Origin of the sequence: Hoylesella pleuritidis, from assembly GCF_963541955.1 — a bacterium.
GTDB classification, from domain to species: Bacteria; Bacteroidota; Bacteroidia; order Bacteroidales; family Bacteroidaceae; genus Prevotella; species Prevotella pleuritidis.
This window is the reverse complement of record NZ_CAUTUT010000001.1, coordinates 57,672-115,342: the sequence shown is the minus strand read 5'-3', so window position 1 is coordinate 115,342 and position 57,671 is coordinate 57,672. Positions and strand designations below refer to the sequence as shown.

The following is a 57,671-nucleotide window of genomic DNA, read 5'->3' as shown; positions in this document are numbered from 1 at the left end:
GAAGAGTGGAAAGGCGTAACCAAGAAGAAGAAAGGAGGTACGACTCCGCCTTCTGGTAGCGGTGCAGGGCATTAAATCAAAGAATCGGCAGATGGTTAAAGTTATCCCCGATACGTACGCGTATCGGGGATTTTTGTAGTAGTGATTTAATAAATTGCAAACTTAGGAGAGATTTACCGAATGAACTGTAATGTCGTAATATCGTTTTTTTTTGAGATATTTTCTCGTGAAATCTTGTTTTTGGAGTCTTTTTCGTATCTTTGCAGCAGATATTCAGTAATGAATGCTTAATAGGATTGCTTATGTTAGTAAATTTCACTTTCGGCAATTTTCGTTCTTTCAGGGACGAACGAATTTTGAGTATGGAGGCTATCAGTATCAAAGAATTGGCAGAATCTGTTATCAGGAAAGATAAATACCGGCTTCTTCCTGTTGCTGTGATGTATGGTGCCAACTCGAGTGGTAAGAGTAATGTGATTAAGGCTATTGCCATTATGCGGCACCTTATTTTAAATTCCGTAAAATTGAACCCTACGGATACACTTCCTTTTGAACCTTTTGCATTGGACTTAGGATCAAAAGAAAAATCGACATTTTTTGAAATCCAGTTTTTGCTTGATGACGTCAAATACCGTTATGGTTTTGAGTATAATCATATACAAATTGTTTCTGAGTGGCTTTATGAAAATCCGTTTAAAGTGGGAACAAAAGAGCACAGACTATTTGAACGAGATAAAGGTGATTTTAATATCTCTAAGAACTATTTTGAGGAAGGAAGAGGTAAGGAAACATCTACTCCTGACAATAGACTATTCCTTTCCTTGGTTGCTCAATTGAATGGAGAAAAATCGAATAAGATTTTGGCGTGGTTTAAAAAGTGTCATCCTTTGTCTGGTATAGATAGCAGAGGATATGAAAACTTCACGTGGGAAATGTTCGATCAGCATAAAGATGGGTGTGAACAAGCGCATAAGTTTTTCCATCGTCTGAATCTTGGCTTTAATCAACTGATGATAGAAGAACAGCCTTTTCCCGAGGAGTTTTTGGCTGAGCTCCCAAAAGAGATTAGAGAGAGAATGAATGGTAGGACAAGAATTATTCCTAAGACCACTCATAATGTTTATAATAAAGAGACGGGAGAAATTGTCGATATGAAAGCCTTTGAAGAGGAAAAGATGGAATCTGCCGGTACACAAAAGGTTGTTGAGATGTCAGGCCCAATCTTTGATACACTTAACGACGGAGGCGTTTTGGTGATTGATGAACTTGACGCAAAACTCCATTTAATGCTCACGCGTAGTATTGTGTCGCTTTTTATGGATCCTGAAACTAATTTTAAAGGAGCACAGCTGATTTTTGCAACACACGATACGCACCTATTGAATACTAAATATTTGCGTAGAGATCAGATTTGGTTTACAGAAAAAGATCGGACAGAGGCTTCAGATCTTTATTCGTTACTCGAATTCAAAGATGAAAATGGAAATAGAGTACGAAATGATCGTGATATTGAAAATGATTATATCAACGGTCGTTATGGTGCAATACCGTTTATTAATTGAATACAATTTGATGACACGGATGTCGAAACATAAAGCTAAAGCTCCTCAAAGGCGAGTTATAAATAGACGTAATAAAATCGTACGTTTTCTCATTGTGTGTGAGGGAGAGAAGACAGAGCCTAACTATTTTAAAGCTTTGATAAAAGATCATTACTCGGATGTGCTTGATGTGAGTATCCAAGGGAAAGGACTGTCTACCTCCAATTTGATAAAGGAAGCACTAAAAAAGAAAGACGAATTTGAACGTAAACGGCAATTGCCATATGATCGTGTGTGGGTAGTATTTGATAAGGATGAATTCAAAGATTTTAATGAAGCTATCGCTTTAGCAAAGCGAGAAAAAATAGGTTGTGCGTGGAGTAATGAATCGTTTGAATTGTGGTATTATCTTCATTTTCAATATCTTGATACAGGTGTCAAACGGGATGATTATATTAAGAAATTGGAAAATGAATGTCGAAAGAAAAAGGGATATGAATCTTTTAGCTATACTAAGAATGATCCCCAAATCTACAATTTACTAAATGAAATAGCCAAAGAAGAATTGGCTAAGAAGAATGCAAAGAAACTCCGTGAAAAGTTTAGAGGTAATAAAAATTATAATTCTCATAATCCTCGTACCGAAGTTGATTTATTGGTAGACGAATTAGAAAATCCGACATCGGTACTTGAAAAATGAAAAGGAAGTGATTCCTTTAAGGAAATAGGTTATCTAATATTGCTTATGATACTGAGTCTGCTATTAACGAGTCTGTTCACGCTTGTGGAATTGAACTGCGAGAATTTGTTCGACTGTCAGCACGATAGTCTGAAGCAGGATTATGAGTTTCTGCCGACATCCGATCACCATTGGACACGCACTCGATATTGGCGCAAACTGAATCGTATTGGGCAGGAAATCATTGCCTGTGGAGAGACGGACAGCACGTGGACGCTACCCGATTTGGTAGCGCTCTGCGAGGTAGAAAACGACACTGTGATGCGCGATCTTACCAAGCGATCGCTTCTGCGTAAAGCTCGCTATGAATATCTGATGACTCATTCGCCCGATGTCCGAGGTATTGACGTAGCACTATTGTACTCACCTTTTTCATTCCGTCCCATTCATCACCATTCCATTCGTATTAAAACGCAGAGGGATATGCGGTTAACACGCGACCTGTTGTACGTTAATGGGCAGACGATTAACGGTGACACGCTGCACGTTTTTGTCGTGCATGCTCCGAGTCGGGCAGGCGGTGAAGGAGCCACGAGAGCACATCGTATTTTGGTAGCCGATTATTTGGGAGCTGCCGTAGATTCGGTTTATCGTCTTTCGCCCACTGCCCGCATTATCATTGCGGGCGATTTCAACGATTATGCACAAGATAAATCGCTGCAACGACTTTATGCACATGGTGTGGAAAACGTGTCGGCAGGAGCTATAGGACAGAACGGTGCGAAGGGGTCTTATCGGTTTCGTGGAGAGTGGGGGAGTCTTGATCAGATTGTGTGTAGCCCGCCTGTGGCCCGGAGTGTGGTGGAGTGTTGTATCGGCGATTTTCCTTTCCTGTTAGAAAAGGATGAGAAATACGGTGGTTTTCGGCCGAAACGTACTTATAATGGTCCCCGTTATAATGATGGTTACAGTGATCATCTTCCACTGATCGTTCGATTTGATTTCTGAAAGTCTTCAACTTTGAAAAGCACAAACCATTTTGCACACAGCATAAAGCTATGCGCACTTTTGATAAAAATACTTTTAAAATACTTTAAAACATAATACCCGATGGTTTCTTTTCTTTATAGAATGCTTAATTTTGTATCGTACGATTAGATCAGAAATAGGGTTAATACCGAGATATATGTTTGAAAGTTTAAATGAAAGACTTGAACGGAGTTTTAAGATATTAAAAGGTGAGGGACGAATCACCGAGATCAACGTGGCTGAGACATTGAAAGATGTTCGTCGGGCACTGTTAGATGCTGACGTAAACTTTAAGGTTGCCAAGACATTTACGGACACCGTGAAGCAAAAAGCAATGGGTATGAACGTGCTCACAGCCGTTAAACCCGGGCAGCTGATGGTGAAGATTGTTCACGATGAACTGGCTGAACTGATGGGAGGCGAGGCTTCTGAGGTGCATCTCAACGGTCGGCCTGCTGTTATCTTGATGTCGGGTTTGCAAGGATCGGGTAAGACTACGTTCAGCGGTAAGTTAGCCAACCTACTCAAATCCAAACAGCATAAGAATCCGTTGCTTGTTGCTTGCGACGTTTATCGTCCTGCTGCTATCGATCAGTTGAAGGTAGTGGGAGAACAAGTGGGTGTTCCCGTTTATTCGGAACCGGATAATAAGAATGTCATTGAGATTGCTGGTAATGCTATCAAAGAAGCAAAAGCCAAAGGAAATGACGTAGTGATTATCGATACGGCGGGTCGATTGGCTGTCGATGAAGAGATGATGAACGAGATTGCTAATCTTAAATCGGCTGTTCATCCGGATGAGACGCTGTTCGTCGTCGACTCGATGACAGGACAAGATGCCGTAAACACGGCTAAGGAATTTAACGACCGGTTAGATTTCGATGGTGTAGTGTTGACCAAACTCGACGGCGACACCCGCGGTGGTGCAGCTCTTTCGATTCGCACGGTGGTGACAAAGCCTATCAAATTCGTAGGTACCGGCGAGAAGATGGAAGCTCTTGATGTATTCCATCCTGCGCGTATGGCTGACCGAATCCTCGGTATGGGCGACATCGTTTCGCTTGTAGAGCGTGCTCAAGAACAGTTTGACGAGGAAGAAGCGAAGAAGTTGCAGAAGAAGATTCAGAAGAATCAGTTCGACTTCAACGACTTTCTCAAACAGATAGAACAGATCAAAAAGATGGGCAATTTGAAAGATTTGGCCTCGATGATACCCGGAGTGGGCAAAGCCATTAAGGATGTCGATATAGATGATAATGCTTTCAAAGGGATTGAGGCCATCATCAAAAGTATGACACCCAAGGAGCGTCAGCATCCCGAAGTGCTCAACACGAGTCGCCGGCAGCGTATAGCCAAAGGTTCGGGAACTAATATTCAGGAAGTGAACCGCCTGCTCAAACAGTTCGACCAGACACGAAAGATGATGAAAATGGTCACTGGCAGTCAGATGGGAAAGATGGCCGGTATGATGGGAAGAATGAAAGGAATGTCTAAATTCTAATTAATGATATCTATGAAACTTATTGATGGTAAAGCAACGGCGACGGCAATCAAGGCCGAAATCGCTGAAGAAGTAAAGCAAATTGTTGCGAATGGCGGCAAACAACCGCATCTGGTGGCCGTGCTCGTGGGGCACGACGGTGGGTCAGAGACTTATGTCAAGAATAAGGTTTTGGCTTGTGAGCAGTGCGGATTCAAGTCGACGCTCATTCGCTATGAAGATAATATTACCGAAGTAGAGTTGTTAGCTTGTGTCGACAAACTAAATAAGGATGATGATGTAGATGGCTTTATTGTGCAATTACCGTTGCCGAAACATATTGATGAGCAAAAAATCGTTGAGGCTATCGATTATCATAAGGATGTAGATGGCTTTCATCCAGTTAACGTAGGACGTATGTCTATTGGTCTGCCGTGTTTTATCTCAGCTACTCCGTTAGGAATCCTGACGCTGTTGCAGCGCTACCATATCGAGACCAGCGGTAAGAAATGTGTCATTTTGGGGCGGAGCAATATCGTGGGTAAGCCGATGGCTCAACTGATGATGCAGAAACACTATGGCGATGCTACTGTCACGGTATGCCATAGTCATTCGGCTACTTTGAAGGAAGAATGTCGTGAGGCCGATATTATTATTGCCGCCATTGGCCGTCCGGATTTTGTAACGGCTGATATGGTGAAAGATGGAGCCGTAGTTATCGATATTGGTACGACTCGTGTACCTGATGCTACTCGCAAGAGTGGCTTCCGCTTGAACGGAGACGTTAAGTTTGATGAGGTGGCACCCAAGTGCTCGTTCATTACTCCCGTACCGGGCGGTGTCGGCCCGATGACGATTTGTTCTTTGATGAAGAACACATTAGCAGCTGGTAAGAAAGAGTTTTATAAATAATGACAAGCGAGGAGTATTACCGTTTGGGTAATGAATACCGCAAAGGAGGCAACTGGCAGATGGCCCTCAACAATTATATGGAGGCCATTGCCCTTGATTCTGGCAGCCCAGCCGTACAGGCTAAAGAGATGTTGGAGTCTATTCTGAACTTTTATAAAAAGGATGCCTATAATCCCTGACAGATTGCCAGAATACAAAAACAATATGAGTAAGATGAAAGGTGCCATCGTGGTAGATACGGATCGGTGCAAGGGGTGCTCCCTCTGCATAGAAGCCTGTCCGATGAGTGTTATCATTTTGGCACAGAAAAGAGTGAATGTCCACGGCTATCCTTACGTGGAAGCGGCGAGACCCGATGAGTGCACGGGATGTGCATCGTGTGGAATCGTTTGTCCGGACGGATGTATCACCGTATATCGAATGAAGAAAGAGGATTGAGGAAACATTATGGCTGAACAGGAAATAACATTGATGAAGGGTAACGAAGCGATAGCCAATGCTGCCATTCGTTGTGGCGTAGACGGATATTTCGGCTATCCGATCACGCCGCAGAGCGAGATTATTGAGACATTAGCACTGCTCAAACCGTGGGAAACCACGGGTATGGCGGTCGTGCAGGCCGAGAGCGAGGTGGCTTCTATTAATATGCTATATGGTGGTGGCGGTGCAGGCAAGCGAGTGATGACTTCATCTTCCAGTCCTGGTGTTGCACTGATGCAGGAAGGTATTGCGTATATGGCAGGCGCAGAGGTGCCGGGTGTCATTGTCAATGTGCAGCGCGGGGGACCCGGCTTGGGAACGATTCAACCCTCGCAGAGCGATTATTTCCAAGCCACGAGGGGCGGCGGAAACGGCGATTATAATGTTATCGTGCTGGCTCCGGCATCTGTACAAGAAATGGCCGACTTCGTGGATCTGGCTTTCGAGTTGTCTTTCAGGTATCGCAATCCGGCTATGATTCTGAGTGACGGCATTATCGGACAGATGATGGAGAAAGTGGTATTACCGCCTTTCAAGCCTCGTCGCACAGAAGAAGAAATAAAACGTGAGTGTCCTTGGGCGACATTCGGACGCACGGCAGATCGTAATCCCAACGTGATTACGTCGCTCGAATTGAAACCCGAAACGATGGAGGCGCGCAATCTTCATCTTCAAGAGAAATACAACGAGATTAAAGAGCGTGAGGTGAGATATGAAACCTTGCAGACAGACGATGCCGATTATCTGATTGTCTCGTTCGGAAGTGCAGCCCGTATTGCTGAGAAAGCGCTCGAAATAGCTCGTAGTACGGGCGTAAGAGTTGGTCTGTTTCGACCCATTACACTGTGGCCGTTTCCTTCTAAACAGATCGCTGCAATGGCAAAAGGCAAAAAAGGCGTTTTAGTTGTGGAGATCAATGCCGGTCAGATGGTGCAAGACGTGCGACTGGCTGTAAACGGAGCTGTACCCGTAGAATATTTTGGTCGTTTAGGAGGTATCGTGCCAGAACCTGATGAGATAGTACAAGTATTGAAAGAGAAATTCTAAATGGAGAATCAGATCATTGCACCCGAACATCTCGTTTATCAGAAACCGGTGTTGATGAACGATACGGCGATGCACTATTGTCCTGGATGCTCGCACGGAGTAGTGCATAAGTTGGTGGCGGAGGTCATCGCAGAGATGCAGATGGAAGATAAGTCAGTGGGCGTTTGCCCCGTTGGATGTGCCGTGTTTGCTTATCGTTATCTTGATATCGATTGGCAGGAGGCAGCCCACGGACGTGCGCCGGCTGTGGCTTCGGCCATCAAACATCTGTGGCCCGATCGCTTGGTGTTCACGTATCAAGGCGATGGCGATTTGGCCTGTATTGGTACTTGCGAAACCATTCACGCGCTCAATCGTGGCGATAATATCGTGATTATTTTTATCAACAATGCCATTTACGGTATGACGGGTGGACAGATGGCTCCCACTACACTTGTAGGACAGAAGACGGCGACGTGTCCTTACGGTCGCGATCCCGAACTCCACGGCTATCCGTTGAATATCACTGATTTGGCATCACGTCTTTCCGGCACGTGTTATGTCACTCGGCAGAGCGTCGAAACAGTGTCGTCTATCCTCAAAGCCAAACGTGCCATTCGTAAGGCTTTTGACGCATCAATGGCCGGAAAAGGTTCATCCTTGGTCGAAATTGTATCGACCTGTAACAGCGGGTGGAAGATGACGCCTGTCGAGGCGAACAAATGGATGGAAGAAAAGATGTTTGAAGCCTATCCGAAAGGTGACTTCAAGGACACGACGAAATGAGTGAAGAAAGATGAAGAAAGAAATTATCATATCGGGTTTCGGTGGTCAGGGGGTGCTCTCGATGGGCAAGATTCTGGCTTATTCGGGACTGATGGAGGGTAAGGAAGTAACGTGGATGCCGGCTTATGGCCCAGAACAACGCGGCGGAACGGCCAATGTGACGGTTATCATTAGCGACGATCGAATTTCTTCGCCCATTCTCAGCCACTATGATGTGGCCATAGTTCTCAACCAACCGTCATTGGATAAGTTTGCACCCAAGGTCAAGCCAGGCGGTATTTTGATTTATGACGGATATGGAATAATGACTCCGCCTGTCCGCAAAGACATTATGATTTATCGTATTGATGCGATGGATAAGGCTGCCGAGATGCACAATGCCAAGGTCTTTAATATGATTGTTTTAGGCGGACTACTCAAAGTTTGTTCTATCGTGAGTACCAATGGTTTGAACAAGGCGCTTTATAAAACGCTCCCCGAGCGCCATCACAGTCTCATTCCGCTGAATATGCAGGCTGTGGAAGAAGGAATAAAAATTATTAAACAAGATTAATAACTTGATTTTTATAACTCTCTAATTTGGAAGGCTGGCTGCAGAGATTGCACCCGGCTTTTTTTTGTAGTTGAGGGTTGAAAGTGGGGAATGATATATTAGCGTAAGTTTCGAGAAGAACCCTCTTCTGATTGCTGTCGGAACTACAACGGAGTTACGGCAATCGTAGCAACGGAGTTACGACAAGCGCCGTAACGGAGTATCGACAAATACAGCTGTTCCGCTGCTGTGAATGCGGGTGCTGTGATGTTTGAAGCGCCGATGGCCTATGCATTGATAATTCGTCGGACTTATGTTACGTTATGAATTCCCAACTCTTAACTAAATCCGAATCACTTCGATGCCTCCATAGGGCGTGAGATGCTCGAAAGCGTGGTCAGAGGAGAACAGACCGCCGTAGATTCCCGCACAGATGAGTACGCCACCGTGAGCAAAAATGGCGGAGCGATGGTACGGACGACTTTTCAATTCGTCGAGAAAAGCTGCCACGCGGGCGTATAAGATCGGAAAACTCTCACCGTTGGTCGCCGCAAGATGCATATAGTCGTTATACCATTGTTGCAGGTTTCCATCCTCGATTTCATCATATCGTTGCATCTCCCAGTCACCCATATACATCTCTTTGAGTCTGTCATCGACTTCGGGGTGGGTATACCCGCAGAAAGTAGCCAACTTGCGGGCACGCGTCAAGGGCGAAGAAAAGACAGCTTCGAAAGGTGTATAGGCAGCGAGTTGTGCCTTGGTTTCGGCGGCTTCATGCTCAAAAGTTTCAGCTACGGGCACGTCTGACCATCCGTAACACGTGCCTTTGGGTACGTCGACGCTGGTATGTCTGATGAGAACTACTTCCATTGTATATATCGTTTAAAATAAAAGATTCGGTAGAATTTTCCCGTTTGTCTGTGCAAGGATGTTGAGATAAAAGCTCAGTTCGATCAACAGAAACAGGGCGCCGCAACAATCGCCGGTATATCCGCGTAGTCGCCGCCCAATAAGCAGGTAGAAAATATACATCACGATGCACGGAACGAACACTACGAGTTCCCATCTCAGTGCGTCGCCGATGAAATAAAACAGCGGTACGATCGGCAACAGCCCTTGCACGGCCAGACCTATTCCTGCGCGGATATTGATAGGTCGGTAGATGATTTCCGATTTCGCGTCTTCTTCGTGGCGTGCATAGGGCATCATTATCACGATTTGTCCGGCGACCATTTTTGAGAATGGGTCGGCTGCCAAGATAGCGATTGCAGCAACAAAGGGAGGCATCGAGATGAGTGCAGCGGCCAACAGCGCTTCATAGACGACCAATCCTAAAACGCCGTAAGTGCCGATGTGCGAGTCTTTCATAATGTCAAGAATGCGTTGTCGGTCGGTCCCGCCTCCGCCGAAGCCGTCGATAAAGTCGCCCAGGCCGTCTTCGTGTAGCGCGCCTGTGAGGAGAAGACGAACCGAAAGAGCCAGAATCACGCTGACAGAATAAGGAAACAGCAATGTTCCGAAGTACAAAGTCGTAGCCGTGCAGATTGCTGTAAGCCAACCAGTGAGCGGCCAGTATTCTACCACCGACCTGTAACAGTCTTTTGGCGGCTGATGAATTCGCCACCAAGGCAGGCGTGTGAAGAAGATCAGTGCGGCCCAAGGACGGTCGTACCATTTAAAAGTATTTATCGATTTTCGCATCTTGGAAGTTGTTCATTTCGTTCATCATCCGCACAGCACTGTCTATAATGGGATAAGCGCAGAGTGCGCCCGTTCCCTCGCCGAGCCTGAGTCCTAAGTGGAGCAGGGGCTGTGCATTCATCAATTGTAGCAGTCGGCGATGCCCGCTCTCGTCTCCGCAATGTCCGAAAACGGCATAATCGAGCACCTGCGGGTAAAGTTTGGAAGCAGCGAGAATGCAGGCCGACATAATGAATCCGTCGATTATAATAAGAATTCCGAGTTCGGCCGCACGCAGCATAGCCCCGATGGCGCCCACCATCTCGAATCCGCCGAAGTGTCGGATAATCTCTTCTGCCGTTTCACAATGTGCTGATGCCATTGCGCGTTGTAGAACATCGTGTTTGTGGCAGACGCCGGCTCCGTCGAGTCCTGCCCCGGCTCCGATACATTCTGCCAGCGGAATATCACCGAAAATACTTGTCCAGATGCTCGAAGGCGAAGTATTTCCAACGCCCATTTCACCAATGCAGAGAATGTTGCAACCCTTGTTTCGACAGTCGTCCACGAGCGATGCACCCGTATCGATAGCCTGTTTGAATTGTGCCGGAGTCATTGCCGGCCCGTAAATGAAATTCCGCGTGCCTCGTGCTATCTTGCGATTGAGAATCGCGGGATAGACCGTGAGATCGTAATCCACGCCCATATCTATGAGCATCAGTTCAAATCCGTGCTGTCGGCAAAACATATTCACACCGCCGCCATCGCGTGTGAAGTTCACCATCTGCTGCCAAGTAACGGCACGAGGCGACACGCTCACACCCTCGTCCGTAATTCCGTGGTCACCGGCCAACAGCAGATGATGTGGCCGATGCAGTGCGGGTGACAACGTATGTTGTACCAAACAAATCTGCATCGCCAACTCTTCGAGTACGCCTAATGATCCTCGTGGTTTATTAAGATTATCTATTTTGTCTTGAATGGCGGTCCGCAGAGAGTGATCGGGGCGTTGTATATTAAATTTTCTCATCTTTTCTGTCGGAATCTTTGATTGTTACAGGGATGCCCGACACCATCAGAATCACTTTATCGGCACGCTGGGCGACATATTGGTTCATCCATCCTTCCATATCGGTAAATCGGCGTTGTACGGCGTTTGTGCTTACGCCGCCGCTTCCGATCTCGTTGGTAATGAAGATGAACGTGGTTTCCTGCGCCGTCAATTGGTCGAACTCGGCTTTGATTTCGCGTAAGGCAGCATTTATATCGGGCAGTTCTCTGTCTGTTTCTAACCTGTCATAAAAGAAATTCGTGCACCAAAGCGTGATGCAGTCAACTACCACCACCTTATTATATAGGTCGTATTGGCTCAGATATTTCTCCTCTTCAAGGTTGGTCCAGCAATCGCCCCGTCGTTCTCGGTGGCATCTGACGCGCTCGCGAAACTCATCGTCCCCAATGTGGGCAGTGGCCAGATACACGGGGCGAGGCGATAGGCGGAGTGCCAATTGCTCTGCATACGCACTCTTTCCCGAGCGTTGTCCGCCTGTAATGAGGATGATATGTTTCATTTTGCGAAGATAATAAAAAGTCGATAAAGCCTGCTTTTCGGCTTTTGATTTTTTAGTTTTCGCTGATATAAAAAATACTTTTATTGTTAAAAATACTGGTAAATATGTTTTAAAACATACTTTTCGAGAGTTTTTGTTTGGCTGTTCCAAGATTATTTTATTACTTTGCAGCCGTCAAGAATCATTGATAGGAATATTTTATTGATATAATAATTAATTTTGAGAGAATGAGAAAAGTATTTTTAATGTTTGCTGCTGCATTGTTGGCAACATCTGTTTCTGCTCAGACTGTGAAAGAAAGTAAGACTTTCGACAATTTCTACATCGGTATCAACGGTGGTTTGTCCACTAAAGCTACCGGTCATAGGTGGATGGGCGACTTGAATCCGAATGTTGGATTGCGCATCGGTCGTTACTTTACGCCTGTTTTCGGCTTGGCTGTTGAGAGCAATGCTTATTTCTCTAACAAGCCTTATCGCTCGACAGGTACGGCTGTTCGTTTCCTGAACACTTCTTTGTTGGGTACCGTTAATCTTAGCAACTGGTTTGGCGGATATCAAAGTGAACCTCGTGCGTTTGAAGTTATTGCCCTCGCTGGTTTCGGTTGGGGACACGCTTTCGGTAATCGTGGTTTCAACTACGCTTATCGTGAGTATGACAATATGGGCCGTCTTGTTTCTATTGGTAAGAAAGGCGATAATCTGACTTCTAAAATCGCACTGGATTTTGCTTTCAATCTCGGTGAGGCTAAGGCTTGGCAGGTTTACATCGAGCCTGCATTTATCTGGGGGTTGAACGATGCTGTAGCCGACGATGCCATTGCATTTGGTCATTCTAAGGTGGCTTACAACATCAATCACGGTTATGCACAACTCAATGCCGGCATTGTCTACAAGTTCGGAAACAGTAACGGTACGCACAACTTTGTCTATGCAGAAGGACGTGATCAGGCAGAAATCGACGGTCTCAATGCTAAGATTAATAAGCTTCGTAGCAATTTGAATGACAAAGACGCGCAATTGGCAGCCAAAGATCGGAAGATTGGCGACTTGCAGGATGCACTCGATGCTTGCAACAAGAAACCTAAATACGTAAAGCCTGCAACAGCTACCAATTTGCAGCCTACCGTTATTTTCCGTCAGGGCAAGAGTGTGATCGACCCCGCACAGTATGCACCCATTGAGATGATTGCTCAGTATATGCGTAAGCATAGGGGTGCTAAGATTGAGATTCGCGGCTATGCTTCGCCCGAAGGTAGCAAGGAAATCAACCAGAAATTGTCTGAGGATCGTGCCGAGGCAGTGAAGATGGCGCTCATCAAGAAGTACAAAATTTCCGGCAGTCGTCTGACAATCAAGGGTATGGGTGCTACCGACAAACTCTTCGAGGAGGTAGAATTCAATCGTGTTGCCACATTCAACGACGGTTCGAAAACCGACAATTAAATTATCTTTGAGGATAATTCCCGATCCCGACACTCACTACGAGTGTCGGGATTTTTGTTTCTTGGGAACGTTCTCATTATCAGGCTCGGCTTACTTCATTCGTAATGCTCTTCCGAACTATAATGAATGATGGCAGACACTGTTGTTTTTTATGATGTGGGATTGTCCGATGGTGCGCTTATTTCATATACCTAATAGATTAGGTTAACTTTAAAGACGGTGATAGTAGTACTTATGATTCCTTTCAAAAAGCCACTCATTCTGCTGATTTTTCCGTTTTCGGATGTCGAACGGTCGAATTTTTGTCGAATGAATTGTTCTTGATAAAGATAAGGAAAATCAATCAATTGTAAAGCAGACTTATAGAAATTTATTTGTTTTGATATGTTGTTGATTTACAATAAATTATCGATAGGCCTGCGAAAAGCCGTTAATTGCACTGCGAAAGACCGTTAAACGCTGTGCATCTAACGGTTAAACGCGAGCTGTTTAACGGTTTTTCGCAAAGGTATCTGTAATAAATTCCTAATTCGTTGAGTCTCTGATATTTATAAAAGGAGGGTCCGCAGAACGACGAATGCAGTATTTCGGTATATCAGTTCACTTGAAATTTAAGAAAATATGGATATACATTAATCGTCAATTAGTTGTACAAAAGAGAAAAGAATATTTGTAGTTATTTTTCAAAAGTTATCCATTTGCAATTCGTAAATGATTGATTGTCATAATGTTGACATTATTTAACGCGATGAAAGTTGTCCAAAATATTTGCCGTATCAATAAAAATGTTATCTTTGCAGACACAATCGAGTTGACGATTCGTTCAAGAATAAAACATATTCAACATATAATTATCAATCAATAATGATACAAACAGTAGTCAAACGCGACGGTCGAATTGTGGGGTTCAATGAAGAGAAGATTGTAACCGCTATCCGTAAGGCGATGCTTCACACCGATAAAGGTGAGGACATTCATCTTATTCAACAGATCACAGACCACGTCAGCTTTCACGGCAAACCGCAAATGACGGTGGAAAACATTCAGAATGCCGTAGAAATCGAGCTGATGAAGAGTAAGCGGAAAGATGTAGCCAAGGCCTATATTGCTTATCGCAACCAGCGAAGTATTGCCCGAAAGGCGAAGACAAGAGATATGTTCTTGGAGATTATCAATGTAAAATCTAATGACATTACACGTGAAAACGCCAATATGAATGCGGATACGCCGGCAGGAATGATGATGAAGTTTGCCAGCGAAACCACTAAACCGTTTGTCGACGACTATCTGTTGAGTGAGGAAAGTCGTGAAGCTGTGAAGAACAATTACTTGCATATTCACGACAAAGACTACTATCCCACCAAATCGCTTACTTGCTGTCAGCACCCACTCGACAATATTCTGAATCACGGTTTCACGGCCGGTCACGGCTCATCGCGCCCCGCCAAGCGAATAGAAACAGCCAGTGTGTTGGCTTGTATATCGTTGGAGACGGCGCAAAACGAGATGCACGGCGGTCAGGCTATCCCCGCTTTCGATTTCTATTTGGCGCCTTACGTGCGCTTATCGTTCATTGAAGAGGTGAAAGCTTTGGAAGATTTGAATGGCGAAAACTATGCACATCTATATAATAAGGTGTTTGATGATTATCTGCCGAAGCCGCTCGACAGTCTTAAAGGAGAAACACGTGTGGTGCAACACGCCATCAACAAAACTGTAGCTCGCGTGCATCAAGCGATGGAAGCGTTTATACATAATATGAATACGATACACTCTCGCGGTGGCAATCAGGTGGTTTTCTCATCTGTGAATTATGGAACCGACACCTCAGCAGAGGGGCGTTGCGTGATGAGAGAGCTTTTGAAGAGTACCTATAACGGGGTTGGTAACGGCGAAACGGCCATCTTCCCCATTCAAATTTGGAAAAAGAAGCGCGGCGTAAACTATCTGCCCGACGACCGAAATTACGATCTTTATGAGTTTGCTTGCCAAGTAACGGCACGCCGTTTCTTCCCCAATTTTCTCAATCTTGATGCCACTTTTAACCAGAGTGATGACTGGTGTGTCGACGATCCGAAGCGTTATCTGCACGAAGTAGCTACAATGGGATGCCGAACACGTGTTTTTGAGAATCGATTCGGGCCCAAGACATCGGTGGGTCGCGGTAATCTGTCGTTCTCAACGATTAATATCGTGCGCTTAGCAATCGAATGTATGGATGTCAAAAATAAGGAAGAACGTATCAACAAGTTCTTTGCTAAGCTTGATTATATGCTCGATGTCACAGCCAATCAGCTCAATGAACGCTATGATTTTCAGAAAACCGCCTATGCAAAGCAGTTCCCCCTTTTGATGCGTAGCTTGTGGTTGGGGGCCGATAAGCTCAATCCCGACGACACAATAGAGTCGATCATCAATCAGGGAACATTGGGAATAGGCTTCATCGGACTTGCAGAGTGTCTCAAAGCACTTATCGGTCAGCATCACGGTGAGAGTGGAGAGGCTCAGGAATTGGGGCTGAAGATTGTATCGTATATGCGCAATCGCGTGAACGAATACTCGGAGAAGTTCCACCATAATTACAGTCTTCTGGCCACACCGGCCGAAGGACTGTCGGGGAAATTTACCAAAATAGACCGCAAAGCATTCGGAATCATCGAAGGAGTAACCGATCGCGACTATTACACGAACTCTAATCACGTGCCCGTTTACTATAAATGCAGTGCGCGACATAAGGCCGAAATCGAGGCACCTTATCACGAAATGACGCGCGGCGGACACATTTTCTATGTGGAAATAGACGGTGATGCCACTCACAATCCGCAAGTAATAATGAACGTTGTGGATATGATGGACCACTATAATATGGGCTATGGCAGCGTGAATCATAACCGAAATCGCTGTATGGAATGCGGATATGAGAATGCGGATGCCCATCTTGAAGAGTGTCCTAAGTGTCACAGCCATCATATCGACAGGCTGCAACGCATTACAGGTTACCTTGTCGGCACAACGGATAGATGGAACAGCGGTAAGCTCGCGGAGTTAAACGACCGCGTAACACATATCGAAGGACGGGAGAATAACGAATGATTTCTGTGCTCGACATTGTAGAAGACACAATGGTCGATGGTCCGGGGTTCCGCACATCGGTGTATTGTGCAGGCTGTCCGAATGCTTGTCCGGGCTGCCATAACCCGCAGTCGTGGGACATTCGCAACGGAACGATGATGTCGACAGCTGATATTATGCGCGTAATTACGGCCGATCCGTTTGCCAATGTCACCTTCAGCGGCGGCGACCCGATGTTTCAAGCTGAAGGGTTTACCGAACTTGCGCGGGCTATTCGCCGCGAAACGCACAAGACAATATGGTGTTTCACGGGCTTCACATTCGAGTATCTCGTACGTCAAAAGACTCAACGAGCACTTTTAGAACTGTTGGATGTCTTGGTAGACGGTCCTTTTATCAAGTCACTTCGTGACGAATCGCTCGTTTTCCGAGGTAGTTCCAACCAACGATTGATCGATGTTCAGGCATCGTTGAGAGGTGGAAAGGTCATCCATTTATCCCCGACGCGTCTTCAAGGAGAAGGAAGTTATCTCCGCACGACGGCTTAATGATTGAATAAGTACAGTCAAATCGCCCTTTCTTTCATTTGAAAGAAAGGGCGATTCTGTATATTAGCTACGAGACATTTTTCCCCTTTGGGGAGCTTGACAGAGGTTTCAGGCAATGATGTCATTGCCCAACTTCTTAGCCAATGCATTGCGAATCTGCTGCATATTCTTGTATTCCGCCATCAAAGTCATCATCTCTTCGGGTCGATCGGTTGCTTGGGCAATCTTATTTTGCAACTCTTTGAGATGTCGTTCTATGTAATCCATCCTGAAATCGAGAATCAGATGCAGCGTTTGTTGGCGTAAAGTCTCCATTGCATTGATTCGAGCGATACGTAGATCTTCTTCTGCCTGCGGCCCGTCAGGTACTTTTTGGGGCAGAATCAACTGGTATTTATCAACGCTGATGTCCGTAGCAAAGCGACTGATTGTAATATCCGCGTGATGAATGAAGTAAGTTTCGGCCTTGAAATCGGCATCGGAGTTGTGCTCGACAGCTTCGGTCAAGATACGGTTGAACATTTCGTTGCGGAACGAAAGATTATCGGCTGTGAGATTATACTGCACATATTGTGCTACGGAAAGATTGCAAATCTGCCCCGATTCGTCTTCAACATTCTCGAAGATAGTCTTTTCCCCGTGCCGAATCACCAGCTGGATAAGCATTGTTTCTACCTCGCTGGTCTGTTGGCTGACCGTAGTCGGTATCGTCTGAACAGGCGACGCGGCCGCCGATTGGGCACGTTCTTCTTCTCGACGAGCTTCTCGTGCCTGCTGTTCGCGTCTCTCAATGATGCGCTTATTCATCTCATTGATGAGCGTAGCCTCGTTTATTCCGAGACGTTGAACGCATTCGTGAAGATACGTGTCACGTAGAATCTGATCGGGAATGACCGAAATACTTGTGACGATTGAGCCGATTGCTTCCGACCGCTTGACGGGATCGGTCACCCCATCGAGCATTAATCCGATTTTAAACTGGATAAAATCGGTTTGGTGTTCATCGATATACGCGCGGAAATCAGCCGCTGTATGCTTGCGTGCAAAGCTGTCTGGATCGTCGCCGTCGGGCAAAAGCAGCACCTTGATATTCATTCCTTCGGCCAGTAACATATCCGTTCCGCGTAGTGCTGCGTGAATTCCGGCAGCATCACCATCATACAACAGCGTGATATTCGACGTGAAACGGTGGAGCGTGTGAATTTGATGTACGCTGAGTGCAGTACCCGAATTGGCCACGACATTCTCTATTCCGCATTGGTGCATAGATATAACGTCGGTGTAACCTTCTACTAAATACACGCGATTTTCCTTTGCAACGGCCTTCTTTGCTTGAAAGATGCCATACAACTCGTGGTCCTTGTGATAGATTTCAGATTCTGGTGAGTTGACGTATTTTTGGTTAACGCCTTTCGTCCGGGCATCGAGCAGTCGGCCGCCGAAGCCTACTACCTTGCCGTTTACACCAATCCAGGGAAATATTACGCGCCCGGCGTAACGATCAATAAGGTCACCTTGCTCGGTCTTATAGCAAATGCCGGTTTTCAAAAGAAACTCTTCACGATAACCTTTACTGATTGCCGTGCGGGCTAAAGCAGCCCGATCGGTAAGGTCGTAGCCTAATTGAAACTTCTGAATAATATCGTCTCTGAAGCCGCGCGACCGAAAATAAGCCAGTCCATAAGTTGTTCCGTCAGTGCTGTTGTGTAGCAAATCCTGAAAGTATTGTGCCGCCCAGTCGTTCACGATGAACATACTCTCGCGCTCGCTCTGCTCTTGTCGCTCAGCGTCTGTCAGTTCGCGCTCGTGTATTTCGATGTGATATTTATTGGCAAGCCAGCGCAATGCCTCGGGATAAGTCATCTGTTCGTGCTCCATAATGAAGCCCACGGCATTGCCGCCACGGCCGCATCCGAAGCAGTGACACGTACCACGGGCGGGCGAGACGTAGAAAGATGGTGTCTTTTCATTATGAAACGGGCACAGCCCTTTATAATTGGCACCGCTCTTATGCAATGTAACAAACTCGCCGACAACGTCTACAATGTTGGCAGCATCTTTGATCTTCTCAGCCGTTTCTCTGTCTATCATCTTCTTATTTCTACTTTTCGCGGGTCTCCGTTTTGTGCAACGAGATAGTAAGCATAGCGAGTTAGCAAGATGTCTTCTACTTCTCTTTCTGATCCCGAGCCAAGAGATACCATTTTGCTGACGTCAGCAAAATGATCAGCCAATGAATTTCCGGCATTTCGGCACGCCTCTTTTGCTTTGTCAATCACCTTGACAAAGTTTCTCCATTGTGAATAACCCAAGAGAGAAGATAACTCTCTTGTACTCCAACACTCTACTCTCCCTACTTCTGCGGCAGCTGCTTCGAAACCGTTGTAAAGCTCTATGACAACCTCTTTTTTCATATTCTCGGTTTTAGATGATAACGAGTGCAAATATAGCGAATTATTTCGGGATACGGTACAAAAACCGATCGAAGATGCAAGGGATATTTACCTAATAACAGAATATTCGTTTGTCTGGTGTCAGTAATATAAAAAGCAGAAACAGGGCAGATGCCAGAGTCGTGGAGAAATAAATAAGATGAATTGGAATTTGGCGGTCTTCCGTAAACGTCTTATAACCAATATGTTAAATGAAAGCTATTGCCCCCTGTCGCAATTAACTGTTACTTGGCGTGCGATTAACGGTTAATCGCAGTGCGTTTAACCGTTAGTTGCAACGTGTTTAACGGCTTTCCAGAATACCTACTTTTAGGTATTGTCGGGTGGATAGATTTTCTCTACTTTTGTAACCATAATTAGTGACCAACCGACAGACAATGCAAATAATAACGATATGCAGGGAAGCGTGCCCTGAAATTTCATTCGCCGTGCGCCATCTTTCAACAAAGATGGCGCATTTCTTTTATGAACGATACCGAAATATGTTCGTTTTTAATGCGGTGTTTGCCGCTTTCGAAAAACAGTACACATACATTTGTATGAAGAAACAACGACCATTCTGTTATCGAATGCTGTTCACAGTTGTTCTTTTGTTGTGTTTTTCATTCGTTTCTCAAGCCCAAATCCGCACGATGAAAGTATGTGGTCTCGTTACTGATAAGCAGAGTCGAGAGGTACTGATAGGTGCTTCGGTCACGGTTGCAGGCACAACTGAAGGTTCCGTTACCGATGTCTCGGGACATTACCGGCTGTCGGTACCATTATCTAATAAGGTGACATTGCGGTTCAGTTATTTGGGGTATCACGACCGCGAGATAACAGTGCGCCTCTCATCTGCCGACAGTACTGTCTGCAATGTTGCCTTATCTGCCGATGCCCACACCTTAGACGAGGTGCAGATTACGGCTCGTAGTGAGGCCCGAATGCTGCGAGAGTCGGCTATGCCGGTATCGGTCATCTCGCAACGACAGCTCCAAGGCACCGCATCCAATATCAACGACGTACTCGCCCGAACCGTTGGCGTGACGGTAAGAAACACCGGTGGCATCGGGAGTTCATCTCGAATATCGGTCCGCGGACTTGAAGGCAAACGGATGGGAATGTTTATCGATGAAACGCCTATGGGTCAACTGGGCAACTTTGTGGCGCTGAACGACATCCCAACGAATATGATTGAGCGTATCGAAGTTTATAAAGGAATTGTTCCTTACAAGTTTGGCGGCTCGGCATTAGGCGGAGCTGTCAACGTGGTAACGAAAGAATATCCGCCCGTTTACCTCGATGTGTCTTATACCATCGGCTCTTTCAACTCGCATCAGCTCACTACTGTGCTCAAAAGAACAGACCATCGGTCGGGCTTGCAGTTCGGAGTGGGGGGCATACTCACATACTCCGACAACGACTATCGAATGAAATTAGAGAACCTCGGCGGACGAATCGTGCGCCGCAATCACGACAATTTCAGGAAGATGATTGGCGGAATGTCGCTCAAAGCAACCAAATGGTGGTTCGACGAACTGAAATGGGAGTTGATATTGATGCATACTCGCCAGGAGATTCAAGGCATTGATATGGATGTCCGAGAGGCTTTCAATCACTCAACAAGCCTTGTCACGAGTCTGAAACTCAAACGACAAAACTTCTTCTTGGATGGTCTCGATTTGGATATGGATGTGGCTTATATGTTAGGTAGATACGGACTGAACGACCGGGCGATGCAACGCTATGATTGGGACGGTAACAAACTGCCGCCCGTTTCACCCTTGGGAGGTGAGCAAAACAGCTATCCATCGGATGGAAAAAACCGCTCTCACGATGCGTCTGTTAAACTCAACTTAGGCTATACCATTGATATTCATCACGCACTTAACCTTAATGTCTATGCCGCCGGTACCTATCTGCATCCCAAAGACGAACTGATGGATAAGGCGTTGGGCTTTAGTGCCAATTTCCCCAGCCGTGTGCGCAACCTCACTACGGGCTTTTCATATGATCTCACACTGTTAGATGGGAAGTTTCAAAATGCTTTCACGTTGAAAGATTTCTATTATTCGTCGAACTCTAAGAGCATTTCCATTTACTCGATACGTGAACCCGATCGGGTGAAAACATCTAAAAACTACTTCGGTTTCAGCAATGCGATGCGCTATCGAATTACACCCGACTGGATGATTAAAGCCTCGTTCAACTCAGAAGTACGCATACCCACGAGCGAAGAACTGATAGGCAATGGCTATTCTATACTTCCTTCGCTTGGTTTGAAGCCCGAACGCACTACGGGAGTCAATCTCGGAGCCCTTTACCACAGGCAAAAGGCCGACGGGGGAATCGTCGAACTCGAACTCAATACATTCTATAACACCCTTCACGATATGGTTCGCTTCACACAAGATGTGATTCCTACGATGGCGCGTTATCGTAATTTCGGCAGCGTTCGCACGATGGGCGTCGAATTAGAAGCCAAAAGCGACGTCCTGCCCGTGCTTTATCTCTATGCCAATGGCACTTACCAAGACCTGCGCGACACACGAAAGTTTACCCCAGGAACCGATGTAGAGAATCCTACTAAGGGCAAACGAATACCCAATGTGCCGTATTTGCTGGCCAACTTCGGGGCCGAATATCATCAGGAAAACCTCTTCGGTGGTCGCGGACAGAACACACGTGTCCTCTTCGATGCCTCTTACGTGCATCAGTATTACTATGATTTCGAGGTGAGCAGCTATCAAGATCGCAAGATTCCTACATCATTCACAATGGATGCAGCCGTAGAGCACAGTTTCGCGAACGACCGCTGGACACTCACTTTCAGGTTAAAGAACTTGGCCGACCGCCGTGTTGTGTCGGAGTTCAATCGTCCGTTGCCCGGTCGTTCGGTTGCTTTCACAGTCAGATATTTATTCAAATAATCCATTAATAACAATTATCTATGATGAAATTCAAACATTTTCTTTTCGCCGGTGCTATGTTGACACTGGCTGCTTCGTGTGGCAATAGCGATGATCCGACACCCAATCCTACCCCCAATCCGGGTGTAACGACTTTCAAAGGCATTTTGTTCTCTACGGCGCTCACCAACCCCGAGGGTAACACAGGCCGCTGTTACTTGCAGGCTTTGCCTGAGATGACATCTGGAAGTTATGACAACAAGAATGCCATTCCAAGCGGTTTCGGTACAATGCCGATGATTATGGACAGTGGAAACATTTATGCACTGCCCGACTATATGGGTAATACGAAGGCTGAAATCGTATGTTACAACATCGATGCAGCAGGTAAACTCGTGCGCAGAGGCGTGCTCTCGATTCCCGCCGGAGCCGCTGCCTGCAACGTTGTAGAACTCAACAGCGAAAAGGCTTATGTGAGTTTTCAGAATCTTGGCACTGTGATGGTCTTCAATCCCACCACGATGACCAAGCTCAAAAATATCGATTTGAATAGTTTCAGTTTGCCCAACGCCAAGGTAGCACCTGCAAGTATGATTATTCGCGATGGTTATCTCTATGTTGGTCTGTCTCAGTTCAATGCGCAATGGATGCCTACCGAGCCTACGGTTTCTGTGGCAATGATCGACACCAAGACCGATATCTTGAAGAAACATATCGTTAACAAGACTCTCGGTTTGAGTGTTGCGACCCGCCCGATAGACCCGAACACCATCTTCAAAGATGAAAATGGTGATATATATTTCGTTTGTATGGGTGCGTTCGGCTTCCTTCCGCAATACCCTTGCGGTATAGTGCGCATTAAAAACGGTGCCGAAGAAATCGATCCCGACTACTGTATCCGTCTTGATAAGACACCTGTTGCAGGACTCTCTGTGACCAATGCTGAATACATTGCAGCCACTTGCTATGCCGGCGAGGGCAAACTCTATGCCTATCTCAATGCAAGCAAGCTGGCTCCCGACGGTGCGACGAATCCTTACTTGAGCATAACCTGTTTCCCGGCCATTATCGATCTGCGTGCCAAAACGATGCAGAAGATCGACAATATGGAGCTTTCCAATCCGCAAGGAATCGCCATCGGCAAGCACAAGAACCTCATTGTATTCGGTAGTGCCAATAAGAAAGCCAGCGGATTTTATACGTATAATCCCGTAACCAAAGAAGTGAAAGGTCCTGTTTTCACGGTGCAAGGCAATCCAGGAGCCTTCCATAGCTTTGCGGAATAAGTGAACTTACTCCCTCATTGCAGTGTCGTCTCACGCCGAGACGGCATTGCTTTGACGGGAAATAGATATCCATTACAAACAATGCAGACACAAAAGGCCGACATTCGTACACTGATTCTCTCGGTGGCTCGCGACGAATTTATCCGTCACGGAGTAAAAAACACTTCTATACGAACCATTTCTCGATTGTCGGGAGTTGCCGTAGGAAATATCTATAACTACTTTAAGAGCAAGGATGACTTGCTGAAACACGTGCTTGCTCCACTCTTACAGATCTTTGAAGATTATCTGATGCAGAACCGAAGTCAGACTTATCTCACGACTGATCTCTTTGAATACGACCGTTATTTCGACCTGATGAAAGGTCAGGTAGATGCTTTGATGAAACCCTATCGCGATGAGTTACGGCTCCTTATGACCGAAACCGCAGGCACTTCGCTGCAAAATTTTCTTGGTATTTTCACACAACGGATGAGAGAAACAGGTTTCCAATACATCCGAATAATGAAAAAGAAATATCCACATATCAATGACGACATCTCGCCTCACTTCATTCAGGTTCTTTGCAGTTTGTGGATCTCAGTGTTGAAAGAGATTGCCACAGGTTCGGATATAACCGAATCGGAAATTGATAAACTGATAGCCGACTATGTGAAGTTCGGCATCGGGGGATGGAAAAGATTATTGGAGATTTGAGCTTTGCCGTAACCCGTTTTATGAAAAGCATCTAATCATCGTGCGTTTAATGGTTAATCGCAGGGTGTTTAACCGTTAAACGGAAGGTAAAAAGCATCTAATTGAAAAGGGGATTGTATCTATTTGATTTTCAATATTATAGATGCTCGATGATCATTGAGGGAGAATCGTTTTATAGGTTCAATCTGAACGTATGGCGATATGCCTGCACACGCCAAGCCATTTTGTGCATTTTTACAGTTATTTATTTTGCTGCGACACAAAAAAGTAGTACATTTGCCACTGAAATTTCACAATAACAGTATATTAATATGAGTTTGAAGATTGTTGTACTTGCCAAACAAGTACCCGACACAAGAAGCGTCGGCAAAGATGCAATGACTGCGGAGGGAACCGTAAATCGTGCTGCTTTGCCTGCGATTTTTAATCCCGAAGACTTGAATGCACTTGAACAGGCGCTTCGTTTGAAGGAACAGCACCCGGGATCTACCGTTGGCGTGCTGACGATGGGGCCTCCGCGCGCCGGTGAAATCATTCGTCAAGGCCTTTATCGAGGCGCTGATACGGGCTGGTTGTTGACCGATCGACTTTTTGCCGGCGCTGACACGCTGGCTACGTCGTACGCTTTGGCCACGGCAATTAAGAAGATTGGCGATGTGGATATCATCATCGGAGGTCGTCAGGCCATTGATGGCGACACGGCACAAGTCGGTCCTCAGGTGGCGCAGAAGTTGGGATTGAATCAGGTTACGTATGCAGAAGAGATCTTGAAGATTGAAAACGGTGTGGCCACCATTCGTCGACATATCGATGGAGGTGTTGAAACCGTAGAGGCTCCATTGCCCGTTGTCATTACGGTTAACGGCAGCGCAGCTCCTTGCAGGCCGTGCAACGCTAAGTTGGTGATGAAATACAAACGTGCCACTTGCCCGATGGAGCGCAAGGGAGATGATGCTTATGCAAGTCTGTATGATGAGCGTCCTTATCTGACTCTCAATCAATGGAGTGTGGCCGATGTCGATGGCGATGCTGAACAATGCGGATTGAGCGGGTCGCCGACCAAGGTGAAGACCGTTCAAAACATCGTTTTCCAAGCCAAGGAGAGTCAAACGCTTACGGCCGATGATGCCGATGTGGAGGGATTGATCAAAGAATTGTTGAACGAAAAAATAATAGGGTGAGTTAGTTAGTTGATGAGTTGACTCGTTTTTAAGTTGGTTTCGGAATAGACTTAATAACTTAAAAACTCAGAAACTCAAAAAACTTAGAAACTTATAGACTCTAAACGCAAATGAATAACGTATTTGTATATTGTGAGGTTGAGGGCACGAAAGTGGCCGAAGTGTCGCAGGAGCTCCTCACCAAAGGCCGTAAACTGGCCAATCAATTAAGTGTTCAGCTTCACGCTGTGGTAGCAGGTGCCAAGCTGAAAGGTGCTGTTGAGCATCAGATTCTGCCCTATGGCGTGGACAAATTGTTTGTTTTCGATGCTGAAGGACTATTTCCTTACACGTCGGCTCCGCATACAGACGTCCTCGTTAATTTGTTTAAAGAAGAGCAACCGCAGATTTGCCTGATGGGCGCAACAGTCATCGGGCGCGATCTCGGGCCGCGTGTTTCATCGTCGTTGACCAGTGGATTGACCGCCGATTGCACCCAGTTGGAGATAGGTGACTATGAAGACAAGAAAGCCGGACGGCATTATGAGAATCTGCTTTATCAGATTCGGCCTGCGTTTGGCGGCAATATCGTGGCTACAATCGTCAATCCCGATCATCGTCCGCAGATGGCTACCGTGCGTAGTGGCGTAATGCAGCGCGAGGTTTTGGATGAAAACTACAAGGGAGAAGTGGTTTATCCCGACGTTGCGAAATATGTTCCGCAAGTTGATTACGTTGTAAAGGTGATCGATCGGCACGTAGAAGAGGCTAAGCATAACCTCAAAGGCGCACCCATTGTGGTAGCAGGCGGTTATGGTGTAGGCAGTAAAGAGGGATTCGATCAGCTCTTTCTATTGGCCAAGGAACTGCACGGCGAGGTGGGAGCAAGCCGTGCTGCCGTTGACGCTGGCTTCGTAGAGCACGATCGACAGATAGGTCAGACAGGTGTAACTGTGCATCCTAAGGTGTACATTGCTTGTGGAATATCGGGCCAGATACAGCATATCGCAGGTATGCAAGATAGTGGTATCATCATATCTATCAACAATGACCCCGACGCTCCTATCAATCAGATTGCCGATTATGTGATTGTGGGAAGCGTGGAAGAGGTAGTTCCGAAATTGATTAAGTATTATAAGAAGAATAGTAAATAAGAAGTAAGCCTCACCCCCGGCCCCTCTCCAAGGGGAGAGGGGAGTGATATGCTTTTTTAGCTGTACTTTTTATGATAGAGAAAGGAAATGACTACGAATACGCAACGGCTGCACCCGATCGCTATAATCTGCTGAAAGAGTTTGCCAAAAAGAACCGAAAGGAGATGACCCGAAGTGAAACCACACTGTGGAATGCACTAAGGAAACTTGCTTGCGGGTTCAGATTAAGACGTCAACATCCCATAGGCGACTTCATTGCAGATTTCATTTGTCTGGAAAGAAGATTGGTGATTGAGGTCGACGGAGGCTATCATAGCACGCCGGAATAGCAAAATGACGATGCGATTCGTACTGAATTTCTCGAGCATCGAGGTTTTACAGTCATTCGATTCACCAATGATGAAGTTGACAGAAACCTTCAAACCGTATTACAAAAGATAAAAGAACAATTGTTAAACATTTAAAGAAGTAGTAGTTCCCGTGTGCTTCCAACAAAGCATATCACTCCCCTCTCCCCTTGGAGAGGGGCCGGGGGTGAGGCTTATTGATAACTATGCCAAATTATTATACAGACAATCCCGAGCTGAGATTTCATCTCCGGCACCCGCTGATGCAGCGAATCGTTGAGCTTAAAGAGCGCAACTTTGAGGATAAAGACAAATATGAGGATGCGCCTGTTGACTTCGACGACGCTATCGAGAACTATAACCGACTGCTCGAAATTACCGGCGACATTGCCGCTAACGTCATCGAGCCCAATGCCGAAGCCGTAGATCAAGAGGGACCGCACCTTATTGACGGTAGGATGCACTATGCATCGAAGACATACGAGAATTTAGATGCAACCCGAAAAGCCGGACTTTGGGGTATCTCTATGCCCCGTCGGTATGGCGGACTCAATCTTCCGATTACGCCATATTCAATGGCTTCGGAGATGGTTTCATCTGCCGACGCAGGCTTTCAGAATATTTGGAGCCTGCAAGATTGCATTGAAACGCTCTACGAATTCGGTGATGAAGAGCAGAGAAAGAAGTATATACCACGCGTTTGCAGTGGAGAAACAATGTCGATGGACCTTACCGAACCCGACGCCGGTTCCGACTTGCAGCGTGTTATGCTCAAAGCCACGTACTCGGAAAAGGACAATTGTTGGCTGCTCAATGGTGTGAAGCGTTTCATTACCAATGGAGACTCTGACATACACCTCGTTCTCGCTCGTTCGGAAGAGGGCACACGAGATGGTCGCGGATTGTCGATGTTTATCTATGACAAGCGTCAAGGTGGCGTAACTGTACGTCACATAGAGAACAAATTGGGCATTCACGGATCTCCGACGTGCGAACTTGTCTATAAAAACGCCAAAGCCGAGCTATGTGGAAGTACCCGGTTAGGGCTCATCAAATATGTAATGGCGCTGATGAACGGTGCTCGTCTGGGTATCGCAGCACAGAGTGTAGGCGTCTCGCAAGCTGCTTATGCAGAGGGATTGACCTACGCTAAAGAGCGCAAACAGTTTGATACGCCTATTATCGAGATGCCGGCTGTTTATGATATGTTGTCGAGAATGAAGGCAAAAGTAGATGCCGGCCGTTCCATTTTATACCAAACAGCCCGTTATGTAGACATCTACAAGGCTCTGGATGACATTTCCCGCGAGCGCAAACTTACCCCCGAAGAGCGTGCAGAGCAAAAGAAATACACGCGATTAGCTGATGCTTTCACGCCTCTTGCGAAAGGAATGAACTCCGAATATGCCAATCAAAACGCCTACGATGCCATTCAAATTCACGGCGGTTCGGGCTTTATTATGGAGTATAAGAGCCAAAGACTCTACCGCGATGCACGTATTTTCTCCATCTACGAGGGTACAACGCAGTTGCAGGTAGTAGCTGCCATTCGTTATATCACTAACGGAACGTATCTCACGATGATGAAAGAGATGCTCGAAACAGAGGTAGCCGAGGAGCTGCATCCGCTCAAAGTGCGTGTCGAAGAGATGGTTAAGCGATATGAGCAGAGCATCAATTACGTGAAAGAAAGTGGCAGTCAGGAAGTCAATGATTTGCTTGCGCGCCGCCTTTACGATATGACCGCCGAGATCATTATGTCTCTTTTGATTCTCGATGATGCCACACGCGCGCCCGAACTTTTCGCTAAGAGTGCCAATGTTTACGTTCGTATGGCTGAAGAAAATGTTGTCGGCAAGAGCCTGTTCGTGCAGAATTTCATTGCCGAAGACATCAAGTTCTATCGACAGACAGTGAAAGAAAGTTGACAATCGGGAGTCGGGCGTTAATTCGTTTACTCCTCCTCTTTTGCCGTTCATCTACCCGCAGTGTTACCGCTTGTAACAAGCGATAATTCAGATTTATGTTAATTACATTGCGGATGAACTGATTTTAATGTCGAATCAAATCGTTTCATATAATGAGATATCCGTATCACAAACGTGATGCGGATATCTTTGTATAAAGATTCTTATCTGTCTGATTTCCAATAAGATAAAAAGCAGTTTCCGATTGGTCGTTAAACATGTTGCGATTAACGGTTAAACGTACGGCGACTAACTGTTAATCGCACGCCATTTAACAGCTTTTCGCAAGACGATTGACACCTTTTCGCAATATGATTTGTAATTATCTGAAAATCAGATAGATATCTGGTCGATCGGAAAGCGTTTCAATCTGATTTATAAATCATTGATTTGTCTTCTCTGTTTATAACCATTTACCTTGCCGTTCAAGATAGATGCTGTTTCCGGCTAAGCTCTTTTATCCTTTTGCTTGTCCACCTTTTCATCTTGATATATACAATAAACTGTAGTGTGGAAACGTTATTCTGACAGTGATTTACAAATTAAACGACTATGATTGAATACATAAGAGGAGAGCTGGTCGAGGTTACTCCCGCGTTGGCCGTTATCGAAGCGGCAGGTGTGGGCTATGCACTCAATATCTCACTCAACACGTATAGTGCCGTTCAGGGGCAAAAATCAGTGAAGCTCTACGTTGAAGAGAATATCGTAACAGGTGGTCGTGATGATGCGTATACGCTTTATGGATTCGCATCCAAGCAAGAACGCGAGCTTTATCGGCTGTTGGTCACGGTGTCGGGGGTAGGTGCCAATTCGGCACGGATGATGCTTTCGGCGATGACTCCGAGTGAGTTGTGCGACGTCATATCGTCAGGCAACGAACGGATGCTGAAGACTGTGAAGGGAATCGGATTGAAGACGGCCCAGCGTATCATCGTGGATCTGCGCGATAAAATTGTTTCTGCGGGTATTGCTCAGGAACTCCCGGCTAACGGAAGCAGTGTAACGATGGTGAACAACGACGTGAAAGATGAGGCCGTTTCGGCTTTGACAATGCTCGGTTTCTCGCCGGCACCATCATCGAAGGTGGTTGTTGAGATTTTGAAAGCACAGCCCGATATACCTGTCGAACAAGTAGTGAAGTTGGCATTGAAGCAGATTAAATAGCGAATTGAGAATTGGTAATGCGCCAGTTGTACATCGCATTCATTCTCGATAATTCATTTTTAATTTTAAATTGGCACGGAAGTCTTTTGTATATTGCACGATATTGTTGCTGTTCTCCATTGTTTTGGCGAGCTATGCCGTTGTTGTGCCTGTGCAGCAAAACGACAGACGGCAACGGCAACGACCGAAAACGTCGGTACAACAACGTGACTCCGTGCAGCTGAAAGGGTTGAAAGTAAAAAGTCAACCCGTGTCGATGGACGAAGACACAGTGCCTGATTCGCTGTTGCATCCGCGCTGGAAAGTACAACGAACGATGCCTGTCACGCTCTCGGATTTGGATGTACGCCCCACAGATTTACATCGTCCGGAAAATCTAAAACAGTCGGTGGTTTATAATGACACGCTCAATCGGTATATCATTGGTACCAAAATCGGTGGTACCTATGTGTCAGCGCCCGTGATGATGACACCCGATGAATATCTCAAATGGAGCGAGCGGCGTGAGCAATCGGCCTTTTTCCGCTCGAAAAACACTGAAATTTACAAAGCGAAAGGCAAGGAGAAGTTTGACTTTTCAGATATGCACTTCGACTTAGGACCCGCTGAAAAGATCTTCGGTCCGGGTGGAGTGCGCATTAAAACACAAGGAACAGCCGAACTGAAGTTAGGTGGTCGACTGACGAGTATCGATAATCCGTCGCTGCCTATTCGTAACCGGCGTACCACTGCATTGGATTTCGATGAGAAAATCAATCTGAATGTGAATGGACGCGTTGGCGATCGGGTGAATATGAACTTGAATTACAACACGGATGCAACGTTTGACTTCGATGCGCAGAACTTAAAACTGAAATACGAAGGCAAAGAAGATCAGATCGTTAAGTTGATCGAAGGAGGTAATGTGTCGTTTCCGTCCAACTCATCGCTCATTACCGGCGCCACATCTTTATTCGGGATTCGGACGGATTTGCAGTTCGGCAAGCTGAAATTACAATTGGTTGCCTCGCAGAAGAAAAGTGCCTCGAAGACCGTTTCATCGCGAGGCGGTGTGCAGCTTACACCTTTTGAAATCAATGTTGCAAATTATGAGGAAAACCGACATTTCTTTCTTGCCCAATATTTTCGCGACCGTTACGATGCGGGAATGGCTTCGTTGCCTAACGTCACGACCGGAATCCGCGTGAATCGGGTAGAAGTTTGGGTGACGAATAAAACCGGAACAACGGCCAATACGCGTAATATCGTGGCGTTGACGGACTTGGGTGAGAATCAAAAAATATCCAATCCGCTGTGGAATTCATCGGGAAACGTACCGTCGAACAAAGCTAATACGGAATATGCAGCAATGGTAGGGCCCTACGTTGCGGCGCGCGATATTGATCAAACGTCGGCTGTTCTTGATGCGATCGGTCATTTTACGGGTGGTAGTGACTATGAGAAGATAGCCAGTGCCAGGCTTCTCAATTCATCGGAATATACGGTGAATTCGGCGTTGGGCTATTTATCGCTGCGGGCCGGATTGCAAACCGATCAGGTGTTGGCCGTAGCTTATGAATACACTTATGGCGGGCAGACTTATCAAGTGGGCGAATTTGCTTCGGATATCACTGATACGCGCCAAGCACTCTTTGTTAAGTCGTTAAAGAATACCGGTAATTCGCCGGCTCAGGGTAACTGGGACTTGATGATGAAAAACGTTTATTATCTTGCATCTACTGTCGAACGCAATCGGTTTAAGCTTGATGTGAAATATCAGAGCGATACAACGGGTGTTTATCTCACTTATCTTCCCGAGCCGAGTGTAAAAGATCAGCCGCTGATCAGATTGCTCGGCGCCGACCGTCTGGATCAAAACAACAGGCCAAATGCCAACGGACACTTTGATTTTGTTGAGGGTTACACGGTAAATAATGGTCGGGTGTTCTTCCCCAAAGTTGAACCTTTCGGGCAATATCTATATCACTATCTCGTGAGTCACGGTGTATCGGCCGACAAAGCAGCGCGATACAGCTTCACGGAACTATACGATAGTACGAAGACTGTTGCTAAGCAGATAGCCGAAAAGAATAAGTTTGTGCTCTCGGGACACTTCCGCGGCACATCAGCTAACGTCATTTCGCTCGGTGCGACCAATGTTCCTCCCGGGTCGGTCGTGGTTACTGCGGGCGGTGTGAGGCTTACCGAAGGAACAGATTACAGCGTTGATTACAGTGCGGGAGAAGTAACCATTCTCAATCAGAGTATTCTCGATGCGGGAACAGCCGTCAATGTGTCGCTCGAAAGCAATACCGACTATGGTCAACGGCGCAAAACGATGTTCGGAATGAATTGGGAATATAACTTCACAAAAGACTTTCAGCTCAGCGGAACTATTCAACACTTGTCCGAACAGGCATTGACCAACAAGGTAACGATGGGTGCGGAACCGCTAAACAACACGCTTTGGGGCGTCAATCTCAACTGGAAGAAAGAGAGTCAGTGGTTGACCAATATGCTCGATAAGATTCCATTTCTTCACGTTACGAGGCCTTCGAACATCTCGTTTACGGGAGAATTTGCTCAGCTTATTGCCGGACAAAACAGCGGAACACAAGATAATGCTTCTTATTTAGACGACTTTGAGAATACAAAGTCGGTTATTGACGTGAGTACTCCGACATCTTGGACGCTGTCGAGCGTGCCTTCTATGTTTGCCGAACATCGCGATAAAACGTCGCTTCGCAGCGGATTCAACCGCAGTCAGATGGCTTGGTATACCATCGATCCGCTCTTTACGCGTCGCAGCAGTTCGTTAACGCCTGCGCATATCAAGAGCGATCTCGACCAGCTTTCTAATCATTACGTGCGCGAAGTGTATGTACGCGATCTCTTTCCCAATCGTGATGTGAGTGGCTATAATGGTGGTGTGTCTACGATTCCGATATTGAATATTGCCTATTATCCTAACGAACGCGGGCCGTATAACTTCAATCCCGACCTCAATTCCGATGGAACGCTTAACAATCCGACGCAGCATTGGGGTGGAATGATGCGTAAATTGGATACAAATGATTTTGAAACCGCCAACGTGGAGTATATCGAATTCTGGATGCTCGATCCCTTTATCGAGTCTGCCAAACGGCCGAATGCCGGCGAATACGGCGGTGATTTCTACATCAATTTGGGTGAAGTGAGTGAAGATGTGCTGCGAGACGGGAAGAAATTTTATGAAAGCGGGATGCCCGTCGACGGTTCGTCAACTTTCGTTACGACGCAATGGGGTAAGGTGCCGACGCAATCTACAGTGACGTATGCATTCGCAACGAGTGGTGGAAGTCGTGCTTTACAGGACGTAGGATATAACGGACTGAATGACGAAGAGGAACTTTCGTTCGGTCCTTATCAGTCGTTTATCAGCGCTGTGCAGGCAAAAGTGAACTCAACTGTGCTTGATTCGATTCGTCGGGACGTTGCTCACGACGACTATCATTATTTCCGCGGCAGCGATTATGATGCGATGCAGGCTTCTATTCTGCGTAGATATAAATACATCAACAATCCTCAGGGCAACTCGCCCGATACAAGCAGCCGCACCGAACGCTATGACACGTCTTATAAAACTACGCCCGACGTAGAGGATATCAACCAAGATTACACGCTCAATGAGTATGAGAAATATTATCAGTATCATCTTTCCATTCGTCCAGCAGACCTTGTCGTGGGGCGCAATCACATCGTAGATAAACGTGAAGTGATGCCTTCGCTGCGCAATGGAAAGAAAGATGAGGTAGAAACTTGGTATCAGTTTCGTATTCCTTTGTCCGAATATGAGCGGCGGGAAGGTGGCATCAGCGATTTCACCAGCATTCGGTTTATGCGTATGTTTTTAACGGGTTTCCGTCATCCGGTGGTTCTTCGCTTTGCCAATCTTGACCTTGTGCGGGGTGAATGGCGTGTGTACGAACAGAATTTAGATAACTCTGTGCCGCAATCCGGTACCTTGACGATGAGCGCTGTCAATGTAGAAGAGAACGGAGATAAGGTTCCTGTCAATTATGTTTTGCCTCCGGGAATCGAGCGTTCACTCGATCCCACGCAGCCGCAGTTGGTGGAAAGTAATGAGCAGGCACTGAGTTTGGTGGTTAAAAACTTAGGAGCGGGCGAGGCAAAAGCTGTTTACAAGAATACAGCATTAGATCTTCGGCAATACAGACGATTGCAGATGTTTGTTCACGCGAATGCGATGGAGCAGAATACGACAGGTCTTTCAAACGACGAATTGGCCGTGTTCGTCCGTTTGGGAAGCGATTATAAGAACAACTATTACGAATATGAGATACCGCTGAAGCTCACTCCGCCAGGCAAATACAGCATTCGTTCTGCAGCGAGTAGCCGTCAGGTATGGCCCGAGGACAATATGCTTGACATCCCATTGCGGGTTTTTACCAAGTTGAAAAAGGCCCGAAATGTAGCTAAGAATGAAGGTCGTGCATCTTATAATCACGTGTTCAGTGCTTTCGATGACAGTCATCCAGGTAATCAAATGAGCATTATGGGAAACCCGACATTGGGAGAAGTCAAGACAATGATTATCGGTGTGCGTAATAAGTCGTCGCAGGTGAAGTCGGGAGAGGTGTGGGTTAACGAATTGCGACTGCGTGACTATAATAATAAAGGAGGCTGGGCGGCGCAGGGAAATCTCAATATGCAGCTTTCGGATTTTGGTCAGTTGAATGTTCAAGGACGTTATATGACCAACGGATTCGGCGGTTTGGAACAGGGTGTTAACGAGCGATCTACCGACGATTACAAGACTTACAGCGTGACAACAAGCCTTGAATTGGGTAAGTTTTTCCCCGACAAGGCCAAAGTTAGTGCACCGCTTTACTACTCTGTAACAAAAGAAGAGCTGCGCCCGAAATATAATCCGCTTGATAATGATATGGAATTGAAAGAGGCACTTGAGGCCATCCGCACCCCAAATGAGCGCGATTCGCTGGAACGTATTGCCGTGACGAAGACCACGAACACCAACTTTGCGCTCTCGAATGTGCGTGTAGGCATACAGACCAAGCGGCATCCGATGCCTTATGATCCTGCTAATTTTTCCCTCTCTTACAGTCACTCGCACCGCTATACAAGCGGAAAGACCACTGTATATGAACGAGAAGACAATTGGAAAGGGGCTCTTTCTTACAGTTGGACACCTGTATATAGGCCCTTGGAACTCTTTCGAGGGATCCACAACAGATCCAAATGGTTGGATATCGTGCGCCAATTCGGATTCAATTGGTTGCCTCAGAACATCGCGTTCAACAGCGACATTAACCGCAATTACTATGAATTGCAAGAGCGGGATATGGAAAATACCACGGGCACGAAGCTCCCCTTGACGTTCAATTCGCAATTTCAGTGGAATCGTGACTTATCTTTACGCTGGGATTTGACGCGTAATCTGCATCTCAACTACCACAGTGCGACCCACGCAGAGATAGAACAGCCTTACACTCCAGTAAACAAAGATCTCTATCCTGACCGTTATCAAGCCTGGAAAGACTCTGTCTGGACCAGCATTCTGCACCTGGGTACACCCTTAGATTATGCTCAACGTTTCTCGCTTTCATACCAGTTGCCGCTCAATCTCATTCCGATTTTCGACTGGATAAATGCAGACGCCAATTACAATGCGACTTATAACTGGGTACGCGGCACCAATTTGGATGACGGAACCTCCTTAGGCAATACCATTTCAATAAATCGTGACCTGAATATTAATGGTTCTTTCAGTTTCGAACGACTGTATAATCATATTCCGTTTCTACGCAAAGCCAACGAGAGATTCAGCAGATTAGTGTCTTCCAACAACAGGAAACGAGCGCCGAAAAATCGCAATCGCGATATGCTCGACAGTACTTTGCCGCGCAATCAGCGTAGTTTCGAGCGTGAGATAATGCTTCGGCCCGACACCGCTATCGATGTTTTACACAACAAGCACACGCGGCGTATTACCGTATTGGCCCGCACCGAGGACGGGAAAACGTTCAAACTGAAATTCCGGAAACTGAATGACAACACCCTACATATTATTAATAAGGTAGATTCTGTCATCAAATTGAAGCTCACCGTCACGCCGAAAGAGCCGTTGGAAACCAAGCATTGGTATCGTACGGCACAGACTTTAGCCCGTGTGTTGATGCTCGTACGTGACGTCAGTGGCTATTATCGTAATCAGTTTTCAATGTCGTTACCGGGGTTTATGCCTACAATAGGTGACGCATTCGGTCAAACTCGCGGCACGAGCGCATTGAGTCCGGGACTGGATTTCGCTTTCGGATTGGTCGACGACTCGTATATCGATCGTGCACGGGCCAACGATTGGTTGCTGATGAACGACTCTGTTGCCACACCGGCCACGTCGAACCGAACGGAAGACTTGCAAATTCGTGCTGTGCTTGAGCCCATTCGTAATCTCAAAATTAACCTTAATGCCAGTAGAATGATATCGCGTGCCCGGCGCATTCAGTATATGTATGCCGGCAGTCCCACCACAGAGAGTGGCACATTTACGATGACCACAATCTCGATCGGCAGCAGTTTCGAGGGTATCGGAAATGCTTCAAGCGGTTATCGGAGCGCTTCTTTCGAGCGTTTCTGCCATTCTTTATCCGATTTCCGCAATCGGGTGGAAGCACAATATACCGATGCCATTTATCCGAAAGGTACTTCGTTGGCTGGTCGGAAGTTCGATCCGGTTAACGGGAAAGTGAATACTTATAGTGCGGATGTAATGATTCCGGCTTTTCTTTCTACATATACGGCGATGGGCGGAAAGGTTTTGAGCATCTTCCCGGCCCTTACCCGTATGCTGCCTAACTGGACTTTGCGTTACAGCGGATTATCGCAACTGCCGTGGTTCAGCAGCGTTTTCAAAAGCATTAACCTCAATCACGCTTATAAAAGCGTTTATGCTGTTGGTTCATACAGTTCTTACAGTACATTCGTAGAGTATATGAATGGACTCGGTTTCATATCCAATGCCGCCACGGGGGTACCTATTCCCAGTAGCAAATACAACGTTTCGACAGTGAGTATCAATGAAGCATTCGCACCATTACTCGGAATCGATATGACATTTCAAAACAACTTCACTGCAAAAATAGAATATCGAACTACCCGAATATTGTCGCTCAGTATGACAAGTGTGCAAATCAACGAGGCCGTCAGCCGCGATTGGGTGTTGGGTATGGGTTATAAAATCAACGACTTACGTTTGTTCGGCTCTCACTTGCCGTTAAACGCCTCGCGAAAGACCGTTAAACGCACTGCAAAAGACCGTCAATCGCAACCCGAAAAGCCGTTAGTTGGAAACGGGGTAAATCACGAACTCAATCTGCGTTGTGATCTCAGCTATCGCCGTCAGGCATCCATCACCCGCAATATAGCTACGATAACCAGTGTCGCCGGTAGTGGGAATACGGCTTTCAAACTGAGTTTGATGGCCGATTACACACTTTCTCGTCTTCTTACAATGAGTTTTTATTATGATCATCAGACCAATATCCCACTTCTGAGCAGTACGAGTTATCCCACGGCAACACACGACTTCGGTCTTAGCGTGAAGTTCTCGCTGACGCGTTAGTGAGTGATTCGGAGTGTTAAAACACCATTAAATTGATTCGTTTCCATATTTCATACTCTTTTAATCGTTATCTTTGCAACTTATAAAAGAATGCAAAGATTTCTTAATTGGCGAAAGATGAGAATGAAAATAGAGCGAGATAATTATACGTTTCTTACTCAGGGGCCTATTCATCGGGTAATCGGCACGATGGCAGTGCCTACCATTATCAGTATGCTTGTCATCAGTTTGTATAACGTGGCAGATACTTTTTTCGTGGGAAAGATCGATACCCAGTCTACGGCTGCTGTGGGGATCGTCTTCTCTGTGATGTTTTTCATTCAGGCTTTCAGTTTCTTTTTCGGTAACGGATCAGGCAATTACATCTCCCGCGAATTAGGAGCGAAGCGTTATCGGAATGCCGAAGTGATGGCCGCCACAGCTTTCTTTTATGCTCTTTTGACGGGAATCGTGATCTTGGTTGTGGGTGAAGCGCTGCTGTCTCCGTTGTCGGTGATGCTCGGAAGTACGCCGACCATTCTTCCTTATACTGAGAAATATATGGGAATTGTATTGTTTGGTGCACCGTTTGTGACGAGTTCGCTTACGCTTAATAATCAGATGCGATTCCAGGGAAATGCCAATTATGCAATGCGTGGTATTGTAGCGGGAGCCGTTCTCAATGTAGTACTCGATCCGGTGTTTATTTTTGGTTTTGGAATGGGTGTGAGTGGGGCCGCACTTGCTACTGTAATCGGACAGATTTCGAGCTTTTTGATCTTGCTTCGGATGACGCATCGCGGCGGAAGTATTCGTATCCGGTGGTGCAACTTCTCGTGGTCGCCGATCTATCTACGCGAGATTATAGCCGGAGGAACACCCTCTCTGTTGCGCCAGGGTCTGACATCGTTAGCTACGGTGATGCTCAATGTTGGGGCAGGTGTCTACGGTGACGCGGCCATTGCAGCAATGTCGATTGTCAGTAGATTTACAATGATGGTGATGGCGACGGTTATCGGCTTTGGACAAGGCTTCCAGCCGTTTTGCGGTTTTTGCTATGGTGCACAGCTCTATGCACGTGTCAGAGAGGGATTTTGGTTCAGCGTGAAGTTCAGCACAATATTTCTTGCGGCGTGTTCGGTATTGAGCTGGATTTTCTCTGACGGCATTATTGATCTCTTCCGGCGTGATTCCGATGTGATTGATATCGGTTGCGATGCCCTGCGTTGGCAGCTCTCGACGCTGCCTTTATGCGGACTGATTATGCTGGGTAATATGCTTCTGCAAACCATTCGTAAACCGTGGCGGGCCAACTTGCTTGCAGCGGCGCGCAGCGGACTGTTTTTCATTCCTTTTGTCATCATCTTTCCTCGTTTCTTCGGCCTCGCTGGTGTGGAGATGTCGCAGCCGATGAGCGACATCTGTGCCACGATTCTCACGCTGCCTATTGTGTTGTCGGTGTTCAGAGAGATGACAAATGAGGAGCGGAAAAAGAAAACTCCCTTGACTGATTGTGAGCAAGGGAAGAATAAATGACTTATTCTGCGAAAAGAGTTTGCATTGAATTCACGTTAAATAAGTATTATTTTTCGATGAAAAGGCATGAATATTTCGCTTTTTTATTTATTTTTGTAATAATCGAAAGGTGTGAACAATGGAAAAAAAGACAATACCTGTTGTAGGAATGGCGTGCGCTTCGTGTTCTGCCAATGTGGAACGGAAACTCAGGTCGCTGCCAGGCGTGGATTCGGCAGCTGTTAGCTTGCCTGGACGTAGCGCTTTGGTAGAATATGATCCGGCCCGAATCTCACTCGAAAAGATGAAGAGTGAGATCAACGGAATAGGTTATGATCTTGTGATTGAGACTGACCGGTCGGTTGTGGAGATTGAACGCCGCGAGTATCGCCAACTTTTCCGTAAGACAATGTTGTCTTGGTTGTTTGCTACGTTGTGTGTGTCGATCTCGATGGGATGGCTCGACGTTGGTTCGAAAGATGTGGCTAACCAAGTCGTTCTGCTCCTTGCGCTGGCCAATCTGCTGTATTGTGGGCGAGAGTTTTATGTCGTTGCTTGGCGACAACTGCGTCACGGGGCAGCTAATATGGATACGCTCGTAGCGCTGTCTACGGGTATTGCTTTCGTGTCCAGCACATTCAACATATTCTTGGGGGCATCGGTTTGGGGTAGTCGGGGAATTGAGTGGCACACGTATTTCGATGCTTCGGTAATGATCATTACCTTCGTGCTCACGGGAAGACTACTTGAAGAGAAAGCCAAAAACGGTACGGCGAGTAGTATTCGGCAGCTGATGGGACTATCGCCGAAGACGGCCCATATCGTCAGCGGCAATGAAACGGAAGAGGTTCCGTTGTCGACCATCGCCTTGGGAGATTTGCTTGAAGTGCGGGCCGGCGAAAAAGTTCCGGTAGATGGCACCGTAACTTGGGCCGAAAGTTTTATGCTTGCCGACGGAGCTTATGTGGATGAAAGTATGATAACGGGCGAGCCTACGCCTGCATTGAAGCAGAGCGGATCGCAGGTGCTGGCCGGAACAATCGTTTCGCAAGGTAAATTTCGTTTCCGTGCCAAGCAGATCGGAGAGAATACGGCGTTGGCCCATATCATCAGGATGGTACAAGAGGCCCAAGGATCGAAAGCTCCCGTGCAGCGAGTCGTAGATCGAGTGGCGTTCGTCTTCGTGCCCACAGTGGCTGGTATAGCTCTGCTCACGTTTTTGTTGTGGTGGATCTTCGGTGGCAGTGTAGCTCTTCCGCAAGCCGTTCTGTCGGCTGTTGCGGTATTGGTCATCGCTTGTCCTTGTGCAATGGGGCTGGCCACGCCTACAGCTTTGATGGTGGGTATCGGTAAGGCGGCGCAGAATAATATTCTGATTAAAGACGCAACGGCTCTTGAAAGTCTGCGAGCGATTAATGCAATGGTCATCGATAAAACGGGAACGCTCACCATTCCCAACCGGAATATTGATTTTACAAAAGCCGATGGTTTGCCATTTGAAGTACGTGAGATACTCAAACCCAATGCTCGTGAGGCGATGGCCGATCTGCAATCACACGGCGTGGAAGTATATATGATGAGTGGCGATAAAGAGGAAGCAGCTCGTTACTGGGCTGAGAAAGCCGGAATTAGGTATTATCAGAGCAAAGTTTTGCCACAGGATAAAGAAAATCTAGTGCGTCGTTTGCAGCAGTCGGGTAAACGAGTAGCGATGGTCGGTGACGGCATCAACGACACCCAAGCCCTGGCTTTGGCCGATGTGAGTATTGCGATGGGGCGGGGCACCGATGTGGCAATGGATGTGGCGCAGGTGACGTTGATGAGCGACGACCTCCGTAAGATTCCCTCGGCCATTCGATTGAGCCGAAAGACTGTGTGGATGATTTACGAAAACCTTTTCTGGGCGTTCGTTTACAACATTGTTTGTATTCCACTGGCTGCCGGAGTATTATACATTTTCGGTATCAATTTCCAAATAACGCCGATGTGGGCGAGTGCATTAATGGCCTTTTCCAGCGTCAGCGTGGTACTCAACAGTCTGCGACTGAAATTAACTCAGTGACGGAGTCGTCTGAAATAAATAAGTATTACCTTTGCAGAATAATATTCTATCTTTTTGAATTGATATGAAAAGACAACTGTTTCTATTCTTGTTTCTGTTTGTTGCGACAGTTCTTTATGCACAAAAACTTCTTGTAGGAACTTATAATATCCGCTATGATAACCCTGGCGACGTACAGGCAGGTAACGGATGGGTGCGTCGATGTCCTGTTATCTGTGATATGATCAACTTTGAACAGCCTGATATTTTCGGAACACAAGAAGCGTTGATACACCAATTGCGTGATATGATGCGCTTGCTCCAAGGGTATGCCTATATCGGCATAGGGCGTGAAGATGGCAAAGAGGCAGGCGAACATTCTGCTATTTTTTACAAGAAAGATAATATCGAACTGCTTAACAGCGGAAACTTCTGGCTCAATGAAACACCCGACAAACCCAAATTAGGTTGGGATGCGGCTTGTATACGTATTTGTACTTGGGGTAAATTCAAAGATAAGCAGACGAAACGACAGTTTTATTTCTTCAATCTTCATATGGATCACGTAGGAGTCGTGGCCCGTAGAGAGGCGACAAAGCTTGTTATCAGAAAGATTCAAGAGATGGCAGGAAATCGGATTCCCGTCATTCTTACTGGTGATTTCAATGTTGATCAAACCGATGAGACTTATCGTATTCTCTCTGATTCAGGCATCCTTAAAGATGCATATATAAGTGCTGAACAGCGTTTTGCAGAGAACGGAACATTTAATGACTTCAAACCTGATTTGAAAACAGACAGTCGTATTGACCATATCTTTCTTTCGCCGAGGTTTAAAGTACGGCATTATGGCATTCTTACCAATAGCTATTGGGCAGAGAGCACAGATAAACAGATGTTGCGCAGTAATCAGGCGCCGAAGGAAATCAAGTTCGGCAGGTTTATTCGCCGCATTCCGTCGGACCATTATCCCGTACTGGTAAAAATAGAATTTGCGCCGATGAAGAAGTAAGCTGATGGGATAGATTAAAGAAATTTTGTCAGAGATAGCAGCTATTTAGAGAAATATTATTATTCTATTATTAAGAGATTTTCTTTGCGGACAATATGAACGCGGTTTATTTTATTGAGAATTCGTATTATGTCATCAATCTTTTCCGATCGTTTGGCAACAAAATGTATTTTGTAATCTTTTGTTTGAGGAGACAGAAACTCAACAGACATATTGTATGTTCGGCCTAAGTGTAACATAATCTCTTCCAAGGAAACGTTGTCGTAGTAGAAGAAACCGTCGCGCCAATATGTATAAGAATCGGTATCAACCTTAGACACTTTCAAATTCCCATTATCGGTTAAAGCGCTTTGTTCTCCGGGTTTTATAATAATCGTCTTTCGAGTACTGCTTACTTTCACACTTCCTGAAACTAATGTTACATAGGGATAACATCCTTGGTAGGCACATATATTAAATTCGGTGCCAAGGACTGTAGTGGTGATGCCTTGTGCTTTAACTTTGAATGGGCGACTTGCATCGTGTGTCACCTCGAAATAGGCCTCTCCTATAAGTTCCACAGTCCGTTCGCTTCGTGAAAAATCAGTAGGAAATCTGAGGCGACTGTCAGGGTGTAAATACACTTTTGTACCATCAGTGAGCACAATCGTATAAACGTCTCCTTTCGGAACTGTCACGGTGAATACGTCGGCAATGTTGGAAGTGAGCGATGCTACATCTAAAGTTCTGTTATTCGTTTCTTTTCCCACTTTGACAGTCTGTATTGTTTTCCCGCTGATTGTAATGGGTTTGGCTGTTTTATCAGCCAGAAATGTTATTTGTGACTGGCCATAACCAGAAGGAAAGGTTCGGTTTTTGAAATGGAGTGTCAATACTATGATAATGATAGCCGCAGCAGATGCGACAGACAATCCTAATATGACTGCTCTCTTTCTGATGCGTGTATATAGGTGGTGGTTACGAACGAATGCATCATAACGTGCTTGTACGTTTAAAGAAGTTCCGCTTTGGAACATTACTTTTTTAACAGAAAACAGATCTCTGTATATTTCGAGTAATTTAGGATTGGAGTCGATGTGTTCAATCTCTTCATCACTGATCTCGGAAATATTCTCGAACATTTCTATAGCTTTATTCTGAGTTTCCTCATCTGATAATGTATGACAGTCTTTCTTCATTTTCTCAATATATAAATACTACACATTACACTTTATAAGGTTACGGATTTAAGTCTTTTTTTGTATGTTTTCTCTGATGATGGCGATAGCTTTTGTCATATACTTTTTCACAAGACTCAGGCTGATTCCCATTTCTTTTGCAATTTCATAATATTTTTTCCTGTCTATGAAGCAAGCCCGCAGCACATCGCCGATAGGAGGTTGCATCGTTTCTACAACTTCGTTGATGAGCCGTTCTTTTTCCAGTCTTTCATTCAGATCATCACTGTTGGTGTAGGGAGCAGTCATTTTTTTGCAATATTCAATATATTGCCGATGCGTGTTGTTATGTCTAAGGCGATTAATGCTTTTGTTTCTCACGCAGGTATAGAGATATGCCTTAGCCGTCTCTTTCCTGATCGATGCAATGTTGCGCCACACGTCTTCATAAGCTTCGCTTACGATATCGTGGCATTCTTGTTCGTCGTTGATTATCTGTCGGGCAAAGCAATATAACTGCGTATAATATGTTTTGAATATTTGTTCGAAATCAATGTGTCCATCCATACACACTCTACTTTATGAAAGACAAAGATAAATAAAAAAGAAAAAAAGCCTTGTTCGTTTAAGATTTATTATCCATCCTCTTTTATACCTTCTACGAAGCGGCAATATTTATACGCCTGTTCGGGATAAGAAAGTTGTTTTTCTGCCGGCGGAATAAACTTTTCCGTTTTTCGATTCTCAATCTGCGGAAACCTGTCGAGAAATACTTTTTTTCTCTGTTTCCACTTGGAATTGTTCATAAATCTTTGTTTTTCTTCTAATTCCATCGGAAACAGCAAATAAATTTAAATATATTTACACTTTCTAAATGGAAAGAAGAAATTTATTTTTGTTTATTTGCACTTCCCAATGGAAAGAGAGAATATATCTTATTTATTAACGCTTCCTTGTCGTCTTGAGAAGATTTCTTTTTCTTTATTTTCGATGAATTGAGCCGCTTTCTCACAAAAAGCTCTTCTCTTTCCATTTGCAGATAAATGATAGAGTCGCTTTTCGGTTACTTTCTTATCCCGAATTGGCGTATTTATGATGTAGAATAAAGTCGTTATGAAGGTTGGGGAAATGAGGTTGAGTTGTATTCAGAGTTGAGGTTCTTTCTGTTTGTGAGACTGCTTTATTAAAATTTGTTTTAAGGTCTGTATGACTTATGACGAGTTTTTTATTCTCTCCGGAATGACGCGTATGTTATTGTTCGGATATATTTTTTATCGAACAGCAATAATTTTTTTGCATTTTCCGTAACTTTTTTTTTGTTTGTATGTATCAAATATAGGAGGAAGATACCTCTGAATCTGTAATAATAACTCTAAAACCATCGTGCGTTATGAAAGTATTCCGCCTGACTCTCTTTTTGATATTGGGTCTGATCGTATTACCACTAAATGCTGCACAGGACGAGCTACTGACCATTACGTTCCATAACGAGCAGTTGCCATCGGTGTTCAAGCGTCTTGAAAAACTGACCGCCTATAAGTTTCTGTTTGCTTATGATGATGTTGCCGTTTATAAAGTAGACGGTCGTGTACAGAAAGCGTCGTTCAGACAGGTAATGGACTACGTTCTGAAAGAGACACCGTTAACATATGATATTGATGGACAAACGGTGAATGTGATTCGGAAAAAGGAATCACGGAAACAAGGTTCTACAAGGATTATTAAAGGATGTGTACTGTCAAAAGAAGACGGTGAACCTATTATTGGTGCAACGGTCAAAATCATAGGTACCAAGATAGGGGGTGTTACTGATATTGATGGTAATTACCGATTTGATGTGTCACCTGTGGGTCGGCAGTTGCAGGTGTCATATTTGGGTATGAAGACAGAGATCGTGGATGCATCATCCGACGGTAGAATTTTCCTAATATCCACGACCAAGTCGCTTGATAATGTTGTGGTGACGGGTATTTTCCGCAAGAGCCGTGAGAGTTTTACTGGTTCTGTGGCAACGATAAACAATGAACAACTGAAATCGTTCAAAGGGCGTGATATCATTTCTACGTTGAAAAATATCGATCCTACGTTCAACGTTTTGGAGAATAATAATTTCGGCGGAGACCCTAATCATCTGGCTACGGTGCAGATCAGGGGAACATCGAGTTTACCGACCGTGGAAGATTTAAAGAATGAGACTCGTGTAGACTTGAACACACCACTAATTATTTTGGATGGCGTAGAAATATCACTGGCTCGTATGCGAGATTTGAATGACGAAGATATCAATTCTGTAACGATTCTTAAAGACGGTTCGGCTACAGCCATTTATGGCTCGCGTGGTGCTAATGGAGTCGTTGTCATCGAATCTAAGCGTCCGGAAATCGGCAGGCTGCGTTTGTCTTATAGGGGAGGTCTCAATCTCGAAACTCCTGATTTGACAGGCTACAATGTATTGAATGCTCGCGAGAAATTGCAATTGGAACTTGAAGCTGGTTTATACAATAGTGGATTTGCCAACGTGGATATGAGTTTGCGCGAAAGATACAATACAATGCTCGAAGAAGTAGAAAGAGGCGTAGATACTTATTGGTTGTCAAAACCGGTACAGATAGGGGCTGGACACCGACATAATTTTCGGATTGAAGGAGGTAATGCCGACGGTTTCAGATATGCAGTTTCTTTGCAATACAATGATGTGAAGGGAGTGATGAAAGGATCTCAACGTAAGACTTTCAATGGGGCCATTAATCTGGTGTATGAACACAAGAATCTCTTGTTCACCAATAATTTAGAAATAGGAAATACGGTAGCTGACGAGTCGCCTTATGGTTCTTTCAGGAATTATGTCTATTTGAATCCTTATTGGACAGAGCGAGATAAGTTTGGTAAAATGCGCCGGGAGTTTGAGTCTAAAAATGAAAACTTCTTCAATCCTGCTCCTGAGAATCCGATGTATAATGCGACTCTCGATGTAGTAAATAGGCAGAGGAATACGGTCATTTTTAATAATTTCAATCTTGAATGGCGTCCGTGGGAGGATTTTGTCATTCGGTCTCGGTTCGGTATCTCTAAACGATTCAATTCGAGGGATGTTTTCAAACCTGCCGGTCATACAGATTTTAAGGACTATTCAGAGGATAAGATATTCAGGAAAGGACAGTACCGGTATTCTACAGGAAGTGATTTGAGTTATGATTTGGATATTACGTTGAACTATTCACATCGATTCGGAGATAAGCACACATTATTTGCTGGACTCAACTATAATTTGGCACAACAGCAATCGGAATTATACACGTTCGTGATGGAAGGTTTTCCACAATCGAAATTCAAACAGTTGTCAATGGCTCTCCAATATGAAGAGAAAGGGAAGCCTGTCGGTACGGATTTACTCAATCGCCGTATCGGTTTGACAGGCAATGTGAATTATATTTACGATAACCGCTATTTTGCCGACTTGGCCTATCGCTTAGATGGTGCCTCGCAGTTCGGTAAGAACAAACGTTTTGCTCCGTTTTATTCTTTTGGTTTAGGATGGAATATTAATCGTGAGAAATTCCTGCGTAATTTAGTCTGGCTTGATCGTTTGAAAGTACGAGGTTCATATGCTGTGACGGGAGCTGTGAATTTTAATCCTTATCAAGCTTTGTCGACTTATCAATATTATATGGATGACAGATACCGCTATTGGTTCGGTACGCATCTGATGGGTATTGCAAACAAAGATTTGGAATGGCAGCGTACTTACAAGTGGAATTTGGGTTTCGAGGCTGGTATTCTTGACGGTAAGTTCAAGCTTACGGCCGATATTTACCGCAATACGACCGATAATCTTTTGTCGGAAATGAATCTCCCATTGGCAAATGGTTTCCCAAGTTACACGGCTAATGTAGGGAAGGTGCGTAATCAGGGATTCGAACTATCGGCAATGGCTTATCTGTTACGCGGGAAGAATGTCAATTGGACCTTGTCATTCAGTATGATACACGAGACGAACCGTATCCTCCGCATCTCCGATGCGTTGAAAGAAGCCAATAAAGAATTGGAGATGCGAGGCGGATCGAATCCTAATTTCTTATATCGCGAGGGCGAGGCCTTACGCACTATCTATGTCGTTCCGTCATATGGTATCGACCCCAGTACCGGAAAAGAACTCTATCGCGACCGTTTCGGAAATGCCACATATAAATGGAATGCGGCTGATCGTGTGGCGTGTGGCGTGGAAGACCCGAAGTTGCGAGGTAATATCAATACGATGTTCAATTATAAGAGTTTGACGCTCACTCTGTCGTTTGGTTACCGAATGGGAGGCGATATTTATAACTCTACGCTTGTAGATCGTGTGGAAAATGCCGATTTACGTTATAATGTTGATAGGCGTGTTTATGAAGGACGCTGGAAACGCCCCGGCGATCATACTTTCTTTAAGGATATTCGTGATCGAAGCCAGACACAGATGTCATCGAGATTCGTTCAGCGCGAGAATCTGTTAGAGTGCCAGAATATGCAACTCAGATACGATTTCCCTCGGAAATGGATCTCTCGATTGGATATTCGGAATATGTCCGTATCTTTTAGTACGGATAATCTCTTTCGGATATCCTCTGTCAAACAGGAGCGTGGTTTGATGTATCCATTCTCCCATCGTTATTCTTTCTCTCTTTCAGTCGTATTTTAATATTTCAGAATTTATGAAAAAGGCCATTTATAATATTGTTATCTGCGCTTGCACTATTTTGCTGTGCTCTTGTGACAATTGGTTGGATGTGAAACCTTCCAGTAATGAAGAAGAAAGCGAAGTGTATACTACCGAGACAGGATTCGAAAATGCGCTTACCGGTATCTATATTAATATGAAGTCGAAACAGCTCTACGGAGAGCGACTAACAATGGGAATGTTAGAGTATATGGCTCAACATTGGGTTGCTAACAGTACCGAAATTACAGGATTTTACAGCAATTATGACTATGAAAATGCTGCGGTAGAGGTGTCTGTCAAAGAGGTCTATGCTGGATTGTATAATGTGATATTGAATGCCAATAATCTACTCCGTTTCGTGGATAATGGTGTATTGCAGGGTGACAAGCGCAATTTGATTAAAGGTGAGGCGTTGGGTTTACGGGCATTCTGTCACTTTGACCTTCTGCGACTTTTCGGTCCTATTCCCGGTATGCAAGATGGGAAAAAGATGTTGACTTATGCGAGAGTTGTGTCCAAAGAAAATCTCCCTGTCAGTAATTGGGATGAATATATTACATTGTTAAAGCAGGATTTAGACGAAGCTGAAACTCTTCTGAAAGGGATAGATACTAAGAGCCACCACGACAATTTTTTCAACTACCGACAAAATCGGATGAATTATTGGGCAGTGCTTGCACTTAAAGCGCGGTTTTATCTGTGGATACAAGATTATACGAAAGCTAAGCAATATGCTTTACAGGTCATTAATGGACATTGGCGTTCGCTCTGTCAGAAAGATGATATTGTTCAAAGTAAAGATTATATTGCAAGTAAGGAACATCTGTTTTCACTGCACGTCTATAATTTGAAAGAATTGACAGAGCTTTTTATCTATCGTTCTGCCGGTGTTTATATGCCCGAGCGTTATGTTAAGAAAGAGCTGTTTGCCTCGGATGTCACCGATGTAAGGATCAATACGCTGTGGAAGCAAGTGACAGAAACTTCGCGCACCCGGTTTGTTCTGATGAAATACAAACAAGACGATGATATACTGAAATCTTCTGCTGAACAGATTCCGTTGATTCGCTTATACGAGATGTATTTGATAGCTATCGAGTGTAGCGATGCACCTGATGAGTACAAACCTTGGGTAAATGAATTGCTGAAAGCCCGGAATGTGTCGCAACAAGTGAATGTCGAGACACAGGAAGACAAGAAGGCTTTTGTTGCGACCGAATATAATAAAGAGTTTTATGGTGAGGGACAGCAGTTCTTCCAATATAAGCGTCGGGGAGACCGGAATATCTTATGGACGAATAAGGAAGGGACAAAAAGCGTATATGTCTTGCCTATACCCAAAACAGAAATCAAATACTAGTAAACAAAGGAGGTTGAGTATGAAAAGAATAGATTTATCGGCAATACTGTTCTTGCCGTTGTCGATTTTACTAAGCTGTTCGACAGATCTTGGTTCATATAACGGCGACAATATGATTCGTTTTGTAGACAATGCCGACGACGTATATACGTTTGCCTATTATTCGAATGAGAAACGGGCAGATACGCTTAAAATCAAATTGATGACGATCGGTGAGGTCACGAATCATCCACGCACTGTACATTATGAGCAGGTAAAGAAAAAATGGAAATATAAATATGCAGAGGATGATGCCAATAAGATCATCGATTCGTCGTATGTCGATATGGATTATCCCGCAGAGCAGGGAAAACATTTCGAGATTCTTGACGCACACGACGGGACATTGACCGTTCCTGCCAATGCCAATGGTATTACGGTGCGCGTGATTGTCAAGCGAGAAGATACCGATTTACAGAAAAATGCTCGCGAGCTGTACCTGCGTTTGCTGCCTAATGGCGATTTCACGATTCCCTCACCGCGATACGGGTTAAAAAAGATTACGCTGTCTGACAAGTTGGAGAAGCCGCGTTTATGGTCGAACAAGAATTACTTCTGTAATCTTTACCTCGGTGATTGGTCTGAGGTAAAGCATCGCTTTATGATCAATGTGACCGGACGGAAATGGGATGATGAGTTCATTAAGTATTATATCCGCGAATCGAACGACAGACCCCTCCGAGACTATTTCCTGACCAAAATCAAAAAAGCCTTGAATGCCTATAATGCAGATCCCAAGAATAATCCGCCGCTCAAAGATGAGAATGGAAAGAATGTAGTGTTCCCCTAATGATTAAAAACTGTAACGATGAAACGAATAATTTATTTTTTCTTGATACTGCCGCTGTTGGCCGCCTGTTTTGAAGACAAAGGCAGCTACGATTATACCGACCCTCGCCCGATCGAGATCAGTGGAATAGACAGTGTTTATATCTGCAACCTCTCTGAAATGCTCGACATCACGCCCCGCCTTTCAGAGAATATCACCGATGCTGAGTACGATTATATGTGGATGTGTTATGATAAAGATAATCTGCGGAAGAAGATTGATACGCTGTCTACCCAGAAACACTTGTCGTATAAGATGAATCTCCCGCTCTCATCCTATCGATTGATTTTTGCCTGCCGACATAAACAGACGCGAGTAACGAAGTATACTTATAGCAGTCTCGTCGTACAATCGGGCTTTTCACGTGGCTGGTATGTCTTGAAAGAGATCGACGGCTCCACTGATCTCGATCTTTTTATCGGTAGTAAAAAGACGGCGAATGTTTTGGCCAAAGTCACCGGTCAGCCGCTCAGCGGTACGCCGCGATACCTGGGCTTTACCAAATATACCTGGCTGAATCAGGAAACGGGCGAACTGTCCGACCACAATAAGTGCTTTACCGTATTGACGAGTAAGGACCTGTCTGTTATCCGAATCTCAGATATGAAGCGGTTGGCCGGATTCAAGGATCTGTTCTTCGAGACTGCGCCCAACTGCAACCCCAGTTTGTGGTTCTCAGGATCTGAGGAGAACGGCTTCGTTAACGACGGTGCCCTGTATACCTATACCGAGCGTAACGGCGAACTGGGACTCTCTAAGTTTGCCTATCCTAAGGACGGCGGAAATGCTATCAGCAGTGTCTTTACCAAGAATGCCACGATGTCGCCGTTACTCTTCGATTTGAAACTCGGCCGATTCTGTACATCGTTTAAAACGCCCGATAATGTCATTATTCTCAAAGACGAAGAAAACTCTCTCTATAAGAACGATTTCACCGGTTACGAGCCTGTTTATTTCGGATTCTTAGACGAGGGAATGTGGGAAGGCGGAAAGATATATGCTGTGCTTAGAAAACAGGCCGACGGGTCGCACGTCATTGTATATATCGACGGTAAGAGTCTCGTATATTATGAACCGTCATTCCTGACCAATGGCATCACCAAAATCACACGATTAGATGCCGCATTGATGATGAACAAAGCAAACTGTTTTGCTCAGAATCGCAAGTTCGAGATGATGTATTTCGGTGTAAATGATAAGCTCTATTGCTATGACCTGGCTAACGCACTGGAATATGAGGTGAAGCGTGAAGACGGACAGCCGGCCGTTCCTGTCAGCGAGCATATCACGATGATGAAACACGTGGTGTTCGACTATCAGGACTACCAAGACCCCAACGTCAAGGAGAATGTCGATCGCTTAGCCATTGTTACGAACAAGGATAATACTTATAAACTTTATCTGTTTGAGACTGTTGCCAACAAGGTGAAAAACGCGCCCATCGTTTATGAAGGAACGGGCAATCCCAAGCAGATTCTCTATATGAGTCCCTATTTTGGAGATGTTTTCGTTTGCTATTGAAATATCAGCATTTACGGCATCAGAACAGCGGTGTTCATCGCTGTTCCGTAGCGGTAATTGTCGTAACTCCGTTGCTCTGATTGTCGTAACTCCGTTGCGATTTCGGCAGTTGTTCCGAAGAGGTTCTTCGTTTAACTCACATTAAATACGAACATATGAAACAAAACACCATTTTGTTGGTTATTTTATCTTTCTTGGGCGTAACGAATCTTGCTGCCCAATCTTTTGCACAGATTCTGTGCCGGGTGGAAGGCGAGAATCTTCCGCGGCAGGTGAGCCTTGTCACGGCAGATCGTGGACGACCTGCCAATTATGCCGTTACAACAGTTTCGCCCGGTGGAACATTCGGCTTCGTTACCGATCCGTTGTCGCCGCAGTTTTTCTATCTGTACGACGGAAGCCGCTATTTCAGAATCTTCTTGCACGCGGGAAATACCGTAAAGGTTGGCTGGCGTGCCGGCAAATTCTCGTTCTCTGATCCGGGAAATCCCGAGAATGAGGTCTTGCAGCGCTGGAATCGCATCGAGAGTCGTTTACCGCAGGGGAAGACGCAAGATTATGCCGCCTTTTTTGCTGTTTTCGATTCGGTAAAGACGGAGGCAGATCTGTTGATCGGTCAGCTGCAAAAGACGAATAACCCTTTTGCTGCACAGATCAAGAGCATTATCCAAACGGATCTGTTCTATCGCTTCGTTACTTATATCAGCAAAAATCAGCAGGTATATGACTCGGACGAACAAAAGTCGACTTACTTCCAAATGATAATGCCCCGTTTCCCCGAAACAATGGGCCGACTGCTCTTGCAGCCTTATGGTATTGCACTGATGAAAGCCTATTTTGATTATAAGCAGACGTATGTTTACAGACAGCAATCCTTCACGCTTGAGCAGCAATTAGGAGAAATCGATAACAAAGCCCTTCGCGAGGAATACATTCTGAGTCGGGTGCCCAACACCGACTATGCCGACTATCGTAAGTTTGAGGACACGTATCTGCCTCGTCTGTCGGCTGATAATCGCGGCAGATTACGCAACGATGTGCCGCGTCCGTTGTCTGAACTGGTGCCCGGGAGTCCTGCGCCCAATCTGATTTATCCCGATTCTGTCGGCCGGCTGCGCTCGCTGTCTGAGTTTCGCGGCAAGTATGTCTACGTAGACATTTGGGCTACGTGGTGTGCTCCGTGCAAGGCTGAGATTCCGCACCTCAAGCAACTTGAAAAGAGATTCGCCGACGATAATATCGTCTTTGTCAGTATCTCGATTGATAAGAACAACGCGATTTGGAAGCGATTTGTCAAAGACAGACGATTAGGAGGCGTACAATTGTGGGCCGGTGATTGGACCGTGTTGCCCAAAGAGATGGATTTAGGCTCTGTTCCTCGTTTTCTGTTGATAGATCCCGACGGTAACTGGGTGGCCCCCAATGCAGCCCGCCCCTCTGATGCACGATTGGCTGAAATGTTGACGAGCTTATTGAAAAAGAAATGAAACGAGCGTTTTTCCTGCAAATCTTTCTGTTACTCATTTTCGTGAGTAACGGTGCAACAACCGATAAAAATATCGAGTTTCACGAGTTTGAGTATTGGAACAAATTGTTGGGTTACGATTTGTCTTCCGATGGCAACTGGGCCTTTTGGAGATTGCAGTATGGAGATAATGTCGACTCGCTGTTTATTCGGAGTACGAAAGGAACGAAAATTTATAAGTATGCGTCGGCATCGATACCCGAATTCTCCAAAGACGGAAAGTGGATTGCTTTCTCTGTTCCTGTGCCGCAGACATCGGGAGAGAGTACACTTTCTTATCAGATTAAGCTCGTCGAACTTGCTACCGGATGCGAGAAGGTTTTTACGGGGATAGAGCGTTTCTCTTTCTCACCTAACGGCAGATTCATTGTGCTCTCATCGAGTGGGAGCCAGGCATTGAGCATCACGTTGCGTGAGCTTGCTTCCGGACGAAGTAAATCGTTTGTCGGAATCGGCGAATACGCGTTCAGTCCTGATGACAGATACTTAGTTTATGCAATGGATGCACCCGAATCTGATCGCCTGTCGCAGATAGAGATTGCTGACCTGACAGATTTCCGGACAACCTTTCCCGACATTCCGAAAGGTCGATATACGAAGCTCAAATGGACGCCGTATGGTATCCTCTTGATGAAGTCGAAACCGGAGGCAGACGTTGTTATCTGGGAACCTGTCCGAAAACGATTGAAAGTGTTGTCCGAAACGATAAAACAGCTGTTGCCGCCAGAAATGGAGATCAGTCTCGGATATACGCCTGTATGGTCGTCAGATGGGAAAGTTCTGTTCTTTGGTCTTTCCCGTAAGCGGGGAACAATGACCGAAGCTGAAAACAAAGTAGAAATATGGCATTGGAAAGATCAGGAGATAATGTCCCGACAGAAAGATCGATATTACGAGAATATTGCTCAAAGTCGGTTGTGTGCGTGGAGACCTGCCGAAAATGAATGGATGCTGATAGAAGATTCGACGATGACGGGTGTACTCGCAGCGTCTGCTGATGGAACTTACGTTCTCTGTTCCGATGACAGGAAATATCGGCCGCATTTCCGTGAGCCGGTACGCGATGTCTTTCTCAAAAATACTCGTACGGGAGCTATTCGGCAGATATTAGACAGTACCGTATTGTATCCTCGGTTCTCTGTCGGAGGTAAGTATGTTTATTATTTCCGGGACAGTTTGTGGAGGATAACGGATGTTGCCACAGGACAGACGGTAAGCGTTTCCTTAGGAGCAAACAGACCGCTTACCGATAAAACATACGACGGAGCCATTGATGCCGTTCCTTCGTGGGGAAGTTTGGGGATTGTCAATGGCGACAGGGAATTTCTGTTTTATGATGAATACGATATTTGGAGTGTTACGCTTCCTGCGTTGAAATATAAACGACTAACTCATGGTAGGGAGGCCGGAATTCGGTTTAGGAAGATGGGCAAAGAACCATTTGTATGGAATGGCAGTCAGTTATTGATTGGAAAGAGTGACAGTGGAGAAATCGGCATTTACAGATATTCGACTAACGGAAACCATATTCGCCTGCTTTACGGTCGGAATATGTATTCTCGTTTGATTTGGGACGCTAAGAAGAAAAGCTGTCTTTTTGCACAAGAAGACAATACTGCCCCGCCGATTCTTTATTATGCGTCGGACAATTGCAAGGTGAAACGTGTTTTAGCAACGACGTTTAAGAATTGTAATCAACCCAAAATAGAGAAAAGTGTGTTGGTCTCTTATACCGATAACCGTGGGAATAAGTTGCAGGGGGCGCTGTTCTTTCCTGCGAATTATCAGCCCGGGCGCAAATATCCGATGGTGGTGAAACTTTACGAAAAACTGTCGCAACAACTTGACTGTTTTGTCTATCCGTCTTCACGCGATGCCTATAACTCGATGAATTATATATTGCAGGGCTATTTTGTTTTCTTACCGGACGTTACTTATGAGAGAAACCATCCCGGCGAATCGGCTGTCGCTTGTGTGACCAACGCTGTCAGAAGTGTAGAATCCCTCTGTCGGGATATAGACCCTACGCGTATCGGAATCATCGGGCACAGTTGGGGAGCCTATCAAGCCGTTTATTTAGCAGCCCGTACGTCCTTATTTGCTGCTTGCATCGCTGGAGCGCCGCTGACGAATATGATTAGTATGTACAACAGTGTGTATTGGGAAAATGGTAAGTCTAATCAAGAACTTTTTGAGACGGGACAGGCTCGTCTGCGCCAACCGTGGTGGGAAATTCCCGAACATTACCGTCAGAATTCTCCTGTCTTTTTTGCCGACAAAATCAATCGACCGTTGTTGATGTCTTTTGGAATGGAAGATAAGGCCGTGGATTGGCGTCAAGGACTCGAATTATACCTCACGATGCGAAGGCTCCGCAAGCCTTGTATTCTGCTGGCCTATCCTAATGAGGGACATACTATCGGAGAGATTGATAATGAAAAGGATCAGACAAGGAGATTTATACAGTTTTTCTCAACTTATCTGAAAGGAGAAACGGCACCTTCGTGGATCGAGAATGGATGCCCGTATATGGAGAAACGGGTTGTATCGCTGAAAGAAACGGAAAAGAGTCTATCAGGCGGCAAATAATATTTTAATGTTTAACTTTTTCTTCTCTTTGTTAGCTGTTGAAGAATAAAATACGTTGAAATCTGAAAGAAAAAGAGCAAAATAAACAGCAAAATCGTTAATCTTGTATGCTGTTCGTTTTGCTCTGTTGTTTTTATGGCTCTGTTTGTGTTAAATAAGAAGTCGTATAGAGCTGCCCGGCAAGTCGTATAGTGCTGCCCCACTACTATGGGACTTCTTATCAATAGATATGGGGAGGGGCTGTGTTCAGATTCACGCAATATGTTTTAAGGTTTAGTTATCAGTAAATCATCGATTTACGAAGATGCTTCAAAATGCTTGTTGCCAATAATATTATGAAGCAGAATTATTCGTTGTTAAAAATATCTGAAAATTTACCTATTTTTGAGTATTGCTCATTTTGTTGAGAATTTAGACCTTTGCACCGAAAAAAGTTTACAGATTTAATTTACTTGTGACCTTTTTATAGAGTTAGGAGTGAATGTTTTTATAATTATAATAATATGGATTTATGTTTATAATGAGTTTGCAATCGGAAGGTGTCTTATGGAATAGACACTTACGACTGAAAGAGTATTTACTGATCTTGTTATTGATGTTTATTCACATCTTTCCGATGTCGGCAACAATTAGCAATGATCATCTTACGATAAATAAAGATGATGGAATGCAAGTCACCTTTCTTGTTCTCAGTGAACGTTCGCAAGAGCCTATTGTCGGGGCGATTGTTCGCTGTGATGGTGCTGTCAATCCGGCTGTTACGGATACTGACGGCAAATGCGTCATTCGATTTAAAAGTGTGGTGAACAGGGTTAAGGTGGATGTTTCTTATATCGGGTATAAAAAGATGTCAAGAAGTTTGCCGATAATCTCGGGTAAGATAGTGACTTTACAGATGCGCGATGATACCAAAACGTTAGGGGATGTTGTTGTGACGGCACAGAAACATCACACAACGGTATTACAACAGTCTGCAATGATCAGTTCCGACGTACTTGAGAAAGGTGGCGCTACATCGCTCGCCAAAATGTTGGAGACGGTACCGGGGGTCAGCTCCATCAGTACGGGTAACACGATTGCAAAACCCGTTATACAGGGTATGCACAGCAGCAGAATTTTGTTGATGAATAATGGTGTGCGTTTAGAAAGTCAGAGCTGGGGGGCCGACCACGCACCTGAGTTGGATTATACTGGGTCGAGTATGGTGGAAGTCGTGAAAGGTGCTGAGTGCATCCGTTACGGTTTCGGTGCAATGGGAGGTGTCGTTTTGCTGAATGACGCTCCGTTGCCTTACGGACCCAAGAAAGTGAAAGTAAACGGCAGTGTGAATATGGGCTATGATACTAATGCACGCGGCGGAAGCGGTAGCGGTAGTATTGAAGCAGGATATAAGCAGTTCGGGCTACGGCTGCACGGTATGTACACCAAAGGTGGCGATTATCGTACAGCCGAATATTTGCTCAATAATACAGGTTATAACACGATTAGTCTGTCTGCAATGGGAGGTTGGCAGGGTAAGAAGATTACGGCTACACTCTTTACCAGTTTGTATTACCAGCGTAGCGGTATCTATTATGCCAGCAAGATTTCCGATTTAGACCAGTTGATTAAACGTTTTGAGTATGGTCGGCCAGATCCTGATACGTTCTTCCCTTTTTCGTATACGATCAAACCACCGTTTCAGCAGTCACAACACGTAACGCTGAAAGGTGAGGTAAAATGGGATATCAACGAGAATCATAAGCTCGATATAACGGTATCGTTTCAGGAGAACCTGCGACAGGAATTTGAGAATCGTAAGAAGACGCAGTGGAGTTGGATACCCGTGCAGGACTTAATATTGAAAACATATAAGTTCGATGCGTTGTGGCACGCCAAATGG

41 protein-coding genes and 1 pseudogene (2 of these 42 cut by a window edge) are annotated in these 57,671 nt (G+C 45.3%); 33 read left to right on the top strand and 9 right to left on the bottom strand.

The window, feature by feature from the left end; translation table 11 throughout:
- The 11 genes from RWY97_RS00450 to RWY97_RS00400 all read left to right on the top strand — a co-directional run.
- Positions 1-75, top strand: partial view of an HU family DNA-binding protein gene (locus RWY97_RS00450; protein ID WP_315564947.1) — the 3' end only. 489 nt of this gene lie to the left of the window's left edge; only the last 75 of its 564 coding nucleotides appear in the window; its start codon lies beyond the left edge, outside the window; the stop codon is at positions 73-75.
- A gap of 287 nt (positions 76-362) precedes the next feature.
- Positions 363-1,562, top strand: coding sequence for an AAA family ATPase (locus RWY97_RS00445; RefSeq protein ID WP_315564946.1), 1,200 nt, complete (start codon positions 363-365; stop codon positions 1,560-1,562).
- A 19-nt stretch (positions 1,563-1,581) separates the two neighbouring features.
- The gene (locus RWY97_RS00440; protein WP_315564945.1) at positions 1,582-2,241 is read left to right on the top strand and encodes an RloB family protein; all 660 of its coding nucleotides are present in this window, start codon (positions 1,582-1,584) and stop codon (positions 2,239-2,241) included.
- A gap of 45 nt (positions 2,242-2,286) precedes the next feature.
- On the top strand, positions 2,287-3,228 hold the full coding sequence (locus tag RWY97_RS00435; protein ID WP_315564944.1) for an endonuclease/exonuclease/phosphatase family protein: 942 nt from the start codon (positions 2,287-2,289) through the stop codon (positions 3,226-3,228).
- 178 nt (positions 3,229-3,406) lie between these two features.
- The gene (gene ffh, locus RWY97_RS00430; RefSeq protein WP_021583257.1) at positions 3,407-4,750 is read left to right on the top strand and encodes a signal recognition particle protein; all 1,344 of its coding nucleotides are present in this window, start codon (positions 3,407-3,409) and stop codon (positions 4,748-4,750) included.
- A gap of 12 nt (positions 4,751-4,762) precedes the next feature.
- Positions 4,763-5,641 carry a bifunctional methylenetetrahydrofolate dehydrogenase/methenyltetrahydrofolate cyclohydrolase FolD gene (gene folD / locus RWY97_RS00425; RefSeq protein ID WP_315564943.1) on the top strand — a complete coding sequence of 293 codons (879 nt, stop codon included), beginning with the start codon at positions 4,763-4,765 and terminating at the stop codon, positions 5,639-5,641.
- Entirely contained in the window at positions 5,641-5,820 is a 180-nt protein-coding gene (locus RWY97_RS00420; RefSeq protein WP_315564942.1) for a tetratricopeptide repeat protein, read from the top strand. Before folD ends, RWY97_RS00420 begins: the two co-directional genes overlap by 1 nt.
- Positions 5,821-5,845: 25 nt before the next feature.
- Positions 5,846-6,079, top strand: coding sequence for a 4Fe-4S dicluster domain-containing protein (locus tag RWY97_RS00415; protein ID WP_024991928.1), 234 nt, complete (start codon positions 5,846-5,848; stop codon positions 6,077-6,079).
- A 9-nt stretch (positions 6,080-6,088) separates the two neighbouring features.
- Positions 6,089-7,168, top strand: a complete 1,080-nt coding sequence (locus RWY97_RS00410; RefSeq protein WP_315564941.1) for a 3-methyl-2-oxobutanoate dehydrogenase subunit VorB — start codon at positions 6,089-6,091, stop codon at positions 7,166-7,168.
- Positions 7,169-7,933 (top strand): thiamine pyrophosphate-dependent enzyme, encoded by a 765-nt coding sequence (locus tag RWY97_RS00405; protein ID WP_021583217.1) that lies wholly within the window; start codon positions 7,169-7,171, stop codon positions 7,931-7,933.
- A gap of 10 nt (positions 7,934-7,943) precedes the next feature.
- Positions 7,944-8,486, top strand: a complete 543-nt coding sequence (locus RWY97_RS00400; protein ID WP_315564940.1) for a 2-oxoacid:ferredoxin oxidoreductase subunit gamma family protein — start codon at positions 7,944-7,946, stop codon at positions 8,484-8,486.
- Positions 8,487-8,807: 321 nt separating this feature from the next.
- On the opposite strand, the gene cobC is transcribed toward RWY97_RS00400, so the two are convergent.
- The 4 genes from cobC to RWY97_RS00380 are packed head-to-tail and all read right to left on the bottom strand — an operon-like array spanning position 8,808 to position 11,719.
- The gene (gene cobC / locus RWY97_RS00395) at positions 8,808-9,338 is read right to left on the bottom strand and encodes an alpha-ribazole phosphatase (RefSeq protein ID WP_315564939.1); all 531 of its coding nucleotides are present in this window, start codon (positions 9,336-9,338) and stop codon (positions 8,808-8,810) included.
- 12 nt (positions 9,339-9,350) lie between these two features.
- Positions 9,351-10,169: an adenosylcobinamide-GDP ribazoletransferase gene (locus RWY97_RS00390; RefSeq protein WP_315564938.1), complete on the bottom strand. Its 819-nt coding sequence runs from the start codon at positions 10,167-10,169 to the stop codon at positions 9,351-9,353.
- Positions 10,144-11,178, bottom strand: a complete 1,035-nt coding sequence (cobT, locus tag RWY97_RS00385; protein ID WP_315564937.1) for a nicotinate-nucleotide--dimethylbenzimidazole phosphoribosyltransferase — start codon at positions 11,176-11,178, stop codon at positions 10,144-10,146. The genes RWY97_RS00390 and cobT overlap by 26 nt, the downstream gene beginning before the upstream one ends.
- Positions 11,165-11,719, bottom strand: coding sequence for a bifunctional adenosylcobinamide kinase/adenosylcobinamide-phosphate guanylyltransferase (locus RWY97_RS00380; RefSeq protein WP_315564936.1), 555 nt, complete (start codon positions 11,717-11,719; stop codon positions 11,165-11,167). The genes cobT and RWY97_RS00380 overlap by 14 nt, the downstream gene beginning before the upstream one ends.
- A 227-nt stretch (positions 11,720-11,946) precedes the next feature.
- Between RWY97_RS00380 and RWY97_RS00375 the strand changes: the two genes are divergently transcribed.
- The 3 genes from RWY97_RS00375 (at position 11,947) to nrdG (ending at position 16,784) form a co-directional block, all read left to right on the top strand.
- Positions 11,947-13,164, top strand: a complete 1,218-nt coding sequence (locus tag RWY97_RS00375) for an OmpA family protein (RefSeq protein ID WP_315564935.1) — start codon at positions 11,947-11,949, stop codon at positions 13,162-13,164.
- 864 nt (positions 13,165-14,028) lie between these two features.
- Positions 14,029-16,257, top strand: coding sequence for an anaerobic ribonucleoside triphosphate reductase (locus RWY97_RS00370; RefSeq protein ID WP_315564934.1), 2,229 nt, complete (start codon positions 14,029-14,031; stop codon positions 16,255-16,257).
- Complete coding sequence (gene nrdG, locus RWY97_RS00365; RefSeq protein ID WP_311442293.1) at positions 16,254-16,784, top strand: anaerobic ribonucleoside-triphosphate reductase activating protein; 531 nt, start codon at positions 16,254-16,256, stop codon at positions 16,782-16,784. Before RWY97_RS00370 ends, nrdG begins: the two co-directional genes overlap by 4 nt.
- A 108-nt stretch (positions 16,785-16,892) precedes the next feature.
- Here nrdG and dnaG read toward each other — a convergent pair whose 3' ends face one another.
- Together dnaG and RWY97_RS00355 are read right to left on the bottom strand one after the other, a co-directional pair.
- Complete coding sequence (gene dnaG / locus RWY97_RS00360) at positions 16,893-18,875, bottom strand: DNA primase (RefSeq protein ID WP_315564933.1); 1,983 nt, start codon at positions 18,873-18,875, stop codon at positions 16,893-16,895.
- Positions 18,872-19,198 (bottom strand): BRO family protein, encoded by a 327-nt coding sequence (locus RWY97_RS00355; protein ID WP_315564932.1) that lies wholly within the window; start codon positions 19,196-19,198, stop codon positions 18,872-18,874. Before RWY97_RS00355 ends, dnaG begins: the two co-directional genes overlap by 4 nt.
- A 578-nt stretch (positions 19,199-19,776) precedes the next feature.
- Between RWY97_RS00355 and RWY97_RS00350 the strand changes: the two genes are divergently transcribed.
- The 12 genes and pseudogenes from RWY97_RS00350 to RWY97_RS00295 all read left to right on the top strand — a co-directional run bounded on the left by RWY97_RS00350 (position 19,777) and on the right by RWY97_RS00295 (position 42,070).
- Positions 19,777-22,146: a TonB-dependent receptor gene (locus RWY97_RS00350; RefSeq protein WP_051559178.1), complete on the top strand. Its 2,370-nt coding sequence runs from the start codon at positions 19,777-19,779 to the stop codon at positions 22,144-22,146.
- A 20-nt stretch (positions 22,147-22,166) separates the two neighbouring features.
- Positions 22,167-23,411 carry a DUF4374 domain-containing protein gene (locus RWY97_RS00345; RefSeq protein ID WP_390883234.1) on the top strand — a complete coding sequence of 415 codons (1,245 nt, stop codon included), beginning with the start codon at positions 22,167-22,169 and terminating at the stop codon, positions 23,409-23,411.
- An 81-nt stretch (positions 23,412-23,492) separates the two neighbouring features.
- Positions 23,493-24,107 carry a TetR/AcrR family transcriptional regulator gene (locus tag RWY97_RS00340; protein ID WP_024991919.1) on the top strand — a complete coding sequence of 205 codons (615 nt, stop codon included), beginning with the start codon at positions 23,493-23,495 and terminating at the stop codon, positions 24,105-24,107.
- A gap of 311 nt (positions 24,108-24,418) precedes the next feature.
- Positions 24,419-25,288: an electron transfer flavoprotein subunit beta/FixA family protein gene (locus RWY97_RS00335; protein WP_024991918.1), complete on the top strand. Its 870-nt coding sequence runs from the start codon at positions 24,419-24,421 to the stop codon at positions 25,286-25,288.
- 110 nt (positions 25,289-25,398) lie between these two features.
- A complete protein-coding gene (locus RWY97_RS00330; protein WP_024991917.1) occupies positions 25,399-26,421 on the top strand; it encodes an electron transfer flavoprotein subunit alpha/FixB family protein in 1,023 nt (340 codons plus the stop codon).
- 71 nt (positions 26,422-26,492) lie between these two features.
- Positions 26,493-26,885 (top strand): annotated as a pseudogene (locus tag RWY97_RS00325) (endonuclease domain-containing protein).
- A gap of 89 nt (positions 26,886-26,974) precedes the next feature.
- A complete protein-coding gene (locus RWY97_RS00320; RefSeq protein WP_315564931.1) occupies positions 26,975-28,696 on the top strand; it encodes an acyl-CoA dehydrogenase family protein in 1,722 nt (573 codons plus the stop codon).
- Between the two features lie 591 nt (positions 28,697-29,287).
- The gene (ruvA, locus tag RWY97_RS00315; RefSeq protein WP_273175392.1) at positions 29,288-29,902 is read left to right on the top strand and encodes a Holliday junction branch migration protein RuvA; all 615 of its coding nucleotides are present in this window, start codon (positions 29,288-29,290) and stop codon (positions 29,900-29,902) included.
- A 124-nt stretch (positions 29,903-30,026) separates the two neighbouring features.
- On the top strand, positions 30,027-37,523 hold the full coding sequence (gene sov, locus RWY97_RS00310) for a T9SS outer membrane translocon Sov/SprA (protein ID WP_462675849.1): 7,497 nt from the start codon (positions 30,027-30,029) through the stop codon (positions 37,521-37,523).
- A gap of 123 nt (positions 37,524-37,646) precedes the next feature.
- Positions 37,647-39,038 (top strand): MATE family efflux transporter, encoded by a 1,392-nt coding sequence (locus RWY97_RS00305; RefSeq protein WP_315564987.1) that lies wholly within the window; start codon positions 37,647-37,649, stop codon positions 39,036-39,038.
- 118 nt (positions 39,039-39,156) lie between these two features.
- Positions 39,157-41,079, top strand: coding sequence for a heavy metal translocating P-type ATPase (locus RWY97_RS00300; RefSeq protein WP_315564929.1), 1,923 nt, complete (start codon positions 39,157-39,159; stop codon positions 41,077-41,079).
- 64 nt (positions 41,080-41,143) lie between these two features.
- A complete protein-coding gene (locus tag RWY97_RS00295; RefSeq protein ID WP_315564928.1) occupies positions 41,144-42,070 on the top strand; it encodes an endonuclease/exonuclease/phosphatase family protein in 927 nt (308 codons plus the stop codon).
- Between the two features lie 59 nt (positions 42,071-42,129).
- Here the strand turns inward: RWY97_RS00295 and RWY97_RS00290 are convergent, their stop codons facing one another.
- The 3 genes from RWY97_RS00290 to RWY97_RS00280 all read right to left on the bottom strand — a co-directional run bounded on the left by RWY97_RS00290 (position 42,130) and on the right by RWY97_RS00280 (position 44,033).
- A complete protein-coding gene (locus RWY97_RS00290; RefSeq protein ID WP_021583298.1) occupies positions 42,130-43,248 on the bottom strand; it encodes a FecR family protein in 1,119 nt (372 codons plus the stop codon).
- A gap of 48 nt (positions 43,249-43,296) precedes the next feature.
- Positions 43,297-43,794 (bottom strand): sigma-70 family RNA polymerase sigma factor, encoded by a 498-nt coding sequence (locus tag RWY97_RS00285; protein WP_021583176.1) that lies wholly within the window; start codon positions 43,792-43,794, stop codon positions 43,297-43,299.
- 68 nt (positions 43,795-43,862) lie between these two features.
- Positions 43,863-44,033 (bottom strand): hypothetical protein, encoded by a 171-nt coding sequence (locus RWY97_RS00280; protein ID WP_315564927.1) that lies wholly within the window; start codon positions 44,031-44,033, stop codon positions 43,863-43,865.
- Between the two features lie 584 nt (positions 44,034-44,617).
- Between RWY97_RS00280 and RWY97_RS00275 the strand changes: the two genes are divergently transcribed.
- The 7 genes from RWY97_RS00275 to RWY97_RS00245 form a co-directional block, all read left to right on the top strand.
- Complete coding sequence (locus RWY97_RS00275) at positions 44,618-47,905, top strand: SusC/RagA family TonB-linked outer membrane protein (RefSeq protein ID WP_273175380.1); 3,288 nt, start codon at positions 44,618-44,620, stop codon at positions 47,903-47,905.
- A gap of 13 nt (positions 47,906-47,918) precedes the next feature.
- Positions 47,919-49,286 carry a RagB/SusD family nutrient uptake outer membrane protein gene (locus tag RWY97_RS00270; protein WP_315564926.1) on the top strand — a complete coding sequence of 456 codons (1,368 nt, stop codon included), beginning with the start codon at positions 47,919-47,921 and terminating at the stop codon, positions 49,284-49,286.
- Between the two features lie 19 nt (positions 49,287-49,305).
- On the top strand, positions 49,306-50,115 hold the full coding sequence (locus tag RWY97_RS00265; protein WP_315564925.1) for a DUF4843 domain-containing protein: 810 nt from the start codon (positions 49,306-49,308) through the stop codon (positions 50,113-50,115).
- Between the two features lie 18 nt (positions 50,116-50,133).
- Positions 50,134-51,675, top strand: a complete 1,542-nt coding sequence (locus tag RWY97_RS00260; RefSeq protein WP_315564924.1) for a PKD-like family lipoprotein — start codon at positions 50,134-50,136, stop codon at positions 51,673-51,675.
- A gap of 155 nt (positions 51,676-51,830) precedes the next feature.
- Entirely contained in the window at positions 51,831-53,162 is a 1,332-nt protein-coding gene (locus tag RWY97_RS00255; protein ID WP_315564923.1) for a TlpA family protein disulfide reductase, read from the top strand.
- On the top strand, positions 53,159-55,789 hold the full coding sequence (locus RWY97_RS00250) for a S9 family peptidase (RefSeq protein ID WP_315564922.1): 2,631 nt from the start codon (positions 53,159-53,161) through the stop codon (positions 55,787-55,789). The genes RWY97_RS00255 and RWY97_RS00250 overlap by 4 nt, the downstream gene beginning before the upstream one ends.
- Before the next feature lie 616 nt (positions 55,790-56,405).
- Positions 56,406-57,671, top strand: the 5' portion of a protein-coding gene (locus RWY97_RS00245) for a TonB-dependent receptor (RefSeq protein ID WP_242400665.1). It continues 1,056 nt past the right edge of the window; the window shows 1,266 of its 2,322 coding nt (coding positions 1-1,266); it begins with the start codon at positions 56,406-56,408; its stop codon lies off the right edge, out of view.

What these genes read in the sequence shown, in the direction of transcription:
- RWY97_RS00445 (WP_315564946.1), top strand. Translation starts at nt 363, where the DNA reads ATGGAGGCTATCAGTATCAAAGAATTGGCAGAATCTGTTATCAGGAAA.
- RWY97_RS00440 (WP_315564945.1), top strand. Translation starts at nt 1,582, where the DNA reads ATGTCGAAACATAAAGCTAAAGCTCCTCAAAGGCGAGTTATAAATAGA.
- RWY97_RS00435 (WP_315564944.1), top strand. Translation starts at nt 2,287, where the DNA reads ATGATACTGAGTCTGCTATTAACGAGTCTGTTCACGCTTGTGGAATTG.
- ffh (WP_021583257.1), top strand. Translation starts at nt 3,407, where the DNA reads ATGTTTGAAAGTTTAAATGAAAGACTTGAACGGAGTTTTAAGATATTA.
- folD (WP_315564943.1), top strand. Translation starts at nt 4,763, where the DNA reads ATGAAACTTATTGATGGTAAAGCAACGGCGACGGCAATCAAGGCCGAA.
- RWY97_RS00420 (WP_315564942.1), top strand. Translation starts at nt 5,641, where the DNA reads ATGACAAGCGAGGAGTATTACCGTTTGGGTAATGAATACCGCAAAGGA.
- RWY97_RS00415 (WP_024991928.1), top strand. Translation starts at nt 5,846, where the DNA reads ATGAGTAAGATGAAAGGTGCCATCGTGGTAGATACGGATCGGTGCAAG.
- RWY97_RS00410 (WP_315564941.1), top strand. Translation starts at nt 6,089, where the DNA reads ATGGCTGAACAGGAAATAACATTGATGAAGGGTAACGAAGCGATAGCC.
- RWY97_RS00405 (WP_021583217.1), top strand. Translation starts at nt 7,169, where the DNA reads ATGGAGAATCAGATCATTGCACCCGAACATCTCGTTTATCAGAAACCG.
- RWY97_RS00400 (WP_315564940.1), top strand. Translation starts at nt 7,944, where the DNA reads ATGAAGAAAGAAATTATCATATCGGGTTTCGGTGGTCAGGGGGTGCTC.
- cobC (WP_315564939.1), bottom strand. Translation starts at nt 9,338, where the DNA reads ATGGAAGTAGTTCTCATCAGACATACCAGCGTCGACGTACCCAAAGGC.
- RWY97_RS00390 (WP_315564938.1), bottom strand. Translation starts at nt 10,169, where the DNA reads ATGCGAAAATCGATAAATACTTTTAAATGGTACGACCGTCCTTGGGCC.
- cobT (WP_315564937.1), bottom strand. Translation starts at nt 11,178, where the DNA reads ATGAGAAAATTTAATATACAACGCCCCGATCACTCTCTGCGGACCGCC.
- RWY97_RS00380 (WP_315564936.1), bottom strand. Translation starts at nt 11,719, where the DNA reads ATGAAACATATCATCCTCATTACAGGCGGACAACGCTCGGGAAAGAGT.
- RWY97_RS00375 (WP_315564935.1), top strand. Translation starts at nt 11,947, where the DNA reads ATGAGAAAAGTATTTTTAATGTTTGCTGCTGCATTGTTGGCAACATCT.
- RWY97_RS00370 (WP_315564934.1), top strand. Translation starts at nt 14,029, where the DNA reads ATGATACAAACAGTAGTCAAACGCGACGGTCGAATTGTGGGGTTCAAT.
- nrdG (WP_311442293.1), top strand. Translation starts at nt 16,254, where the DNA reads ATGATTTCTGTGCTCGACATTGTAGAAGACACAATGGTCGATGGTCCG.
- dnaG (WP_315564933.1), bottom strand. Translation starts at nt 18,875, where the DNA reads ATGATAGACAGAGAAACGGCTGAGAAGATCAAAGATGCTGCCAACATT.
- RWY97_RS00355 (WP_315564932.1), bottom strand. Translation starts at nt 19,198, where the DNA reads ATGAAAAAAGAGGTTGTCATAGAGCTTTACAACGGTTTCGAAGCAGCT.
- RWY97_RS00350 (WP_051559178.1), top strand. Translation starts at nt 19,777, where the DNA reads ATGAAGAAACAACGACCATTCTGTTATCGAATGCTGTTCACAGTTGTT.
- RWY97_RS00345 (WP_390883234.1), top strand. Translation starts at nt 22,167, where the DNA reads ATGATGAAATTCAAACATTTTCTTTTCGCCGGTGCTATGTTGACACTG.
- RWY97_RS00340 (WP_024991919.1), top strand. Translation starts at nt 23,493, where the DNA reads ATGCAGACACAAAAGGCCGACATTCGTACACTGATTCTCTCGGTGGCT.
- RWY97_RS00335 (WP_024991918.1), top strand. Translation starts at nt 24,419, where the DNA reads ATGAGTTTGAAGATTGTTGTACTTGCCAAACAAGTACCCGACACAAGA.
- RWY97_RS00330 (WP_024991917.1), top strand. Translation starts at nt 25,399, where the DNA reads ATGAATAACGTATTTGTATATTGTGAGGTTGAGGGCACGAAAGTGGCC.
- RWY97_RS00320 (WP_315564931.1), top strand. Translation starts at nt 26,975, where the DNA reads ATGCCAAATTATTATACAGACAATCCCGAGCTGAGATTTCATCTCCGG.
- ruvA (WP_273175392.1), top strand. Translation starts at nt 29,288, where the DNA reads ATGATTGAATACATAAGAGGAGAGCTGGTCGAGGTTACTCCCGCGTTG.
- RWY97_RS00305 (WP_315564987.1), top strand. Translation starts at nt 37,647, where the DNA reads ATGAAAATAGAGCGAGATAATTATACGTTTCTTACTCAGGGGCCTATT.
- RWY97_RS00300 (WP_315564929.1), top strand. Translation starts at nt 39,157, where the DNA reads ATGGAAAAAAAGACAATACCTGTTGTAGGAATGGCGTGCGCTTCGTGT.
- RWY97_RS00295 (WP_315564928.1), top strand. Translation starts at nt 41,144, where the DNA reads ATGAAAAGACAACTGTTTCTATTCTTGTTTCTGTTTGTTGCGACAGTT.
- RWY97_RS00290 (WP_021583298.1), bottom strand. Translation starts at nt 43,248, where the DNA reads ATGAAGAAAGACTGTCATACATTATCAGATGAGGAAACTCAGAATAAA.
- RWY97_RS00285 (WP_021583176.1), bottom strand. Translation starts at nt 43,794, where the DNA reads ATGGATGGACACATTGATTTCGAACAAATATTCAAAACATATTATACG.
- RWY97_RS00280 (WP_315564927.1), bottom strand. Translation starts at nt 44,033, where the DNA reads ATGAACAATTCCAAGTGGAAACAGAGAAAAAAAGTATTTCTCGACAGG.
- RWY97_RS00275 (WP_273175380.1), top strand. Translation starts at nt 44,618, where the DNA reads ATGAAAGTATTCCGCCTGACTCTCTTTTTGATATTGGGTCTGATCGTA.
- RWY97_RS00270 (WP_315564926.1), top strand. Translation starts at nt 47,919, where the DNA reads ATGAAAAAGGCCATTTATAATATTGTTATCTGCGCTTGCACTATTTTG.
- RWY97_RS00265 (WP_315564925.1), top strand. Translation starts at nt 49,306, where the DNA reads ATGAAAAGAATAGATTTATCGGCAATACTGTTCTTGCCGTTGTCGATT.
- RWY97_RS00260 (WP_315564924.1), top strand. Translation starts at nt 50,134, where the DNA reads ATGAAACGAATAATTTATTTTTTCTTGATACTGCCGCTGTTGGCCGCC.
- RWY97_RS00255 (WP_315564923.1), top strand. Translation starts at nt 51,831, where the DNA reads ATGAAACAAAACACCATTTTGTTGGTTATTTTATCTTTCTTGGGCGTA.
- RWY97_RS00250 (WP_315564922.1), top strand. Translation starts at nt 53,159, where the DNA reads ATGAAACGAGCGTTTTTCCTGCAAATCTTTCTGTTACTCATTTTCGTG.